Genomic DNA, 55157 nt, shown 5'->3' with positions numbered 1-55157 from the left:
CGATGACCGACGGCACCGACACCACGGCCGTGCGCATCTCGTCGAACCACGGCCTCAACACATCACGTGTCACCCTGGGATTCCCGGCCCAATTCGGCGATACTCTCTCAATATCGCTCAAGCTCACCTTTTCGACAGCCAGGTTATCAGGCACGTCAATACGAAGCAGTTGGTAGCTGGTCGGCAAGTCCTCCACATCAATTTCCAGATGCACCATCACTTCGAGCAGCGCCGAAGCCGGATGATCCGCGGCGTAGACCACGTGCCGGCCGCGATCGTGCCAGCGGCCGTCGGCCTTCAGGCCGCCGATACCGGAAAGATCGTCGAAATTGGAGATCCGCCAGATCCGCACGCCGAATCCTCAAGCGAGGATGCCGTGATCGATCCGATGCAACATCTCCTCAACCACGCGCGCTCCAGCCTCCGTCGCGAGGTATGCGAGCGGCGTCTCTCCGCCCAGCGCCTTCTTCGGCTTGCGCAGCCAGCGGTGCGCCTTTGCCGCATCGCCGAAGACATTTGCGGCGAGCCGGTCGACCCGCGCCAGCCGAACGGCCTTGTCGGTCTCCTCGACCGTCAGCGGCTCGCCGTCCGACAGCCGCCGCGCGAGCGTGCGCTTGGGCACGACGAGCGCGTGGATTTCGTCATCGCTGTAATTGGCAAGGCGTTTAAGCGCAGCGGGCTCGATGCGAAACAATCTGTTGCCGTCGATCACGACGTCGAACAGCTCGGCCGAGGAGTGCGCTTCATCCGCGGTTCTGCCGAGCCCGAGCGACGGCGCATCGGTGATCGTCGAGAGCCCCGTGACCGCATCGAAATGCCCTCGCACGACAACAGCGCCGGGTTGCGGTTGATAGGTCTGGTCCGGCTCAGCGGCGGAGAGGCGTTCAAGCCCTGCCGAAGGAGATTTACGAGACCCCCTCTTATGGTCAGGCCGCTGAGTAAGGGCCGACGCTGCAATCGCCTTGATCTGCTTGCTAGTCTGGGAGCCGGGGGCGCGAACGCCCCGCGAAGAATCTCGAGCAACGCCTTTGCCACTACGCTCGTTCTTACCCATAGTTTCTGCCTCGGCAGCCTCTTGCCAAATGCCAAAATAATCTTGCCAATTGGCATCTAAGCACATGCAGTGATGGATTCAAGCGTCGTCGCACTTGGGCTCAAACCGCAATCCGCGGGCGATCACCAAGTAGCGGTGAGCAATGCCCCGCCAACATTTTGGCTGGTCTAACGATGCGTCGAAATTCAGCGGTCGGAGCAATGCTGCATCGCGCGCCAATCACTGCGATCGTTGGTACAGTTGGGTGGGCTCGAACCACCGACCTCCTGTTCCACAGACAGGCGCTCTAACCAACTGAGCTACAACTGCATCCTTGCGAGCCGCGCCTTGGGCTGCCTGAAAAGGCTTGATGCCTGAGGGGGCTGGACGGGGCGGAAACTAGGTGCAACGGCCGGGTTTGGCAAGGCCGCAATGGGGTGAAAAACCGGGTGAAAGCACCCTCGGTGCGGGCAAATCGGGCGGTGGCGGGCATCGAGGTGTTGCGCTCCCCCCTCGAGGCAGGGCACCGCATATGACGCTGGCGCTTCGGACGCACAAGCCTCCACATCGTCATGGCCGGGCTTGTCCCGGCCATCCACGGCTTCTGCCCGCGGCACCTAGAACGTGGATGCCCGGGCCTTCGCCGCGCCGAAGCGGCTTCGGCCGCGCAGGCGGGACACGCCCGGGCATTACGACCATTCTTGGGTTTCCGCATGGGGAAACGGGAGAGGCGAAGAAAAAACCCGGGCCTTTCGGGCCCGGGTTTCGCATCTCACACCAATCCTCTCCGCTCAGGCGGCGGGCGGATAGTACTTGGAGGCGGTGGCCTTGATCGGCTCGGCGGTCTCGGTGGCGACGCGCTGGGTGAGCTCGACCAGCTCCTTGGCCTGGGACTGGAAGGTCTCGAGCTGCTTGCGGGCGTGGCCGGTCCACAGCTCCATCGCTTCGGTCGGCGACTTGGCGCCGAACAGCTGCTGGGCGAAGTCGAGCTGGGCGCTCGAATTGGCCTTCATGAACTCGACCAGCTTGGCGGTGTACTCGCTCGCGCCCTTCGAGGCCGACGTGAACACGGCCTCGACGGTGCCGTTGTGGGTCTCGGCGGCGTCCTTGAACTTGGCGTAGTTCTCGCGGGCCTGCGCCGCGCCCTTCTCGGCGAACGCACGCACCTGCTCGGGAACCTCGAACGGGATGATCGAGGCAGAAAACGGATCAGTCGCACCTGTCATGTTGGTCCCTCACGCTAATTGAAAAAATGGAGTGAGCCTTTCTGGCGCGCCCGCCGGCCCCGACCATGGGCCCTGCGCATTGAGCGGGTACGAAGACTGGAAACGCGAAACAATGAGATGGCTCGCCCAGCGCCAGAATTATGGCTGCCTATCATGTCAACATTGTGCATCGCAACGCGGCAGAGGGGTGCGATGCGAAATTTAATCTCGGGGAGGATGAGGTTCCGGTATGGGGGAACCGGGGGTTGAGGTAGTGGGATGCGCCCGGCAACACACGCGCTCTTACCCTCCCCTGGATGGGGAGGGTCGGCTCGCAACGCGTCAGCGATGCGAGCCGGGGTGGGGTGATCTCTCCGCTACCGCCTGTGGGGAGAGACTGTCACCCCACCTCGGTTCGCTCTCCGCTTCGCTGCGTGCGAACCGATCCACGGGCGAGCTACGCTCGTCCCGGACCCTCCAGGGGAGGATGGGGACCTGAGATGCCGCGCGGGTGCGTCTCTTCGCAAGCGCCCCACCCCTTGAATCCCTTGGATGCAACGTCGGCTCGGCTTGCGGGGTTGACGGGATTAAGGTTATCGCCGCTTGGGGATCCATCGCGGGCTTTGGGCCGTGGACCTGGTCGCGCCTTCCGGGCGATACTAACCCTTTCTTAAGGCTGTCATTCCCGGCAGCCGCCACTCGTGAAGCGTGAGATGCAGCCGGCCTGATGACGCGTTCGGATTTCCAGTTGCGAGGGGTGGGCGATCCGCGGCTGGCCGTGCATGCGACCTCTGCCCTGCCGGCCTGGCTATGGTCGACCGACGGCGCGCGCGTGCTGTGGGCCAATCCGGTCGGCGCAAAACTGTTCGGCGCGGCCAACAGCGCCGGCCTTGCGGACAAGGTGTTCGGCCCCGCCGACAGCCATCGCCGCCAAATCGTCAGGCTCGCCCCCCAGCTGCCGGCGAACGGCGCAATGCGGCTGCAGCGGCTGCGCGGCTTCGGCGCCCGGTTAGGGGCGCTGATGACCTGTGCTTGCGCGCGGCTCGACTTTGCCGACGGCGGCCATGCGGTTCTGGTCATCGCGATGGACCCGACGCTGCGCACCATGCCGCTGGTCGAGCGGCTGCATCGGCTGGTCGCCGGCGCCAAGGTGCCGATGGCGGCGTTCGCGCCGGACGGGCTGTTCGTCGGCGCGAGCGAGGCCGCGCGCCCCCTGCTCGGCTTCCGCGATCTGCTCGAGGCCGGCCTCGATCGCGCCCGCAGCGATGCGCTGGCAACCGGCCGCGCCGCAGCGCCGATCGGCATCGGCCAGATGGTGCTGCAACGGGTTGGCAGCGGCGCCGATATCGGCCTGGTCGCGCTGATCGAGCCGGCCGCCTCCACGGCGGCGCACGAGGCCGCGCCCGACGTCACGCCCGCGCAGCCTCCGGCCGCGGTGCCGGAGGACGCACAGCCTGCGCCAGACGAGGCACCGTCTGCGATTGCGCTGTTCGACGCATTCACTGAGCCGGCCGAACCGCCCGCCGAGACGATTGCGCCGACGCCGGAGCCGGTCGTCCCCGCGGCGGCCAAAACTCCGGTTGAAAACCAGCCGCAAGCCATTGTGTCGCCGCAGCCCGCGCCGATCAATGCGGGCATGGTCGAGCCGACTTCGGGCCAGGACTCCCAAGAGCCGCCCGCACCGCGTCAGCATCCGCTGCGCTTCCTCTGGCAGATGGATGAAGAGGGCCGCTTTGTGCTCGGCTCCGATGAATTCATCCGCCTGATGGGCACGCATACGGCCGCCGGCTTCGGCCGCCCCTGGCGCGAGATCGCCGAGGAATTCTCGCTCGATCCCGAGGGGCGCGTGGCGAAGGCGCTCGAAAGCAAGGATACCTGGGCCGGCATCACAGTGAACTGGCCGGCCGACGGCGGCGAGCACATTCCGGTCGAGCTCGCGGGCCTGCCGGTCTACGACCGCAACCGTGAATTCGCCGGCTTCCGCGGCTTCGGCGTCTGCCGCGATCTCGACGCGCTCAACCGGCTCGAGGCGCTCAGGCGCTTCGAGCTGCTGGTCGAGCCGCCGGCACAGGATCGCTCCACTGAGGCCGTCGCGTCCGATGCGGAGCCCGAGCCTGAAGCGGCGGCGGAAGCTGAGGCGGAGGGCGAAGCAGAGGCACCGCCGATCGCGCCATCCGAGCCTGAGCCGCAAGCCGAGCCTGAACCGCAAGCCGAACCCGACCTGCCAGAGCCCACAAGCGAGACTTCACACCCAACCGAACTGGACACGCCCGTGGAAACGCCTCCCAATGTCGTGCCGTTCCGCGTCGCCGGCGATACGCGGCCGCCGACGCTGACGCCGGTCGAGAACAGCGCGTTCAACGAGCTCGCGCGGCAATTGTCCGAGCGGCTCGAACGCGAGCGCGAGACCATCACGACCGACGCGGCCGGACCAGTGGCGGAGATCAGCGCCGAAGCACCGGAGCCGGAGCCGCCGCAGGCCGCCGCCGAATGGCTGACCGAGCCGGCACCGCCGCCGCGCGGGATGAGCGCGCGCGACCGCACGCTGCTCGACCTGTTGCCGACGGGCATCCTGATCTACCGGCTCGACCGCCTGCTCTACGCCAATCCCGCCTTCCTCGCGCGCATCGGCTATGACAGCCTGAACGCGCTGGAGCATGCCGGCGGGCTGGATGCGCTCTATGTCGAGCCGGGCGTGTCGGCGGCCAGCAGCACCACGCAAGGCGGCACGCCCGTCACGATCAGCGCGACGGCGCCAAATGGCGAAGCGCCGCCGGCCGCGACGGAAGCGCATCTGCACACGATCGAGTGGGACGGCGACAGCGCGCATGCACTGATCTGCGCGCTGCCGCAGGCGGCGCCGATCGCGGCGGCTGCTGTCGCAGAGACCGTGGTGGCCGCAGAGCCTGACGCCGCGGACGCGGAGCCCGCGGCCGGCGATGCCGATGCCGAGGATCTCGCCGCCATCCTCGACACCACGGCGGAGGGCATCGTGATGTTCGACGCCGAAGGCAACATCCACGCCTGTAACCGCAGCGCGGAGGCGCTGTTCGGCTATGACGGCGAGGCGCTGCTGCAGCAGAATTTGCTGACGCTGTTCGCCCCCGAGAGCCAGCAGATCGTCGCGGATTATCTGGAAAGCCTGAAGAGCCAGGACATCTCCAGCCTGCTCGATCACGGCCGCGAGGTGCTGGGCCGCGAGAAGAAGGGCGGCGTCATTCCGCTTGCGATGATCATGGGGCGCACCCGCCCCGACGGGCCGAACTTCTTCGCCGTGTTCCGCGATCTCTCGCACGCGAAGAAGGGCGAGAGCGAATTGACGAAGGCCCGCCGCCTCGTCGACGGCGCAGCGAACGCCAAGGCCGACATGCTGGCGCGGATCAGCCACGAGATCCGCACGCCGCTCAACGCCATCATCGGCTTTGCCGAGGTGATGATCTCCGAGCGCTTCGGCGCGCTCGGCAACGAGCGCTACGGCGAATACATGAAGGACATCCGCGCTTCCGGCGAGCGCGTCATCGCCATCATCGACGACCTCCTGGAGCTGTCGCGGATCGAGACCGGCAAGCTCGATCTGAATTTCGCGAATTTGAACCTGAACGATTTGGTCGAGGCCTGCGTGACGGTGATGCAGCCGCAGGCCAACCGCGAGCGCATCATCATCCGCACCTCGCTCGCCCATGCGCTGCCGCAGGTGAGCGTCGATGCGCGCGCGATGCGGCAGATCACCATGAACCTGATCTCGAACTCGATCCGGCTCGCCAGCGCCGGCGGCCAGGTCATCGTCTCGACCGCGCTGACCGATCGCGGCGAGATCGCGCTGCGCATCCGCGACACCGGCCATGGCCTTTCCGAGCGCGAAGTCGCCGCCGCGATGGAGCCGTTCCGCACGCCGCCGCCGGGCGATGCCGCCGACAGCTCGGCGCTGAGCCTGTCGCTGACCAAAGCGCTGGTCGAAGCCAACCGCGCCCGGTTCAACATCAAGAGCGCCGGCCACGGCACGCTGATCGAGGTGGTGCTCGCGCCCGCGCTGGCGGGGGCGTAGGGCGCGGCACGCTCAAGCGTCATTCCGGGGCGCGCCTCTTGGCGCGAGCCCGGAATCCATCGATCCGCATCAATGGTGGTGCAATGGATTCCGGGCTCGTCGCTTCGCGACGCCCCGGAATGACGGCGGGGCTCACGCCGCCCGCACCGTCTCCAAAAACCTGCTCACCTCGATCTTCAGCCGGCTGCTGTCGTTCGACAGCGATTGCGCCGCGGACAGCACCTGCGAGGAGGCGGATCCCGTCTCGGTCGCGCCCTGGCGCACGCTGGAGATGTTGGCGCTGACCTGCGTGGTGCCGGCGGCGGCGCTTTGGACGTTGCGCGAGATCTCGCTGGTCGCGGCGCCCTGCTCTTCCACCGCGGCCGCGATGGTGGAGGAGATTTCGGACAGGCGCTCGATGGTGCCGCCGATGGTCTTGATCGCACCGACGGAATCCTGCGTCGCGACCTGGATGCTCGAGATCTGCTGACCGATGTCGCCGGTCGCCTTCGCGGTCTGCTCGGCCAGCGCCTTCACTTCCGAAGCCACCACGGCAAAGCCGCGTCCGGCCTCGCCCGCACGCGCGGCCTCGATGGTGGCGTTCAGCGCGAGCAGATTGGTCTGGCCGGCGATGGCGTTGATGAGCTCGACCACGTCGCCGATGCGCGCGGCCGCCTTGGACAATTCGCTGACGCGGTCATTGGTCTGCCCGGCCTGGGTGACGGCCTCGCCCGCCATGCGCGCGGAGGCCTGCACCTGGCGGCTGATCTCGTTGACGGAGGCGGTCAGCTCCTCGGCGGCGGACGCCACCGACTGCACGTTGGTCGCCGCTTCCTCGGACGCCGCCTCGACCAGCGTGGCAAGCTCGGTCGAGCGGCTGGCGGTCGTGGTCAGCGACGTCGCCGACGCCTCGAGCTCATTGGCCGCCGACGACACGGTCTCGACGATCTCGCCGATCGCCCCTTCGAAATCGTCCGCCATCCTGATCATGTCGGCGCGGCGGCGCTCGGCGGCGAGCTTGTCCTGCCTGATCTTCTCTTCGGCCTCCTCCTGCGCCTTCCGCTCGGCGTTGATCTTGAAAGTCTCGACGGCTTGCGCGATCTCGCCGATCTCGTCGGGCCGGCCGAGGCCGGGAAGAACGATGGCGAAATTGCCGTTGGCAAGCTCGATCATCGCCGCGCGCATCGCGGTCAAAGGCCTCGAGACCGAACGTCCGATGAAGATGCCGAGGCCGAGCACGCTCGTCGCAATCAGCGCGATCGCCACCGCAATCCAGAACTGGATGCTGGTGCGCTCGGCCTCGTTGAGACGGTCGGCATCGGCACGGATGCGGTCGACCGATGTCGAGACCTGCTCGATCACGGGCTCGACCGACGCGAAGGCCTCGGACATCGCCTTCGATTCGGCCGCCAGCTTCAGCGCGGTCTCCATCCAGGCGGAGAAGTCGCGCTGATAGTCGGCGAGCTTCTGGCGCAGCTCGGCCTTGGCGCCGTCGGCAATGGCTGCCGCATCGAGCCCGGCGGCAAACTCCGACGCGCGCTTCTTCATCTCCTCGCCATATCTGGCGTTCCGGCGCAGCATGAAATCCTTCTCATGCCGGCGCATCATCAGCATGATCACCTTGAGCTCGGAATTCTGGAACTGGTCGACCTGGCTCTCGATACCGTGGACGGAAGCGCGCAGGCGGCCTTCGAGCCCGGACTTCTCGTCGAGGCCGAGCCGCTGTCGTTCCTCCACCACCGCGGCGAAGCGGGCCTGATAGGTCTTCAGCGACGCATTCATCGCGTCGATCTTCTGCGCCAGCTCGGGCTGGCCGAGCGCTGCGATCTTGCCGCGGAGCGTCTCGATGTCGAGGGCCACCTGCCGGCCGATCTCGACCTGTCGCTGCGCCCTGGCCGGATCGCTGCGCAACAGAAAATCCTTCTCGGCGCGGCGCGCCTCGAGCAGCTCGACCGCGATCCTGTTGTTCAGCTCGAACACGGTGCGCGCATCCTCGGCCGCGTCGCGATAGACGCCCATCCTCCGCTCGCCGTAGAGGTGAATGCCGCCGATCAGGACGACGCCGATGACGCCAATGACGCCGATCGCGGTGATCTTGTGAGTGAGTCGCAGGGAGAGGAGCCGCATCTAACGAGAACCCGCTGGTGATCGATACGCTTGATGAGGCGATAAAGCGTAAAAACTTCCGTTAATTTGCGGGCACGTACGAATACGTGTATTTGTCACAATGCTCGCTTCTGTGCACGGTTGCGTGCACAAGTAGGTTCCAGAAAATGAAACACGGCGCCCAGCGGCGCCGTGTTTGCAACGTTCAAGCCGTGGTTGGATCGGCTCAGCTATAGATCTCGAACAGGCCGGCGCCGCCTTGGCCGCCGCCGATGCACATCGTCACCACGCCCCACTTGGCCTTGCGGCGGGCGCCTTCCTGCAGCAGATGGCCGGTGAGACGGGCGCCGGTCATGCCGAAGGGGTGGCCGATCGCGATCGAGCCGCCGTTGACGTTGTACTTGGCGGGATCGATGCCGAGCTGGTCGCGGCAATACAGGCACTGGCTGGCGAAGGCCTCGTTGAGCTCCCACAGATCGATGTCGTCGATCTTGAGGCCGGTGCGCTTGAGGAGCTTCGGAATCGCGAACACCGGGCCGATGCCCATCTCGTCCGGCTCGCAGCCGGCGGTGGCCCAGGCGACGAAGCGGCCGAGCGGCTTGAGGCCGCGCTTCTCGGCGTCCTTGGCTTCCATCAGCACCACGGCGGCGGCGCCGTCGGAGAGCTGGCTGGCATTGCCGGCGGTGACGAACTTGCCGGGGCCCTTCACCGGCTCGAGTTTTGCCAATCCTTCCATCGTCGTTTCGGGGCGATTGCATTCGTCGCGATCGACGGTGTAGTCCACGATCGACTCGGCCTTGGTCTGCTTGTCGACGACCTTCATCTTGGTCTTCATCGGGACGATCTCGTCCTTGAACTTGTTCGCCTGCTGGGCCGCGGCCATACGGCGCTGCGATTCCAGCGAGAACTCGTCCTGATATTCACGGCTGAGCTTGTAGCGCTCGGCGACGATGTCGGCGGTGTCGATCATCGCCATGAAGATGTCGGGGGCGACCTTGAGCAGCTCCGGATCCACCGATTCCTTCGGCGTGCCGCCGCCGGGAATCGAGATGCTCTCGACGCCGCCGGCGACGATGCAATCGGCGCCGTCGGAGCGGATCGAGTTCGCGGCCATCGCGATGGTCTGCAGGCCCGACGAGCAGAAGCGGTTCACCGACACGCCGGCGGTGGTCTTCGGCAGCCCCGCGAGCAGCGCGGCCTGGCGGCCGATGTTCGGTGCGCCATGGGCGCAATTGCCGAGATAGCAGTCCTCGACATAGTCCTTCTCGACGCCGGCGCGGTCCACCGCGTGATGAATGGCGTGGGCCGCGAGCGACATCGGCGGCGTGATGTTGAACCCGCCGCGGCCGGATTTCGCCAGGCCCGTGCGCGCATAGGAAACGATGACGGCTTCACGCATTGTTTTCTCCCTTGTCGAGCGATTTGGAACGGAGCGTCCTGACGCCATTGGTACACAAAGATTGGGGGTGGGGAAAATGAAAACGCCGCCTCCGGCGATGGAGACGGCGTTGTTCCGCGTGTCGGAATATATGATATGATGATCGTCATTCCGGGGCGTGCGCGCCCGCTCTATCCACACGTCATGCCCGGGCTTGTCCCGCCTGCGCGGCCGAAGCCGCTTCGGCGCGGCGAAGGCCCGGGCATCCACGTTCTTCGCGCGAGCGGCAAGACGTGGATGGCCGGGTCATAGGCGAGCGGAAGCGACGCCGTCCTTCGGACAGCTATGCCCGGCCATGACGCCGGTGGGAGCCGCTCAGAACGTCAGCGCCTTGGCCTGCTTGACCTGCGGCAGGGCCTGCACCTTGGCGAGCACGTCGGCCGGCACCACACCGTCGACCTCGACCAGCGCAATGGCATCGCTGCCCGGAGCGACCCGGCCGAGATGGAAGGTCGCGATGTTAATCTTGGCGTCGCCCAGAAGCCCCGCGAACTTGCCGATGAAGCCCGGCTTGTCCTCGTTGGTGACGTAGATCATCGACTTGCCGAACTCGGCGTCGACGCGGATGCCCTTGATGTCGACGAGGCGCGGCTTGCCGTCTGCATAAACGGTGCCCGAGACCGACCGCTCCTGCCGCTCGGTGGTGACCGTGACGGTGATCAGGCTCTCATAATCGCTCTGCGCGGCGCGGACGATCTCGTCCACCACCATGCCGCGCTCCTTGGCGACGACCGGCGCGGACACGACGTTGACCTCGCCCAGCATGGGCCGCAGCAGGCCCGACAGCACCGCGGAGGTGATCGCCTTGATCTTCATCTCGGCGACGTGGCCCTCATAGGTGATCTCGACCTTGAGGATGCCGCTCTCGGTGAGCTGGCCGGCGAACGAGCCGAGCTTCTCGGCGAGCGCGATGAACGGTTTCAGCTTCGGCGCTTCTTCCGCCGTGATCGAGGGGAAGTTGACCGCGTTCGAGATCGCGCCGGTGAGCAGGTAATCCGACATCTGCTCGGCAACCTGCAGCGCGACGTTCTCCTGAGCCTCGGTGGTGGAGGCGCCGAGATGCGGCGTGCAGATCACGTTGGGATGGCCGAACAGCACGCTCTTGGTCGCGGGCTCCTCGACGAAGACGTCGAAGGCGGCGCCGGCAATGTGCTTGGCGTTGAGCGCATCGACCACCGCCTGCTCGTCGACGAGACCGCCGCGGGCGCAATTGATCAGGCGCACGCCCTTCTTCATCTTGGCGATCGCGGCCGCGTCGATGATGTTCTTGGTCTTCTCGGTCAGCGGCGTGTGCAGCGTGATGAAGTCGGCGCGCCTGAGCAGATCGTCGAGATCGACCTTCTCGACGCCGATGTCCTTGGCGCGCTCCGGCGACAGGAACGGGTCGAACGCGATCACCTTCATGCGCAGGCCGAGCGCGCGGTCGGCGACGATCGAGCCGATATTGCCGCAGCCGACGACGCCCAGCACCTTGCCGGTGATCTCCACGCCCATGAAGCGGTTCTTCTCCCACTTGCCGGCCTGCGTCGAGGCATCGGCCTGCGGGATCTCGCGGGCGAGCGCGAGCATCAGGGTGATGGCGTGCTCGGCGGTCGTGATCGAATTGCCGAACGGTGTGTTCATCACGATGATGCCCTTGGCCGTCGCGGCCGGGATCTCGACATTGTCGACGCCGATGCCGGCGCGGCCGATCACCTTCAGCCTGGCCGCCTTCTCGAGGATCTTGGCGGTCGCCTTGGTCGCGGAGCGGATCGCAAGGCCGTCGTAATTGCCGATGATCTCGGCCAGCTTGTCCTTGTCCTTGCCGAGATTGGGCTGGAAGTCGACCTCGACGCCGCGATCCCTGAAGATCTGCACGGCAGCGGGCGAGAGCGCGTCGGAAATGAGAACTTTGGGTTTGGTCATGGGGATGATCCGTTGTGCGTGCTGCATTTACGGCACGTCATCCGCGGTCTTGACCCGCGGATCCATCTCTCTTGATTGATGGATGGCCGGGTCAAGCCCGGCCATGACGAGGATTAGGTTTGCTTACGCCGCCTTCGCGAGCGTGGCCTTGCTCTCGGCGAAGGCCCAGTCGATCCACTGCGTCAGCAGCTCGACGTCCTTTGCTTCCACTGTGGCGCCGCACCAGATGCGCAGGCCGGCCGGCGCGTCGCGGTAATAGGCGAAGTCGTAGCCCGCGCCTTCCTTCTCGACGAGGGCCACCAGCTTCTTGCTGAACTCCGCCTGCGCGTCCTCGGAGAGCGAGGTGATCGCGGGATCGGTGAACTTCAGGCACACCGAGGTGTTGGAGCGGATCGATGCGTCCTTGGCGAGGAAGTCGATCCAGGGCGTCTTCGCCTTCCAGTCCGCCAGCACCTTGGTGTTGGCGTCGGCGCGCGCGATCAGCGCCTTGAGACCGCCGATCGACTTGGCCCAGTTCAGCGCATCGAGATAATCCTCGACGCAGAGCATCGACGGCGTGTTGATGGTCTCGCCGACGAAGATGCCTTCGTTGAGCTTGCCGCCCTTGGTCATACGGAAGATCTTCGGCAGCGGCCAGGCCGGCTTGTAGGTCTCGAGCCGCTCCACCGCGCGGGGCGACAGGATCAGCATGCCATGCGCGGCCTCGCCGCCGAGCGCCTTCTGCCAGGAGAAGGTGACGACGTCGAGCTTGGCCCAGTCGAGCGGCTGCGCAAATGCGGCGGAGGTCGCATCGCAGATGGTCAGGCCTTCGCGGCTCGCGCTGATCCAGTCCGCGTTCGGAACGCGCACGCCCGACGTGGTGCCGTTCCAGGTGAAGACGACGTCGCTCTTGGGATCGACCTTCGACAGATCGGGGATCTCACCGTAGGCCGCATTGAGCTTGGTGACGTCCTTGAGCTTCAATTCCTTGACGATGTCGCTGACCCAACCCTCGCCGAAGGATTCCCAGGCGAGCGTGGTGACCGGCCGTGCGCCAAGCAGCGACCACAGCGCCATCTCGACCGCGCCGGTATCGGAGGCCGGCACGATGCCAATGCGGTAATCGGCGGGGACCTCAAGCACTTCGCGCGTCAGGTCGATCGCGAGCTTGAGCTTGGCCTTGCCGATCTTCGCGCGATGCGAGCGGCCGAGAGCTGCGTCCTTGAGATTTTGGGCGTTCCAGCCGGGGCGCTTGGCGCAGGGGCCGGAGGAGAAATGCGGCACGGTCGGCCGCGAAGCGGGCTTCGCTACAGTCATGATCTACCCTTCCAGATAGTAAGCCTCCCGTTGGGGGGAGGTGTCCCGCCGCGGCTGATACGGGAATCGGGAAGGTCCGTCAAGGAAGTTCCGGGGCCTCACGCGCCAGTGATGGCGCTTCCGGTGCAATATCAGGGGATTCGACAACAGTGAGCGCGTTCAGCAAGTCCGTGGCATCGCTGATCAATTGCGCCGCCTTGCGGCGGCTTCCGACCTTCAAAATGCATTTGTCATTGGCCTGCACGACGTAGTCGTTGCCGACCTTGATCATCGAATAGCTTGTCATTGAAATGTCCCGAACCGAGCGAGCCCGGTGTCAGATGCCCCCGTAGCACCCTTCGTTCCTTCATCAATGTGAACGACGGAGCGGTAGTTTACCGGCTCTTAACACGACCGAATGAAAAGCCCGCTTTTCGCCGGCTGCGCAGCGCTCGCGTCGCGCTGCCTCAAAAGCGGACAGTCATGCCGACGTGACTCGCCGTGAAGCCGAGCCGCTTGTAGAAGCGCTGCGCATCGACGCGCGTCTGATGCGTGAGCAACTCGACCAGATTGCAGCCGCGCGCCTTTGCTTCCGTCACGGCCCATTGCACCAATTGCTCGCCGATGCCGCGGCTGCGACACTCGGTGGCAACGCGAACGTCCTCGAGCAGTCCGCGGGATCCGCCCTGCGAGCTCAGGCCCGGCAGAATCGCGAGTTGCAGGCAGCCGACCACCCTGCCCTCACTCTCGGCAACCACCAGCGTCAGATTCGGATCGCGCGCGATCCGCGCGAATGCGTCGTAATAGGAGGACGGCAACGGATCCTCCACGCGCTCGCGCGCGCGGCCGAGATGATCGTCGGCGAGCATCGCCACGATCGCGGCGACGTCCTCGCGGCGCGCGGGACGGATAGAGACGGCTTCGGCATTCATGTCAGGCGACTCCGCACCTCAGCGCGCCGGCGGAAGGCCGAGAAACGCTTCGACGTCGCCGATCCAGCGGCGGACGGAGGCATAGCGGCCGAGGTCGAAGCCGCCTTCATGGGCAACACGCGTATAGGCGAGCAGCGACACGTCGGCGAGCGACACCTCGTCGCCGGCGAACAAGCGGCTGGCTGAGAGGTGTTGCTCCATGCGGTCGAGCGCCGCATAGCCGCGCTTGACCTTTTCAGGATCGAGCTCGGAGGCATCCTTGCCGAGATAGACGATGAGGAAGCGGCACACGGCGATATAAGGCTCGTGGCTGTACTGCTCCCAGAACAGCCATTCGTCCATCTTGGCCGCCGTGAAGGCGTCGCGCGGAACCAGCGCGCTGTCGCGGGCGACATAGCGGATGATGGCGTTGGACTGCGCCAGCGTACGGCCGTCGTCGAATGCAACGGTGGGCACCTGGCCGGCGCCGTTCATCTTCAGGAATTGCGGCGTGCGCGTCTCGCCCTTGCGGGTGTCGATCTCGATCCACAGGTAGGGCACAGCGAGCTTGTCGCAGACCCACTTCACCTTGAGACAATTGCCGGAATTGCTGTCGCCGTAGATCTTCATCGCTGCCGCCCCACTTTCGGACGACAGAGCATCAGGACGAAGCGAAGCTGTCAACAGGAAGCGGACGGCTCAGAACTTGTAGCCGACGCCGAGGCGCGCGTTGTTCAGCGTCACCTGCGTGTTCATGACGGGAGAGAATCTCACATATTCATATTCGATGCGGGCGAACAAGCCGTCCCAAACGCAGTATTCGAGCCCGAGGCCGGCGGTCCAACCCACCGCGTACGTGTTGGTCCTGTGCTGACCTTGCGTGCCCGACTGCGCAGGAACCGGGCCCCACGTTCCAAGTATCGTCGTGGTGTTGCCGAAGAAATCCGTCGTCGTCGTGTCCTGTCGCATCGAGACGCTGCTGGTCACGGTGCGCGACACGTCCATTCGCCCGACGGCAGCGCCCATGAAGGCATAAGGCATGAAGCTGCCGCCGTCCCAACCCACGCGGCCGCGGAGCGTCACCATGTCTTTGACCTGTGCCGCCGCGGCACCCGTCAGCGTAACGGCATAGTTGTTGGTGACGCCGGGCGCCCGCACCTCACCAGGCGGGTTGACGATGACGAGCGAGTTGGTTCCCGACGTCAATGTCGCCATATCGTTGAAGTAGCTGTAAGTGCCCTCGAGACTGAGAACGGCATCATACCATTGCCAGTTGCGGCCGACGAAGCCACCGAAATTGGTGCTTTGAGTGTTGGTCTTGTTCAGCAGCGACCACGTTGAGGTCGGCCCCTGGAGTACGCTGTCGCGAAAGATGTAGTTGGTCAGTCCGACCACGCTCTGGCTGAAATCCGTGGCATCTGCGGTATAACCGCCATGACCGCCGACATAGAAGCCATTCCAATTGACGGAGGTCTTCGACAGACCGTCCGCGAAGCCGCCGCGCAGCACGGGCAGGTCCGGCATGTCGGCCGCTTGCGCGGCAGACACCGTCCCCAACATCGCCGCTGCCAACACCAGCCTACGCATCACCACGCTCCATCGGACTCGAACTGTTGCGATGATCATCGCCTGTTAACCTTAACTAATGGTTGCGCCGGGCGCCTTCGCCGCACCTCGACATGAAAAATACGCAAAGCAAAACGGCGCGGGATGATCCCGCGCCGTTAAGGAGTCCTAACCGATCAGGTTGCGATCAGCCCTTGGTGACCAGCGGCGGCGGCACGTAGGCCGGCGGGCTGTTGAGATCCCAGCGCACGCCGAGCTTGACGTCGTGCGAGGTGATGTCCCTGACCTTGATCGAGGTCGGGCCGGAAGCGCTGTTGTCGAACAAACGGTAGTTGCCGGGCGCGGCATCGCCGAGGTTCATGTAGCTGTAGGCCAGTTCGACGGTGAAGCCGGGATTGACCTTGTAGGCAAGACCGGCGTGAGCGGCCCAGGCGAGGTTCCACTTTCCGTTGTCGGCAAAGTAGGCGACGCTGTTGTTGAGCAGCGGGCTGTAGGACACGCCGTCGTCGCGGAAGCCGCTGAGCTTGTTGTAGGAGCCGCCGACGCCCGCGCCGATGAACGGAGTGACGCACCACCAGGTGCCGAGGTCGACATAGGCGTTGGCCATCACGAGCCACTCGGACTTGCTGCCGCTGTAGTTGTTGACGCCGACGAAGCCGGGTCCCACGACATTGTCGCTACCGTGCAAATTGGCCTTGCCCCGGTACTGGCCGATGACGTCGGCGCGGAACCAGTTGTTGAAGCGATAGCCGACGCCGAGGCCGAACAGCGGCGAGGAGTCGAAGCCGAGGCCTTCCGTCGTCTTCGAGTACCCGGCCGGCAGGGCGCTCTCGATGCGCTTCGCGCTCTGGTTGGTCATGCCGATGTCGCCGCGCAGATACCAGCCGCCGAAGTCGGCGGGCGGAGCCGGCGGCGCGTACATCGGAGGGGGGGCGGCGATCGGCATATCGGCGGCGAACGCCATCGACGAGATCAGGGTTGCCGCACCCGCGGCAAGGAGAGACTTAACGCTACGCATTGGCTTCGTCCTTATGGCCGGTGAGGCTGAATACGAGCGCCTCACGTTCTGGAAACTCACGGGGGGACGATGCCAGCAAATGTTTAAGCGCCACTTAACCCTAATTTTTAAGGTTGATTTTTTCTCACCCTACACGCGCGCGCCGTGCGAGCGTTGCAAAAATGCCGCGCCAAATGCGACATCGGCGCCGCATTCCCTAACGATGTGTGAAGCCGCAACGCGGCAAGAGAGGATGCGTTAACGCGCGTTTCGCGGCAGCTTGGGTAGGAACACCGCGAGCAGCCCGATCGCCGGCAGCCAGGCGCAGACCTGGTAGACGAACTCGATCGAGGTGTGATCGGCGAGCTTGCCGAGCACGGCCGCGCCCAGGCCCCCGATGCCGAAGGCGACGCCGAAGAACACGCCGGAGATCATGCCGAAGCGGTGCGGCACCAGCTCCTGCGCGAACACGATGATCGACGACGTCGTCGAGGAGATGATCAGGCCGATGGCGACGCTGAGCACCGCGCTCGCAACGAGCCCGGCATAGGGCAGCGCCAGCGTGAACGGCAGCGCGCCGAGGATCGAGATCCAGATCACGATCTTGCGGCCGAAGCGGTCGCCCAGCGGACCGCCGAGAAACGCACCCACGGCGTTCGCCGCGAGAAAGACGAAGAGATAGATCTGGGCTGCCTGCGTCGAGACGCCGAAACGGTCGATCAGGTAGAAGATGTAATAGCTCGACAGGCTCGAAACGTAGAGCTGCTTGGAAAACAACAGCACGACGAGCACTGCGAGCGCTACCGCGACACGGCGCGAGCTCGGCGCGCCGGGCTGGCTGTGGACGGGCGCCGCTTTCTTCATCGCGATCTGCGGCGCGTACCAACGCCCGATGCGCCAGAGAATCAGGATGGCGAGAAACGCGATCGAGGAGAACCAGGCGATGCTGCCCTGCCCAAACGGCACCACGATCAACGCGGCGAGCACCGGCCCCATCGAGGTGCCGAAGCTGCCGCCGAGCTGGAACACCGATTGCGCAAAGCCGTAGCGTCCGCCCGAGGCGAGCCGCGCGATGCGCGCCGATTCCGGGTGAAACACCGCCGAGCCGAGGCCGACCAGCGCGGCGGCGACGAGGATGACGAGATATTGGTGCGCGACGCTGAGCAGCAGCAGGCCGAAGAAGGTCGAGGCCATGCCGACCGCGAGCGAATAGGGCTGCGCCTTCTTGTCGGTGTAGTGCCCGACCACCGGCTGCAGCAGCGAGGCCGTGAACTGGAATGCCAGCGTGATCATGCCGATCTGGGCGAAGTCGAGCGCGTAGGCGTCCTTCAGGATCGGGTACACCGAGGCGATCAGCGACTGCATGGTGTCGTTGAGGAAGTGCGAGACGCTGGTGCCGGCGAGCACGATATAGGCCGGCCCCTTGGCGGCGGCCGGGGCCAATTCGGCGACGACGACGGGCTCGGTCAGCGTTTCCTCTGAGACGACGACAGGCTTGTTCAAGGCGGCAATCCGGCGCGGCAGATTGCCGCGAGGTGCTGATTACGACGCAAGCGACGGTGGGACCAGCGTCAATCGCAAATGGCTGGGATGCGCCTCTTACCTCTCCCTTGTGGGAGAGGGTGGCTCGCCGCGTTAGCGGCGAGACGGGTGAGGGGGTTTCTATCCTCACGAGCTGTGTTGCGAGCGGATAGAACCCCTCATCCGGCGCTTCGCGCCACCTTCTCCCGCAAGGGGAGAAGGAAGGACTCAAGCCGCGGCCTGCCCCAATGCCGAAACGATGGTGTCGACGACGTCCTCGACGAGGTGACGGTCCTCGCCTTCGCCCATGACGCGGATCACGGGCTCGGTGCCGGAGGAGCGGATCAAGAGGCGGCCGTGGCCGTTGAGGCGCTTCTCGCCGTCGGAGATCGCCGACTTGACGTCGGAATCATCGAGCGGCTTGCCGCCCTTGTGGCGGACGTTCTTGAGGATCTGGGGCAGCGGATCGAAACGGTGGCAGACCTCGGACACGGGGCGGCGCAGCTTCTGCACCACGGCGAGCACCTGCAATGCGGCGACAAAACCGTCGCCGGTCGTGGCGTAGTCGGACAGGATGATGTGGCCGGACTGCTCGCCGCCGAGATTGTAGCCGCCGTTCAGCATCTGCTCGAGCACGTAGCGGTCGCCGACCGGCGTGCGCACGAGCTCGAGGCCCTGCCCTTGCAGGAAGCGCTCCAGCCCGAGATTGGACATCACGGTGGCGACGATGCCGGGACGCGAGAGGCGTCCGTCCTCCTTCCAGCTCTGCGCGATCACCGCGAGCAGCTGGTCGCCGTCGACGACATGGCCGCGCTCGTCGACCAGGATGACGCGATCCGCGTCGCCGTCCAGCGCAATGCCGATGTCGGCGCGCATCTCGCGCACCTTCTTCGACAACGCCTCCGGCGAGGTCGAGCCGCAATCCTTGTTGATGTTGAAGCCGTCGGGCTCGACGCCGATCGGCACGACGTCGGCGCCCAGCTCCCACAGCGCTTCGGGCACGACCTTGTACGCGGCGCCGTTGGCGCAGTCGATCACGACGCGAAGGCCCTCGAGCGAGAGGTCGCGCGGCAGCGTGCGCTTGGCGAATTCGATGTAGCGGTCATGCACGCCGTCGATGCGGCGGGCACGGCCGAGGCTCGCGCTCTGGGCGAGCCGCTTGTCTAGGGATTCGTCGAGCAACTGCTCGATCTGCCGCTCGACGTCGTCGGACAGCTTGAAGCCCTGCGGGCCGAACAGCTTGATGCCGTTGTCCTCGAACAGATTGTGCGAGGCCGAGATCATCACGCCGAGATCGGCGCGCATCGACTTAGTCAGCATCGCGACCGCCGGCGTCGGCATCGGGCCGACCAGCAGCACGTCCATACCGACCGAAGTGAAGCCTGCCACCATGGCGTATTCGATCATGTAGCCGGACAGACGGGTGTCCTTGCCGATCACGACGCGGTGGCGGTGGTCGCCGCGCTGAAACGCAAGGCCCGCGGCCTGGCCGACCTTGAGCGCGAGCTCCGGCGTGATCAGTCCGTTGGCGCGGCCCCTAATCCCGTCTGTCCCGAAATATTTGCGGCTCATATCGTCCCCCAAGCAACAACCAGGGACTCCCCTCTACAACCACGGGCTGCCCCAACGGGACCCGCATCCCTGATTTGCCGAGGACTTATAAAGCTATCGCGGCTAACTTGGCTTCAAAAAATATGATGAATCATTACGGAACCGGCGCCGCGACCGCCCCCGATAACACATTGTTAACATTGCAATTCCGGCGTGGCCAGCGAAAAGCGGTGGAACTCGCCTTAATCCGAGCGCTTCACATGGCCGTCCGCGCGGCTCGGCGCCGGCTGGGTGACATTGACGGGATCGGAGCCCGGGAAGGTCTCCTCAAGTCCCTCTTCCAGCGCCTCTTCGAGATCTTGCTTCTCCTTGATCTCTTCCGGCGAAGGTCCTGCGTGCGGCTTCGTCATGGCGCTCTCCTTGGCACTCTCCTTCCAAAACGTTCTGCAAACGATTTGGCTGTGCATCCAACCATGCTAGATGACCCCGAAATCTTCCGATGCAAGACTGTTTGATACGTGACGGGCCGGGGAAACGACATGAAGCATATTACCTGTATCGACGATCTTCGCACGCTGCATCGGCGCCGCGTGCCGAAGGCATTCTTCGACTATTGCGACCGCGGCTCCTACGCCGAGGAGACGCTGCGCGCCAACCGCGAGGACATGCAGGCGATCAAGTTCCGCCAGCGCATCCTGGTCGACGTCTCCAAGCGCGACACCTCGACCACGATCCTCGGCGAGCCGTCGACGATGCCGCTGATCCTCGCGCCGGTCGGCCTGCTCGGCATGCAGCACGGCGACGGCGAGATCCACGCCTGCCGCGCCGCGCAGGCCGCCGGCATCCCGTTCACGCAATCGACGATGTCGATCTGTTCGATCGAGGACATCGCCGCCAGTGTCGAGAAGCCGTTCTGGTTCCAGCTCTACGTCATGAAGGACCGCGGCTTCATCAAGGAATTGATCCAGCGCGCGATGGCCGCCAAGTGCAGCGCGCTGGTGCTCACGGTCGACCTGCAGGTGATCGGCCAGCGCCACGCCGACATCAAGAACGGCATGACGGTGCCACCGGAATGGTCGCTGTCGAAGCTGCTGGACTTCGCCAGCAAGCCCGCCTGGGTCTCCGGCGTGCTGCAGGGCAAGCGCCGCACCTTCGGCAATATCGCCGGCCACGTGAAGAACACTGAAGATCTCAACCGCCTCGCCGAATGGACGGCCTCGCAGTTCGACACCTCCTTGAACTGGAAGGACGTCGAGTGGGTCCGCAGCATCTGGCCGGGCAAGCTGATCATCAAGGGCATCCTCGACGTCGAGGACGCCGAGGAAGCCGCCAAGACCGGCGCGCAGGCGCTGGTGGTCTCCAACCACGGCGGCCGCCAGCTCGACGGCGCGCCGTCCTCGATCGAGGTCCTGCCCGAGATCGCGGACGCGGTGGGCGACAGGATGGAGATCATGTTCGACGGCGGCATCCGCTCCGGCCAGGACGTGATGCGCGCGCTGGCGCTCGGCGCAAAGTCGTGCATGATCGGCCGCGCCTATGCCTATGGCCTCGGTGCCGGCGGCCAGGCCGGCGTCGCCAAGGCGATCGACATCATCCAGAAGGAGCTGCTCACCACGATGGGCCTGTGCGGCGTCAACCGGGTGGACGAGATCGACGATCACGTGATTGCGGTGTGAGTGCGTCTGCCGGGATGCCGCAGCAATAATCACTGTCGTCCCGGACAAGCGCGCCCAAAGCGCGCGCCGATCCGGGATCCATAGCCACAGAAGGGTGTGGCTATGGGGGCTCGGAGTGGCCTGCTTCGCGCAACAACTTTTCCCTGTGGTTATGGGTCCCGGACCTGCGCTGACGCTTGTCCGGGACGACGGCGGGCGGCATTTCAGGCGGCAGGTGCGCGTCTCACAGCCCCTCACATCGGCGGCGTCAGGCCGTCGCGGCCGACGCTGACGCGGTTGGTCTCGAACGAGCCGTCGGGCAATTGCTTCATGAAGGCGATCACCTTGGCGCCGGGCTTCAGCTCGGATTTGTCGCCGGGCACGAAGGTCACGACCGGCGTGTCGTCGGCGACGAACACCTTCTTCTCGCCGTCCTTGTACTTGACCAGCAGCGTGTGACCGTCATTGCCGACGACGCTCTCCGCGACGGTCGCATTGGTCATGCTGGAGTTGGGCTTGAGGTCCCAGGGTCGCGAGCCTTCGCCGGTGCCGCGCATGCTTTCCGGAAACACGTGCACCTCGACGGCGTTCTGGCTGCCGTCCGGTCCCGGCACGGTGGTGGCGCCGATGAACGAGCCCGGCTTGATGTCGGCGAGCGAGATCTTGGTAACGCCCGACACGTTCACGTCGGAGGCGAGGCGAAGCTTGAGCTCTTCACCGCTGCGCGACTTGACCTGCATGGTGTCGCCATTGACACTTTCGATGGTGCCGCGCACGCGCGTCGGCACCGGCGCTCTCTGGGCGAAGGCGCAGTAGGTCGAGACGACCACCATCGCGACGGCGATCAGGGGGCGTGTGAAAGTTGCACGTTGAACAGGCATGACGGTCTCCGATTGTCCCACGACGTAGAACTCCAGAGATGGTGTGCTATTCGCCGCGCCCCTCTCAAGTCTTCGTGAGATCGGCTTCGACCAATGAGCGCAGCTCGGCGGTGACCTCGGGCCGCCGCCCGAACCACAGCTCGAAGCCGCGCACCGCCTGATGCAGCAGCATGCCGAGCCCATCGGCGGTCTTCAGGCCGCGCGCCGTCGCCGCGGCGAGCAGCGGCGTCACCAGGGGAACGTAGACGAGGTCGGCGACGACGGCATCTTGCGGCAGGCGCGCGAGGTCGACGTCGAGTGAAGGCTGGCCATGCATGCCGAGCGAGGTCGTGTTCACGAGAAGCTTTGCGCGCGGCAGCACGTCGCCGATCGCGTCCCACGGCAGCGGATGCACGTTCGATCCGAACTGTTGTGCCAGGGTCTCGGCCCGCGCGATGGAGCGATTGGCGACATGCACGCAGCTGATGCCGCGTTCCAGCAGGCCGAACACGACCGCGCGCGAGGAGCCGCCGGCGCCCAGCACCAGCGCCGCCTCGGCCATGTTCCAGCCGGGCGCGCTGGCATCGAGATTGTTGATGAAGCCTTCGACATCGGTGTTGGTTGAGCGCAGCTCGCCGTCGGCGAACCACAGGGTGTTCGCGGCGCCGACGGCCCCGGCGCGCGCGTCGGGCGTCGACAGCGCCAGCACGGCTTCCTTGTGCGGGATGGTGACGTTGGCGCCGACGAAGCCGCGCAGCGACAGCCGCAGCACGAAATCGCGCAGATCCTCGGGCGGCACCGCCTCGATGACATAGCCGCCCTCGATGCCGAGCGTGCGCAGCCAGTGATGGTGGATCAGCGGCGAGCGCGAATGCGCGGCCGGCCATCCGATCAGACAGGCTGCAGGGGGCTTGGGCGCGGTCATCTTTCCCTCGGGTCGTTTCCGAGGCGATCCATTTCGCGTCGCGCCCGCTCTGTCAAGCGCGCGCGGTCAGCTCGCAGCGGTCTCGTCGGCGGCCCGGCCCTTGATGTCGGCGATGGCGCGCTCGAGGCTCGTGCGGTAACGCGCGCGCGGCGGCGTGACGCCATGGGTGAGCAGCGCGCGGCGGACCGCGGGCGAGGCCCCGGTGATGAACAGCCTGATGCCCTGGCGGTGCGCCTTGGCGGCGACGCGGCCGATCACGTTGGCCGCGGTCGAATCCAGGAACGGCACCGCGGCGAAATCGACCACGAAGGCCTTGCGCCGGTCGGCAATGCCGTCGAGCACGCCGCCGATCGCCGAGGCCGCGCCGAAGAAGAACGCGCCGGTGATGCGATAGACCAGCACGTCGCGGTCGACCGCAAGCGCGGGATCGTAACGCACACGGTCGCCGTTGCCGTCGTCGGGGCGATCATCCGCAACCAGCGGCGAGCGCTCCTCGATGCCGGTCATCTCCGCCATGCGATGGATGAACAGCACCGCGCCGAGCGCGAAGCCGACCAGGATGCCCTCGGTGAGATCGCGAAAGATCGTGAGCAGGAAGGTCGCGAGCAGCACCACGGCATCGCCCCATGACGAGCGCAGCAGAGTTGCGAATTCATGCTTCTCCGCCATGGTCCAGGCCACCACCACCAGCACCGCGGCGAGCGCGGCCAGAGGGATGTAGCTCGCGAGCGGGGCCGCGACCAGCATGAACAGCAGCAGGAACACCGAATGCAGCATGCCCGCGAGCGGCCCGCGCGCGCCGGCGCGGATGTTGGTCGCGGTGCGCGCGATCAGCCCGGTGACGCAGATGCCGCCGAACAGCGCCGAGCCGATATTGGCCGCACCTTGCGCCACCAGCTCGCAATTGGAGCGATGACGGCGGCCGGTCATGCCGTCGGCCACCACCGCCGACAGCAGCGATTCGATCGCCGCCAGCAACGCAAAGGCGATCGCATCCGGCAGCACCGCCCTTGCCTTCTCCAGCGAGAATGCGGGCAGCGCCGGCGAGGGCAATTCGCGCGGGATGCCGCCGAAGCGCGAGCCGATGGTCTCGACCGGCAACGACAGCACCGCGCTGGCGACGGCTGCAAACACGACCGCGATCAGGATCCCGGGCCAGGACGGCCGCCAGCGGCGCAAGGCGGCGATAATGCCGATGCTGACGAGGGCGACCGCGACGGCGGACGGATTGATCGTGTTGAGGCCGCCGGCGAGCGCGACGAGCTTGGGCACGAACTCGCTGGGCTCCTTGCCCGCGAGCGTGATGCCGGAGAGATCGCGGAGCTGGCTGGCAAAGATGATGACGGCGATGCCGGCGGTGAAGCCGACGGTGACGGGATAGGGAATGAACTTGATGTAGGTGCCGACCCTGAGCAGCCCTGCGCCGATCAGGAACAGGCCCGCCATCATGGTGGCGAGGATGACTCCGTCGACGCCATGCCGCTCCGCAGTCGCCGCGACCAGAACGATGAAGGCACCGGCAGGGCCGCCGATCTGGAACCGGCTGCCGCCGAGCAAGGAGGCGATGAAGCCGCCGGCGACGGCGGTGTAGAGGCCGCGGTCCGGCGTCACGCCCGAGGCGATCGCGATCGCCATCGACAGCGGCAGCGCGACGATCGCGACCGTGAGGCCGGCGAAGACGTCGGCGCGGAAATCCGCAAGGCCGTAGCCTTCGCGAAAGACGGTGACGAGCTTCGGCAGATACAGTTCGGCAAAGGTCGGCTGACGCAGCTGGTGCAGCCGGCCTGCCTGATCGCTCGTGATGCTCATGTCAGCAAAGTGCTCCGCTGGCCCCACAATGCTCCGAAGCATCGTGCGTCCTAAGGTGCGACGATGCGCTAGCCCATCTTGATCCCGGGCACGATCAACGCGCGATCATGCTCCGACACGGCGCGGCGGCCCCGGCTCCTTCAAGCGAACGCCACGTCCGCCGCTGTCGCTGCGGGCCTGCTCGCCGATCAACTCGACGCCGGCCCGGTCGAACGCCTCGACCACCTTGATCAAGGTCTCGACCACGCCACGAACATTGCCGGTGGAGGCCTCCATCCGCTGGATGGTCGGCAGCGACACGCCGGCGAGCTCGGCCAGGGTTTTCTGGTCGATGCCGAGCAACGCGCGGGCTGCCCGCATCTGGAACGAGGTGATCACCTTGGCCTCACTTACGAGCAGTTATAAGTGATATCTGGAACATATACAACGATGTAGAATACATCATACGGTGGCGAAAGCAAGGGAGGCGTCGTCCATAGCCTCCGTCATTGCGAGCGTAGCGAAGCAAATCCAGAATCTTTCCGCGGAGGGATTTCTGGATTGCTTCGCTGCGCTCGCAATGACGGAGTGTGGTGCGGTGGCATACGAGAATCTCGTGTCCCGGACGCGCTGCAACGCTCTTGGCGTTGCTGCGCAGAGCCGGGACCCAGAAATTCCGAGCACGCTGATACGTGGGCCCCGGCTCTGCAGCGCACCGCTGAAGGAGCGCTGCGCTGCGTCCGGGGCACGAGATCGCCTACCCGATCACGCCGCGTGCTGATGTGCGGCGATGATCTGGTCGGCGGCGCGGCCGGTGACTTCGGCCATGTGGTCGAACTGGCGCGTGAAGCTGCCGGCGCCGGCGGTGGCCGAGCGCAGCTCCACGATCAGCTCGCCGATCTCCGCTTCCGGCATCATGGCGCGGACACAGTCCCAGCCGGTCCAGCCCTCACGGGTGTCAAAGCCGAGAATCTGGCCGCGCCGCGCCGACAGGATCGCGTTGATCTTGGCGGTGGCGTCGGTCGGGCAGACGATCTCGACCATGTGGATCGGCTCCAGCAGCACCGGCTGGCATTGCGGCAGGCCTTCATTGAGCCCGACCCGCGCGGCCGTGCGGAAGGCGAGATCGGAGCTATCGACGCTGTGATAGGAGCCGTCGGTCAGCGTCACCTGCACGTCGGTGACGGGGAAGCCGAGCGGACCGCGCGCCAATCCATCGACGACGCCCTCCTCCACCGCCGGGATGTAGTTGCGCGGCACCGCGCCGCCCACCACCTTCTCGGCGAACTTGAAGCCGTCGCCGCGCGGCAGCGGCGTGATGTCGAGCACGACATCGCCGAACTGGCCGTGGCCGCCGGACTGCTTCTTGTGACGGCCGCGCTGGGTGATCGGCTTGCGGATGGTCTCCTGATAGCCGATCGCAGGCGGATGCGAGGTGATCTTGACGCCGAAGCGGTCGCGCAAGCGCTCGCTGGCGACGCGCAGATGCATCTCGCCCTGGCCCCACAGCACAGTGTCGTGAGTCTTGGCGTTCTGCACGATCATGAGCGAGGGATCCTCCTCATGCAGGCGCGTCAGCGCCTGGCCGAGCTTGACGTCGTCCTTGCGGTCGGTCGCCGCGACCGAGATCGCGAGCACCGGCGGCGTCGGCTCGATCGTGATCAATGCCGCGGGCGCCGTCTTGCCGCTCGAAACCGTGTCACTGGTCTTGACCGGATCGAGCTTGGCGAGGGCCACGGTCTCGCCGGCTTCGGCCGAGGCGCGCTTGGTGTCGTAGGCGCCGTTGACGGCGAGGATGCCAGAGATGCGCCCGGCACCGCCGGATGAGGATTGCAGCGTGGCGCCGTCGTCGAGATGGCCGGCGAGCAACCGCGTCAGCGACAACTTTCCGCCGTGCTGCGAATGCAGCGTCTTGAAGACATAGCCGAGCGCGTCCTTGGTCTCGGGTACGCCAAGACGTTTTGCGGTCTCCGCAACGCCGGGCGCCTCGTGACGCAACGCCTTCATCAGGCGCAACACGCCGTTTTCGCGCACGGCGGCGCCCAGCAGCACCGGGCAAATCAGCCCTTCCCGCAATTCGCGGGCGAGATCGTCGAAGACGGCATCGCGCGGCGGCTGGATGTCCTCGAGCAGCTGCTCCATCAGCGCATCGTCGTGATCGGCGAGCTTCTCCAGCATCGAGAAGCGGGCTTCCTTCTCGCGATCGAGATCGCCGCCTTCGAGCGCGATCACCTCGGAGGCCTTGTGCTCGCGATAGATGAAGGCGCGCTCCAGCGCGAGATCGACGAAGCCCTCGATCAGCTCGCCCTTCCAGATCGGGATCTGGCGGAGCACCAGCGGCACGCGCGAGGCGGGCTGCAGCATCGCCAGCGTCTCGCGGATGCGCTGACTGGCGCGGTCGATCTTGTTGAGGAACAGGAAACGCGGGATCTTCAGCTCCTCCAGCTCGCGCAGGATGATCTGAAGCTGCGGCAGCTTCTTCTCGTCGGCCTCGCAGACCACGATTGCGGCGTCGACCGCCGGCAACGCGGCGCGCATGTCGTGGGCAAACTCGACGGAACCGGGACAATCGAGGAAGGTGTAGCTGTCGCCCATGAAACTCGTGGTGGCGGCAGTGAGGCCGACGGTCATCTTGTGATGACGGGCCTCGGGCGTGGCGTCGCCGACGCACGTTCCGGCATCGACGCTGCCGGCGCGCGGGATTACACCCGTTCGCGCCAATATTGCTTCCAAAAGTGTGGTTTTACCGCTTTGGAAAGGGCCCACCAGCGCGATGCACCGTGGACCTCGGGGACTTCTGACGTCTTGTCCCATTCGCCGCCTCCTTCTTGTGGAGCTCGGCCCGTGATTGGGTCGGCAAACGCCGATGCTCTGCCCCTCCCCGAGATTTGGCAAGCATCAAACGTCGCTGCGGTGCGTCGTCAGTTGGATCAAGTCTTATAATTCTACGGACTGCAGGCTCGGTGTTCCACCTCTCCCGAAGGGAGAGGTAAGGAGAGAGCTTCGCCCGTATATCTCAACGGCCCGGACGGAGTTCCAGGCTCTCCAGGCCGGCGGCGATGTTGAGGCCGACCTGGCCCTGCACGCTCAGCGGCTGCAGCGCGATCGAATTGTTGGAGCCGCCGACCAGCACGTTGCCGCCCAAGCCGACACCGACCGAGGCGCTGCCCTGAGCGCCGACGTAGTTGCCGGAGAGGTCACCGGGGCCGAGCCGGTCGACCGGTGCGAACACGCCCCAGGCCAGGGCCGTCTCTTGGGTGATGCCGATATCGAGGCCCACCTTGCGGATGGTCGCGACGTAGCGATCCTCGGGCAGGCCGTCGGCCCGCAGCACGCAGCCGAGATGGGTCACCGACCCCACGATGAAGCCGACGCTGGCGCCGCCGCGGCATTCGAGCACGCCGACCCGCGCCATCCGCTGCTGCGCGCCGGTGTTCACGACGGAGGCGATGAGGCCGGCAGCGGTGAGTGCGGCGAAGAGGAACGAACGGCGCATGAATGTCTCCGGCGATGATGTGATGCGAGCAGAGAGAGCGCCCCACCCGTGTTGCGGGTCTATGCCACAAGAGCCGCGGTCGTGCCAGCTCGCGCGCGTTTAGAATCGAACTTGCGGAGAGACCCCTCACCCCACCCTCTCCCCGTAAGAACGGGGCGAGGGAGTGAGAGAGCCGTGCGTCCCTCACAATGCAACGTCGCCGGCCTTGCTTAACCTCTCCCCGCTCTTCCGCGGGGAGAGGTCGGATCACATCGCAGATGTGATCCGGGTGAGGGGCCGGGCACAACGCCGACCAGAAACAAAAAGTCCATCCGACTCTTCTTATCGAAAAACAACAAAAAAGGCCCGCCGAAGCGGGCCTTTCCGATTCTTGTCGCGACCGTCTTACCGCAGATTGCCGCAGAAGCGCTGGATGCGCTTGCAGGCGTCTTCGAGGTCCGAGGTCTTGGTCGCGTAGGATATGCGGAACGCCGGTCCAAGGCCGAAGGCCGACCCCTGCACCACGGCGACCCCTTCGGTCTCCAGGAGCTCGGTGACGAAGTCCTCGTCATTGGCGATCACCTTGCCCGACGGCGCGGTCTTGCCGATCGTGCCGGCGCACGACGGATAGACGTAGAACGCGCCTTCGGGACGCGGGCACTCGATTCCCTTGGCCTGATTAAGCATGGACACCACGAGGTCGCGCCGCTCCTTGAACACCTTGTTGTTGGCGGGGATGAAGTCCTGCGGACCGTTCAGCGCCTCGACCGCGGCCCATTGTGCGATCGACGACGGGTTCGAGGTCGACTGCGACTGGATCGTCGACATCGCCTTGATGAGCTGCGCGGGACCGCCGGCGTAGCCGATGCGCCAGCCGGTCATGCAATAGGCCTTCGAGACGCCGTTCACGGTGAGCGTGCGGTCGTAGAGTTTCGGCTCGACCTGCGCGACCGTGGTGAACTGGAAGTCGTCATAGACGAGATGCTCGTACATGTCGTCGGTCATCACCCAGACGTGGGGATGCTTCACCAGCACGTCGGTGAGCGCTTTCAGTTCCGAACGCGTGTAGGCAGCTCCGGTCGGGTTCGACGGCGAGCACAGGATGACCCATTTGGTCTTCGGCGTGATCGCGCGCTCGAGCGCCTCGGCCTGGAGCTTGAAGCCGGTCGCGGCGGTGCAGACCACCGGCACCGGCTCGCCGCCCGCGAGCGCGACCATCTCGGGATAGCTGACCCAATAGGGCGCGGGAATGATCACCTCGTCGCCCGGATTGATGGTCGCCATCAACGCGTTGTAGAGCACCTGCTTGCCGCCGGTGCCGACGATGATCTGGTTCGGCTTGTAGGCGACGCCGTTCTCGCGCTGAAATTTCGCGATGATGGCTTCCTTCAGCTCGGGAATGCCGTCGACCGCGGTGTACTTGGTCTTGCCGGCCTCGATGGCGCGGATCGCCGCCAGCTTGATGTTGGCGGGCGTGTCGAAGTCGGGCTCGCCGGCACCGAGGCCGATGACGTTGCGGCCCGCCGCTTTCAGCGCGCGTGCTTTATCCGTGACCGCGATGGTCGCGGACGGCTTCACACGGTCGAGCGCAGCGGCAAGGAAGGACATCATCATCTCCTGGCGAGCGTCGTGAAGCCCTTCGCCTCACGACTCTGATTGTGGGAATGAGCCACCCTAAAACGTGTGCCGCTGGGCCGCAAGAAACTTCGGCCCGATCCCGGAAAAGTTTACGAGTTGGAGCGCTGCGAGGCGCGGTTTCCCGCAATATTCCGTAACTTTTGCCTCCGGAATTGCTCATATCCGACAAGGCCTGTCCTCGGAGCAATTCTGGATGGTGCACGTCTCCAGGAAACCGCTCGTCGTCATGCCTGGGCTTGTCCCGGGCATCCACGTTCTTCGTGCGGCAAGTGAGACGTGGATGGCCGGGTCAAGCCCGGCCATGACGATGCGGAAACACTGGCGTCCTAATCTCGATCGTCTATGCGGTAGCCTACGTAGAGCGATGTGTCCGCAGATTGACGTACATGTGAACTGAACTGCATCGACGCGAAATGATCTTCCCCTCCATTGCAGTGCGGTAGGGTTTTCGAGTTTTTCTATCGGCCAGCACTTGCGGCGGATTCGCATCGGCATCATTGTTTAGCCGCCTCGCGGGGCAACGGGCGCCGCGTCTTCTCGTCCTCGGATTTCGAACGCCAGAATGTACAAGCTCTATTCGATGCAACGCTCGGGCAACAGCTACAAGGTCCGCCTTGCGCTGGCGCTGCTCAATCTGCCTTACGAAGCGGTGGAGGTGGACATTCTGCGCGGCGAGAGCCGCACGCCGGATTTCCTGTCCAAGAACCCGTCGGGGCAGGTGCCGCTGCTCGAGGTCGGCGAGGACCGCTATCTCGCCGAGTCCAACGCCATCCTCTGGTACGTTGCCGTCGGCACGCCGCTCGCGCCGGAAAACCGCATCGACCGCGCCGAGGCGCTGCAATGGATGTTCTTCGAGCAGCACGCGCTCGAGCCGAACATCGGCGCGGCCTATTTCTGGCTGTCGCTGGTCAAGGGCGGCCGCGACCTGCAGACCCATTCGCTGGAGGACTGGATGGAGCGCGGCTATGGCGCGCTCCAGGTGATGGAGAATCACCTCAAGACCAATTCCTATTTCGCCGCGCGCCAGCTCACGGTCGCCGACATCGCGCTGTACGGCTACACCCACCTCGCCGACCGCTGCGACTTCGATCTCCAGGCCTTCCCGGCGATCCGGGACTGGCTGAAACGCGTCGAAGCCGCGCCCGGCTTCGTGACCATGGACTGGCGCCCGGCCGACATCGACGACCCCGCCAGCATCGCCGCGAGCGCCTGACGGCGCGTCCGCTCCGGCGAATAGCGGGCATAAGGGCCGCCTCTGCCGCAATCTCGCCACTTTCGGCGCGGTAGCCGCCGCAATATTGCCGGTTGAAACTGGGAAATTCTGGAAAGTCGCGGGTGATTCGCTCGCGTGTTGAAGGATTTAGACCATGATGCGGGCGTCCGGCACAGCGGGGTTTCAGAGCCCATCCGCTGCCGTCGCGTCTTCCCGGCTCACCCATGCGGTCGCGGCTTCGCTCGCCGTCGCCGCGCTTTCGCTGTGCCTGATCGTCACCCTGACGGTGTTGTCGACCAAGGCGACCATGGCGATGGGCCTGCCGGTCTGATTCCCGTTTCATCCTGGACCAGCCTTCAGGGCGCCGTGCGGCCCGCGCCGACCGGCATCGCGACAGGACGTCGATGAAATCACCTGTGGTAGTCGTTGCAATCACCCTGACTGCGGCCATCCTGGTCGCGGCCTCGCTGCTGATCATCGTCGGCACGCGCAAGGGCACAGGCACGTCGACGCTGCATGCGCCGACGCTGCAGCAGCGCGCGCAGATGGTCTAAAGCGCGATGCGATTAGGATGAATCGTCATCGCGCTTTAGGTTATTGTTTGAGCATGATCTTTTCGGAAAACCGCTTCACACTTTTCCGGATCATGCTTTAAAATCATCCGAAAGCCTTACGCTTGCACGCAACCGCGCCTTAAGCACGCCGCACGAAATCGCATCGCAGTCACGCAACAATCAGCCAGTGTTGCGGCCTTACCTCTTTCGGGAGGAGCGAGACAGGTCCATGCGGTTCGGATGGCGTGCGATCTCCGGTCCGGCGCTGACGGCAGCGACCCTGCTGCTGGCGATGCTGCTCGATCGCTTCGTCCCCGCGCCCTCGCCCGCCCCGCTGTTCGTCGCCATCGTGGCTCTCGCCGGCGCGCTCGCAGGTCTCGCCTCCGCCGTGACGACCGCGATTGTCGCGGTGATCGGCGCGGCGCTGTTCTTCCTCAATCGCCACGGCGTCTCCGGCCATGGCGTCGCCGATCTGGCGCCGCTCGGCCTCCTGGCCGTCACCGTTTTCGGAACCGCCGGCATCACCGGGCTGATGCACGAGCGGCTGCTCGGCAGTTTCGCGGCCGAGCGCCGCAGCCACGCCATTGCCGCGCGGCTGTCGGCCGCGCTCGACAAGGTCGATATCGGCATCGTGCTGCTCGATGCCGAAACCCGGGCCGAATTCATCAACCGCGCGTTCCGCGACTATTTTGCGGTGCCGGACGAGGTCGCCGAGGCGAAGCCACCCTTCATCGCGCTGATGTATCACGGCCGCGACACCGGCGCGTTCGCGCTGCCCGAGGACGAGCTCGGCACTTTCATCGCGCAGCGCATGGAGATGGTGCGGGTCGGCGATGCCACGCCGATCAACGTCGCGCTACGCAACGGCGAGGTGCTGCGCTTCGTCTGCACCGCACTGCCGGACGGCGGGCGGATGCTGAGCTACACGCCGGTGACCGACCTCGTGCGCCACACCGATGCGCCGGCGCGCGCCGACTACTACCGCTCGCTGCGCGATCCCGCGAGCCGCAAGCTGATCCGGTACTTGCGCGTTGCGGAGTAAGGCGAGTGTGCGATTGATCGGCAATACGATCATCACGTATGAAGGGCATCCCTTCGTCGCGCACCTCCGAGATCGCGGAAACTCACATGCCCCTCATCATTCGCGCCGTCACCAGGCAGGATTACGATCAATGGCTGCCGCTGTGGGACGGCTACAACGCCTTTTACGGCCGCTCCGGTCCGACCGCGCTCGCGCCCGAGATCACTGGGATGACGTGGCAGCGCTTCTTCGATGCCTATGAGCCGATGCATGCGCTGGTCGCCGAAAGCGACGGCTGCCTGCTCGGGCTCACGCATTATCTGTTCCATCGCAGCACCACCGCGATCGAGCCGTCCTGCTATCTGCAGGACCTGTTCACATCAGAGGCTGCGCGCGGCAAGGGCGTCGGATCGGCGCTGATCCACGGCGTCTACGAGCGGGCGAAGCTGGCGGGATCGCCGCGCGTCTACTGGCAGACGCACGAAACCAATCTCACGGCGCAACGCCTCTACGACAAGGTCGCGGAGCGCTCCGGCTTCATCGTCTATCGCAAGGTCTTCTGAGTCGTGCCGGGAGCCTGTGGATAACTCCACCTGTCACCCGCGCGTAACACAGCAAGGCTAGGCTGCCCCTGCGTCTGGTCAGGCCCCCCGTCACCGATCATGCGCCCCAGCGGTCCCCGTCAGTCGCCGCGTCTGACAGGGGCCGCATTTTTTTGCTGGCAGCGCTACTTGGCAGCGTTACTTGGCGCCGCGCCCCACGGTCTGCATCACCTCGAAACCTTCGAACTGGGGATGGCCGAGATAAAGCGGCTTGTTGTCGCCCGCTTTATGATGCGCCGCGCGAAATGCTTCCGACTTGGTCCACGCCTCAAACGCCGCATAATTCGCCCACACGGTGTGCGAGGCGTACAGCGTGTGGTCCTCGGCTTCCGGCCCGCGCAGCAGGTGAAACTCGACGAAGCCCGGCACCTTGTCGAGATGGGTGTCGCGCGTGAGCCAGACCTGCTCGAAGGCAGCCTCGGAGCCCTTGGCGACGCGGAAGCGGTTCATGGCGATGTACATGGGGTGGTGTCTCCTGATGCTGCGCCATTATCTCGTCATTCCGGGACGCGCCGCAAGGCGCGGGCCCGGAATCCATAACCCCGATCGGGAGTATGGATTCTCAGATGCGCAATTGCGCATCATAGCTCGCGCCAAGAGGCGCGCCCTGGAATGACAGCATCTGTGGGTTAGGTAACCAGTCCCTTCATCGGCCTTGCGCTTGCGCTGTCGGGGAACACCGTCTCGGCCAGCGTGCGATCGGACAGGCCGAACTGATCCTGCAGCACGCCCTTGATCACCGAGCGCAGATCCGTGGTCGGCTTGAGGTCACGGCCCTCATACAGGTTCGCGAGCTTGAGGCCGGGCCAGTCCGCGATCACCCGGCCGCCTTGCACCGCGCCGCCGGCAAGCAAGGCGATCGTGCCGGTGCCGTGATCGGTGCCCTCGGTGCCGTTGATGCGCGCGGTGCGGCCGAACTCGGTGGCGACCACCACGACGGTGTCGCGCCAGCGATCCCTTAATCCGCTTTCGAATTCGGCGAGCGCGCCGTCGAGGCCGCCGAGCAGGAAGGCGAGACGCCCCACAGGGCCCCCTTCATTGGCCCTCAGCATGTCGGCGAAGCGCCCGAGCACGTGCGGCCTGATCGCCTCGCGCTCGAACGCCCCGGCCCAGATCCGCGCCAGCTCGCCCTTGCTGGCGGAGATGCAGAAATGATTGGACCAGAACGCGACCAAGCGCTCGGTGAAGCCGCATTCGGCGAGCGTGGCGCGCTGCAGCCGCGCCAACGCCTCGGCGCGAAAGGTTTTCTGGATGACGTTGAGCGGCTGCGGCGCTGGCTTGGCAGCGGGCGGCGCGGCGTTCGGCTGCATGGTCTCCGGCTTCGGTGCGCTGCCTGTGGGCTTCGCATCGGCCATTTGGCCGGTGATCTCTGCCGCGGCATTCAGCGAGAGATTGCGACGCAAGGGCGCGTTCTGATCGGCAGGCGGCGTCTCGGCGGGCGCGGCGGCCTTCGCCGCCTCACGCGCCTGCTTGACCTGGTCCTGATAGGCAAACACGGCCTGGCCGAGTTGCGGCGTCGATTGCAGGCCCGGCGCTTCCAGCAGCACGCCATTGGCACGCGAAAGCTCCGCCTTCACGAAGCCGCGCGGGTCGGAGCTCGCATTGACGAGATCGCCCGATGCACCGCCGCGGGCGCCGAAGCCGAAGCGGTTGAGCGCGACGAGGGCGGCTTGCGAATCGCGGGCCATCGATGATCTGTCCTTCGCGTTGCGAGGTGCTTTCCTTTCGACGCGGTCGGCGCGTAATATACTGCAGCGGCAGATGAACCCGCCATGAAAATGACGGCGAAGCTTCGACGTAAAACATGACAAATCCGAAAGAAATCCCGTCAGCGCCGGCACTTGCGCGCCGTCTCACCTGTTCCCGTTGCGGCAGCGAATTCGGCTGCGATCTCTCAGGGACTTGCTGGTGCGCGGAGGAGACGGCACGGCTGCCGATGCCGATCGAGGGGGAGGATTGCCTGTGCCGGGAGTGCTTGCGGAAAGCGGCGGCGCGTAGCCCGGATGGAGCGCAAGCGTAATCCGGGAATCGTTCCGCTAGCACCGGCCCCGGATTTCGCTGCGCTCCATCCGGGCTACGAAGTTTACACCTCATGTCCTGGCGATTTGCGCGCCAAGCCGTCGAATGCATCCAGCAGCTTTTCCCGCCACATATAGACCGGATCATCCGCTTCGAGCAGCTTGAACGGGCTGACCACGCGCGCCCATTGGAATCCGCCGAACACGATGTAGTCGGCGTAGTTCGGTGCCTGCCCGCCGAGAAAAGGCTGCGTCTTGAACGTCTGCCGCATGATCTCGAGCGATTTGCGGAACGCGACGACGCCGGCATCGCGGCCCGCCATGATCTCCTCGAGCGTCTTGCCGCCGAAGCGCGCCTCGCGCGACTTGCGGAAATAGGCGGCATCGACCTCATTCAGATTGTTCGGGATGTCGGCGATGATGAGCGGAAAGATGCCGCCGACGATGGCGATGTCGCCCCACGCATTGATCATGCGCGCCATCGCGCGGCCGCCCTCGCCGCCGAACAGCGACGGGCGATCCGGAAAAGTGTCCTCGAGATAGTTCGCGATGGTCCAGGAATCGACGATCGGCTTGTCATGATGCAACAGCACCGGGACCTTCTCCGAGCCGTGCGGCGCGATCGCGCTCTTCTCGGTGAAGCGCCAGGGCAGAGATTCCGCCGCAAGGCCCTTGTGCGCGAGCGCCATCCGGGTGCGCCAGCAATACGGGCTGAAGGGGCGCGCGGGATCGGTGCCGACGAGTTCGTAGAGTTTGAGCGACATTGAGCAGTGCTCCGTCATTGCGAGCGCAGCGAAGCAATCCAGGCTGCTTCCGCGAAAGACATTCTGGATTGCTTCGCTGGCGCTCGCAATGACGATGTGGAGCGAGGTGTGCGCGTCACCGCCCGTTCGCGCGCAACAGCCTCTCGCCGCCTTCCGTCACCGCGATCACCAGCCCGAGACCGGCAATCGTCTCACGCGCGACGTAGCCGCGCTCGGCGGCGTCTTCCCAGATGGTGAGGCGCGGGCACGAGGTCTTCCAGGTCGCGAGCACCTCGGCGTAGACGCGCGGCTCGCGCGCGACCCATTCGACGAAGTCCAGCACCAGCGGATCGGCGTTACAGCTCATTGCAAACCTCCCTTGTCGAAGGCGGCCAGAACCGGCGCACGCAGCAACAGCCAGCCGCCGTGGACGATGTAGTAGCAGGCGATGGTGGTGATCAGCTTGTTGGACCAGGCGATGAACTGCTGGTCGGTCATGGCTTCGAGGATGCGCCGCGCCAGCGTGGTGCCGAGCATCGAGGCTGCGATGGCGACGGCAGCGAGCACGGGATCGAGGCCCGCGGCCTGGTCGATGATGCCGCCGAAATAGATCAGCTTGGTGAAATGGCTGACGACCTGGCACATCGCCTTGGTCGCCACCTTCTCGCGCCGGCCGAAATCGCCGCCGAGGAAGAAGGTGTCGAGCAGCGGGCCGGAGACGCCGGTCATCAGCATCAGGCCCATGCAGATCGTGCCGTAGACCGTGCCCTGCCAGAGGCTATCAGGGTCCGGCTTGACGTTCGCCGGCAAAAGCCGCGCCATGAACGGGGTGATGCCGAGCAGCAGCAGCGCGACCGGCTTGTCCGGCACGTAGCGGGTCAGCGACCACGCCGCGAGCGCGAGGGCCGCGCCGACCATGTAGTTCGCAACCGGCCGCCAGCGGATATGCGCCCGCCACAGGAACGCGCGCCAGCCGTTCGAAGCCATCTGCGTGACCGCATGCAGCACCATCGCGGTCGGCAGCGGCATCAGTGCCAGCAGCACGCCGATCAGGATCAGCCCGCCCGCCATGCCGAACAGCCCCGACAGGAACGCGGTGGCCACCATCAGCAATCCGAGGGCAGCGATCATGATGGGCGTCACGAAAGGAATCTCCCGAGGGCGAGTGAGGGACGCAAACTGTTTCACTCCCTCGCCCCGCGAGGAGAGGCGAAGGCACCGCGCCTGCTTCAACAAATCAGCACGAATTACGCTGATGTTTGTGCCTCGCTTGCGCCTGTTCCGCAAACTGAGATATCTTGCCCTGGCATCAGCTTTCCTGAGGGTGGGTCATTTGCGGCGGCTGCTGTTTCTCAACGGCATCAAGGCGTTCGAGGCGGCGGCACGGACCGGCAGCTTTGCTGCGGCCGGGCTGGAGCTGAGCGTATCGGCGGCCGCCGTCAGCCGCATGGTGCACCTGCTCGAAGAGCGGCTCGGCGTCGCCTTGTTCGAGCGGAAGGCCAACAGGCTCGTGCTGACGCAGGCCGGCCGCGCCTATCAGAGCGGGCTGACTCCGATCTTCGATGCGCTGGCGAGCCTCACGGCGCAGGTGACGGCGCCTGCGAGCGTGCGCGTGCTCACCATCGGCGTCGGCCACACCTTTGCGATGCGCTGGCTGATCCCGCGCCTGTCGGAGTTTCGCAGCGAGGAGCCCGACATCGAGGTGCGCTTCACCACCGGCGGCGCCGCGGTGCCGTTCGGCGAGGACTGGAATTGCGGCATCAAGCTCGGCACCGGCGACTGGCCCGGCCTCGTCGCCGAGCCGCTGTTCGCGGGCGACCTCACCCCCGTCTGCGTGCCGCGCCTTGCCGGCGGATTGAAGCGCCCGGGCGACCTGAAAGGACCGAGCCTGATCCGCGTCGCGCACTCACCCGAGGACTGGCCGATCTGGCTGAAGGCGGCGGGCACGGCGAGGATCAACGCGCGCGGGCCCGAGTTCCAGTTCTACGGCCAGGCGCTGCAGGCCGCGGCCGACGGGCTCGGCATCGCCATGGGCATCCGCCCCTATATCGACGACGATCTTGCGGCCGGCCGACTGGTGGCGCCGTTCGACTTGTCAGTGCCCAAGGGCATGCGCTGGTACCTGCTCTATCGCAGCTTCCAGACCGAGCAGCGCGACTTTGCCGCCTTCCGCCGCTGGATCATGCGGGCGGCATCGGAACCCGCCGCCCGCCCGCGCCGGATCGGCCGCGCCGCAGCGCGGAACTGAAGCCTGGCGGGCAAAAAAGCCGTCTGCTTGTGAACGGCTTCACATCCCAAATTCCGCAGACGTGGTCTCGTGACCCTCCGAAAAGAAACGTGGGACCTACACTCATGACGACCCTCTACGACGGCTTTGACATCGAATCCTTCGAAGCTGGCAAGGGGCTGTGGCACGCGCGGATCCGCCGGGCCGATCTCAGCCCGGTGGCCATCGACGGCGTGCTGTTTCCGGCCATGGAAGTCGGGTTCGCCTGGCCCGATCGCGATGCCGCGATTGCCGATGCCAAGCACCACATCGATCGTTTTCGGCTGCGGACCGGCGGCGACGACGAATAGGCGGTCCGCCAGGCCGACCAGAGACAGGGCGGCGAAAAAAGGGGGAACCGGTCATGTCCATCATCGAAACCGATGCAGCGCGGCCGCGGATCTACGCCCGCGCAGTGCTGTCCAACTGCCCGGAATGCGACAGCGATCTCACGGTGCTCCGTGTGATCGGCGGCCGTGCCGGATGCGAGTACTGGGCCATGCGCTGCACCGACTGCGGCGGCATTCATCTCGACATCCTCGAGCCGAATGTCACCGCCGGAGACGACGAGGGGCCGCTGCCGGCGGCGTGAACCGCAGGGCTGCTGCCAACCTGCTGTCAGCAGCCTGCATCGCCAGGGGCATTCACCCTTTATTGCGGGGCGGACTCGTCCCATATTCGCCTGATGGCGAAGAAACCTGCATCCTCCGAAAAATCCAGCAAATCCCCCAAGACCAAGGCTCCGAACTCGAAGGCGCATCGCCCCGACGTGCAGCCGATCGGGCCGGCGCTGGCTGAACTGCTGAATCCCGCGATCAATCGCGGCGATGCCGGACTTGGCTCGGGCACCGGCCTGCAGCCGCCGCCGGATAATTCGCGCGACCGCCGCGCCGGGGGCGAGGCCGCCGCGCATCGCGCGCGGGCTTCGACGCCGAAGGAGTTTCCGCAAGATGCGGCGCGGCCGATGCCGCTGCGGCCCAATCCGCAGCCGCCGGGCGCCCGTCAGTCCGGCGAGCTTGCCGGGCTGGAGGAGGCGCCGCAGGCCAATTACGGAACTGCGGCCACCATCCCGACGCTCGATCCGGAACTGGCGCGGCAGCTCGGCCTGCCCACCGAGGAGGACGATGCCGAAGCGCTGGCGCGTCCGCCGCGTTCCAAGATGGAGGCACTGGGCGTCAAGGCCACCGCGGATGCGCTGGAATCGCTGATCCGCGAGGGCCGGCCGGAATTCCGCAAGGGCGACGGCTCCATGAAGGTGTGGACGCCGCACCGGCCGCCGCGCCCGGAGAAGTCCGAAGGCGGTGTCCGCTTCGAGATCAAGTCGTCCTACGAGCCGAAGGGCGACCAGCCGACCGCGATCGCCGAGCTGGTCGAGGGCATCAACCGCAACGACCGTTCGCAGGTGCTGCTGGGCGTCACCGGCTCGGGCAAGACCTACACCATGGCCAAGGTGATCGAGGCGACGCAGCGCCCGGCCCTGATCCTGGCGCCGAACAAGACGCTGGCCGCCCAGCTCTATGGCGAGTTCAAGAACTTCTTCCCCGACAACGCAGTCGAGTATTTCGTCAGCTATTACGACTACTACCAGCCGGAAGCGTATGTGCCCCGCACGGACACGTACATCGAAAAGGATTCCTCGATCAACGAGCAGATCGACCGCATGCGCCACTCGGCGACGCGCGCGCTGCTCGAACGCGACGACGTCATCATCGTCGCCTCGGTGTCCTGCATCTACGGTATCGGCTCGGTCGAGACCTACACCGCGATGACCTTCGCGCTGAAGAAGGGCGAGCGCATCGACCAGCGCCAGCTGATCGCCGATCTCGTCGCGCTGCAGTACAAGCGCACCCAGGCCGATTTCACCCGCGGCACGTTTCGCGTGCGCGGCGACGTCATCGACATCTTCCCGGCGCACTATGAAGACCGCGCTTGGCGCGTGAACCTGTTCGGCGACACCATCGAGACCATCGAGGAGTTCGATCCGCTCACCGGCCACAAGCAGGACGAGCTCGAATTCATCAAGATGTACGCCAACTCGCACTATGTGACGCCGCGCCCGACGCTGGTGCAGGCGATCAAGTCGATCAAGTTCGAGCTCAAGCAGCGGCTCGACCAGCTCAATAACCAGGGCCGCCTGCTGGAAGCGCAGCGGCTGGAGCAGCGCACCACCTTCGACCTCGAGATGATGGAGGCGACGGGCAGCTGCGCCGGCATCGAGAACTATTCGCGCTACCTCACCGGGCGTCGCCCCGGCGAGCCGCCGCCGACGCTGTTCGAATACGTGCCCGACAACGCGCTGATCTTCGCCGACGAGAGCCACGTCACCATCCCGCAGATCGGTGCCATGTTCCGCGGCGACTTCCGCCGCAAGGCGACGCTGGCTGAATACGGCTTCCGCCTGCCCTCCTGCATGGACAACCGCCCGCTCCGCTTCGAGGAATGGGACATGATGCGGCCGCAGACCGTCGCGGTGTCGGCAACCCCGGGCAGCTGGGAGCTGAACGAGAGCGGCGGCGTGTTCGTCGAGCAGGTCATTCGTCCCACCGGACTTATTGATCCGCCGGTCGACATCCGCCCCGCCCGCACGCAGGTCGATGACCTCGTCGGCGAGGTGCGCGCCACCGCGCAAGCAGGTTATCGCTCGCTGATCACGGTCCTCACAAAACGGATGGCGGAGGACCTCACCGAATATCTGCACGAGCAGGGCATCCGCGTCCGCTACATGCACTCGGACATCGACACCATCGAGCGCATCGAGATCATCCGCGATTTGCGCCTCGGTGCCTTCGACGCACTGGTCGGCATCAATCTCTTGCGCGAAGGCCTCGACATCCCCGAATGCGCCCTGGTCGCGATCCTCGACGCCGACAAGGAAGGTTTTCTGCGCAGCGAGACCTCGCTGATCCAGACCATCGGCCGCGCCGCGCGCAACGTCGACGGCAAGGTGATCCTCTATGCCGACCAGATGACCGGATCGATGGAGCGCGCCATCGCCGAGACCAACCGCCGCCGCGAGAAGCAGGTCGAGTATAACAACGCCAACGGCATCACGCCGGAGAGCGTGAAGAAGCAGATCGGCGACATCCTCAACTCGGTCTACGAGCGCGACCACGTGCTGGTCGAGGTCGGCGGCCACGACATGACCGACGACGTCATCTCGATCGGCCACAATTTCGAAGCCGTGCTCGCCGATCTCGAAACGAGGATGCGCGAGGCCGCCGCCGATCTGAACTTCGAGGAAGCCGCCCGCCTGCGCGACGAAGTCAAGCGCCTGCGCGCTACCGAGCTCGCCGTGGTCGACGACCCCACCGTCAAGCAGCGCACCGTCGCGACCAAGGCGGGCGCCTATGCCGGCACGAAGAAATACGGCGACGCCGCCAACCTCCCCGTCAGCGCCATGAAGAACAAGAGCGCCGCCACCGCGCTCAAGGCCGGCGGGGCTAAGGGCTCCCGCGTGCATAAGCCGCATCTCGACGAGATGCACGGCCCGGAGTCGTTGCCCTATCGCGAGAGCCGCGCGCTGCCGTCAAAGCCGTTCGGCAGCACCAGCAGGATCATCCAGCCGACGGATTCGCGGCAGTCGGGACCGGAGTTCGGGCCCGCGCCGAAGTCGACGGGCGGGGCACCGGGGCGAAGGGGTGGGTGGAAGAAGAGGTAGACGCGTAGGTTTATCGGCGACGTTCGTGGTTACCCCCTCACCCCACGCTCGCCGTCACCACGCCATCACCGACAGCAGCAGCACGATCGTCACCAGTTGCAGTGAGGCGACGGGCTGGGTGCGCCATGCCGTGATTTTGTCGGAGAGCGACAGATGGGCCTCGAAGAATTTCGGCTCGTAGACGGTCTTGAACAGGTGCGGGAAGCTCGGGCCGAGGGTCACGGCGATCAGGGCGTGGGTGAACGAGGCGAAGGCGACGAAGATGGCGACGCCGGGATCGCCGACGAGGTCGTGGTTGCCAACGAGCTTGAGCAGGAAGGCCGCGGTGGCGAAGGTCGGGAAGCTCTGCAGGGCCGCGGTCAGCGCGAGGCCTTCGAGCGCGTTATGCAGGCGGGACTTTCTGGCATTGGCGATGGTGGCCATGGCACGTCTCCCTGATGACATGCCGATGACGGTAGTCGCGGCTCCGGTGCGGTGATGTGAGATGGATCACGCGGTGAGCGGCGGTGCGGGCGGCGCCTCCCCCTTCCTTCACTGAAGCTCTGGACCGGATCGGCGGGCAGACCCGTGGTTCCCCGCATGCGACTTTGCGCGTTCGTCCATGCGGCTTGCGCGGAGGGCAGCCGACGACGCCCTGAATTCGTGCAGTTGCGGCGCCAACTCAATCTTAACGTGACCCCATGAACCGGGCATTGCGGTGGAACGTCAAAACGTCTGCACCATCCCTGTGATCTAGCGGATTGCGGATGCGTGAGACCACGCGTTAAGCTTGCGCAACGCCAAAAGACCAACAAAGGACAGGCGGGAATGACGGTGGAGCAGCTGAATCGCCAACGCGTCGTGCACCTGCTCGATGCCTTCGCGCGCGGCGATATCGAGACGGCGCTGGCCTGCTGCACCGATGACGTCTATTTCCTCACCCACGCCCCGATCGACGTGCTGCCACATCTGGTGCCGCGCCACGGCAAGCAGGAGCTGCGCGAGCTGTGGCAGACGGTCTGGTCGCGCTATTCGGAGGTTCGTTACAAGACGCCGCATATCGTCGCCGAAGGCGAGGCCGTCGCGACCTACATGCACGCCTTTTTCAAGAAGCGCAGCAACGACCGCATCGTGCAGTTCGACATGGCGGTGTTCTACACGTTTCGCAGCGGACTGGTGGCGGAGATGCGCGAGATCATCGATTCCTACGACCTGGTGCAGCAGGTGCTGGAACGGGAGATCGGGCCGCTGATTGCCGGGGCGGACTGAGCGCCGGGACCCGGACAATTACGGGGTTGTATTGTAAATCTCACAAAACCCGTTCAAGTGTGCATTGCGAAAACGTGAATTGCGTTTTGGCCGAAATCTGCTAATTTGTTCGTATACAAATGAGTTGAGCCCTGGCGCCTTGGTGCGCATGGGGTTGTTTGCCGTTTTTTTCCGTAAAGCCAGCTTCAGGACTGCCCCAAATGACAGAGCACAGCCTCTGGCGTTTCTCGCGTGCGTTGCACCGCGCGATCAACGACCGGGATTTTAGGGATATCGAGGCCCTGATCGACGAGGACGTCGAGTGGGCGCTCTACGGCCCGATCGACATGTTTCCGTTCCTCGGCGCGCGCCAGGGCAAGGATGCCGTGCTCGACGTCATCCGCCAGCTCGCCGACAATTTCCAGGTCCGCCGCTTCGACCGCGAGAGCATCATGCTGGGCGTCGATTCCGCCGCCTCGATGGTGCGCTATTCGCTGACGGCGCTGGATTCCAACAAGCCGATCAGCCTGCGCGTGGCGCAGTTCGCCCAGTTCAAGGCCGGCAAGCTGATCAGCATGCGGGTGCTGATCGACACCTTCGACCTGGTCGAGCAGGCACTCGGCCGCGCCATTCATCTGCCGAAGATGACCAGCGTCGGCTAACGCATGATCCGGCTCCGAAGGGCCGCGTTAGCGCAAAGTGCGAAGCGGTTTTCCGAGAAGATCATGCGCAAACAACAACCTGAAGCGCGATGATGATCATCGCGCTTCAGGGGGGACGCCAACGGGCCCCGCTGTTCGGGACCGATGACGAGGCGATCGCGACGTCCTGGCCTCCAGCCCCGCCGGATGCCGTCGCATCACGAACCTGTCATCGGGCGCGCGCCTTTCGCGCGGCCCGTTGGTTCGCCTCCCCTTGCGAACCGCCACAATTCCGCAACGATAAACCGGCACTTTCAGCGCCGGAATGGCGCATGGTCATTGCGACCGCTATAGTGGGGCCGAACAGCATGCGCTGGGGTTCGTGGGCAGGACGATGGAATTCTCGACAGGGTTTGGCTGGACCAGGCTGCCGTTGCTGGCGGCCGCATTCATCTTGGGCTCGGTGCTGACGTTACAGGCACAGTTCATTCCGCCCTTCTCCTCACCCGCATCAGACGACGAGGCCGAGGCGGCCGAAGCCCCCGACGTCAATGGTCCCGACATCATGAAGGGCATCGACGTCGACAAGCTCGACTGGAGCCAGATCGGGGTCGATGCGGGGACCGGCATCGACCCGATGGCCGCCAAGAAGCGCGCGCAGGCCGCCGCAAGGGAAGGCCTCGACTGGTCGTCGAATCCCAATGCCAACGGCTCCTCGGCGGTGACCGTGAAGCAATCGGTGTCCTCGTTCTGGGATACCCGAGTCGGCGCCGACATGACGCTGGCGAGCGAGCCCAGGACGATGTCCGAGCTGCTGGCGCAGAAGGCCACCAACGGCGGCAACCTGCCGCAATCCTCGGGCAGCGCCTGGGCGACGGCAACCGCGCCGGGCGCGGGCGCGATCTGGGACAAGACCGCGGTGGAAGCCAGGGTCGATCCCGGCGCCGAGCACAGCAAGATCGGGGCGTCGCTGACCAAATCGATGCCGCTGTCGGGCGACACCTCGCTGACGCTGCAGAACGGCTACAGCGTCAACCAGCAGGGCACCAGTGCGGTCCCCGGCATCGGCGGCCACGTCACGCGCAATTACGAGACCGACCAGAGCGCCAAGGTCACCGTGACCGACACCGGCACCAGCATCGTTGCCGGCCAGACGCTGTCGACCACCGACGACAAATGGCTGCGCAAGCTCGGCGCCGAGCAGAAGCTGTTCGACAACGTCACCGTATCAGGCTCGGTCGGTGAAACCTCGCAAGGCACGCTGAACAAGAGCGTGACGGCGGGCTTCAAGAAGAGCTGGTGAGGCCGGCGCCTCTCCCCGCCTGCGGGGAGAAGGCCATCACCGCGGCAGCATTCACCCTTCCCTAACCATACGCCACGGCAAAACCCCCGAATGGTCCGGCCTTGCCGCATCTTGGCCCATTTGCGGTCAAAATCGGACGCCCTGATGCAGCCTGCCTCACAGACGTCGTCGTGCGGGGGACACTCGCGCTGCGCTCAACGCGAACAGGGGAATAACGATGAACGCCATGCGTCCGGAAAAGATCGAAGCCACCGAGACCGAGACGGTCGACACCAACCTCGCCGCCGTGACCGAGGTCGAAGCCGGCATCCGCGACTTCGTCCGCAACGACATCGCCTATCTGCGCCGTCCGGCCGCGACCACCGCCGACGCGCCGCCGCTCGACCCGAGCGCGGAAGCCACCGTCAACAACGTCAACTCGCTGATCCAGCGCGTCGCCGGCACCTCGCTCGCCGAGATCGAGAATTTGATCTCCGAGCTCGAGAGCCTGCGCGACCTGCTCCACGCCGAAGGCCAGCGCGTCCAGCGCGAGATCTCCGGCTACGCCCAGCTCAGCCAGGCCGCGATGAAATCGACCCGCATGATCGCCGACAACGTCGCGCAGTGGAAGCGCGCCGCCGACGGCCTGCGCAACAGCTGATCGCCGGCACGAACGCATCATTGGCCGCCGCGTTCCGGAAGGGAGCGCGGCGGTTTTGATTTGTTGGTGGGTCACGCAGCCGTTTCTCCAACACAGGTGTCATCACCCGCCTAGTGCGCAATTGCGCACAGGGGCGGGTGATCCAGTATTCCACCAGCGCCGGTGATTGAATCGATAGGCCGCGGCGTACTGGATGCCCCGGACAAGCCGGGGCATGACAGCGGAGAATGTGGCGCGGCCAACGGCCACCATTGAACCCTCCGGCCCACCCCGGCGACCAACGCCAAGCGCCCGTGCAGCTACGGCCGGGCTCAGGGGACATTTCAGATGGAAAGCATTCGGCCCGACACCACGGACCCGATCCCGTTGCGGCCCGCGCCGAATCAATTCGGCACGATCATGCTGCGCTTTGTCGGGCTGCTGGCGGTTGCGATCGCCATCCTGGCGTTCGTCTATAGCCGCTGAGCTGCGGCCGGATGCCGGCCGCGATCGTTAACGAATTCTTACCGGGCCGCTTCCGCGGTCGAGGCTTCCAGCGTGTAGGCGCCATCGGCGTAGCCCTTCGCCACCATGCCCGCGACCAGCATCACGGCCAGCGTCGCGGTCGCGAAGATGAATCCAACAAATTTGAGTGCGCCGCGATCAGCCATGGTCCTCGTCCCCTGTCGTCTGCCTATTCGTTTCAAATAGACAGCGACAGGTTCATAATTAGTTAGCAACTGACTGGTTCCGCGAAACTGCTTCGCCGTAACCATGTTGCGCAGGCTTATGGCAGCCACCCGGAATCGCGTCCATAGCGCGCGGGCAACACTCGCGCACTCATTTGCCCGTTCATCTTGGAACAGATCTAACCGCCCTTGCGCAGCGGCACGAAGGCGGAGGCGGTGATGGAATAGACCTCCTCGCCGCGCTGGTTGGTGCCGGTGGTGCGGGCCGTCAAAATGCCCCAGCCGGGACGGGAGGCCGAGGTGCGCTTGTCGATGACGACGTTGACGTAAGAGACGGTGTCGCCGGCGAGCACCGGCCTGATCCAGCGCAGGTCGCGAAAACCCGGCGACGGGCCCCACACGGCGACCTCCTCGCCGCGCGAGGCGGCCTCGCGCGCCAGACGCTGGCCGTCGGCGACAAGCAGGCTCATGCAGGCCGAGCCGACATGCCAGCCCGAGGCCGCGAGCCCGCCGAACAGCGAGTTCTTGCCCTCCTCCTCGTCGAGGTGAAAGCGTTGCGGATCGAACTTGGCGGCGAAGGTCTTGATCTTTTCCGCGGTGAACGTATAGGCGCCGATCTCGCGGCGCTGACCGATCGCGATGTCTTCGAAGAACCGCATCAGGCCGCTCCCTCGCGCCGCTTGATCAGGATCGGCGAGATCATCTCGGCGAGCGCCTGCCCCGCCGCATTGCGCGCGGTGCATTTGAACTTGACGATGCCGAGCTCAGGTCGGCTCTTCGAGGCCCGCGCTTCCAGGACATCGACGTCGAGCGTGAGATCGTCGCCGGGCCGCAGTGGCGACAGCCAGCGCACCTCGTCGACGCCGGGAGATCCCAGCGACGCGGCGCGGGTGATGAAGCCGTCGGCCATCATCCGCATCATCAGCGAGCACAGGTGCCAGCCCGAACCGGACAGGCCGCGCAGCATGCTCTCAGCTGCTGCCGCCTCGTCGAGGTGCATCGGCTGCGGATCGAACTCGGCGGCAAAGGCCAATATCTCGTCGCGGGTGACGTGGCGCGGGCCGAACGTTCCGAACCGGCCAGGCGGGAAATCTTCGAAGGTCAGGGTCATCTCGGGAAAGCTTTGCGGGAATGACAGATTGTGGCCGCACTTTGCGGCAATCTCAACCCGCCGGCCCGCATGGCTCGTGCTACATACTTGAGATCGGCGTTGATTTGAGTCGGATCGATCGACGGCCGAAGCCCGATTTGAAGTCCCGATTTGCCTTGCGATTTGCCTTGGGGAGAGCAATGTTCTCATTCAGCGACCTGTTCCAGTGGGACCGCTTCATCACGCCGACGATCATCAAGACCTTTTACTGGCTGGTGATCGCGCTGATCTGCCTGTTCGGGCTCTCCGGCATCTTCTCAGGGCTCGCTGCGATGGCGATCAGCCCGTTCGGCGGCTTCCTGGTGCTGCTGTCGTCGATCGCCAGCGTCGTGGTCGGCATCGTGTTCTCGCGCATCGTCGCGGAGCTGATCCTGATCGTCTTCCGCATCAACGAGCATCTCGGCGCGATCCGGGACCAGGGATCAGGGATGCGGTGATTCCCGTCATTCCGGGGCGCCTCGAAGAGGCGAGCCCGGAATCCATTGAGCCACAGAACAAGCGTATAGATGGATTCCGGGCTCGCGCTTCGCGCGCCCCGGAATGACCAGCTCCTACGTATTAAACCTGAAATGCATCACGTCGCCGTCGGCGACGACGTAGTCCTTGCCTTCAAGGCGGAGCTTGCCGGCATCGCGGGCACCGGCTTCGCCGCCGAGCGCGACGTAATCGTCATACGCGATGGTCTCGGCGCGGATAAAACCCTTCTCGAAATCGGTGTGGATCACACCGGCCGCCGCCGGCGCCTTGGTGCCGCGATGGATGGTCCAGGCGCGCGCTTCCTTCGGGCCCACCGTGAAATATGTGATGAGGTCGAGCAGGGTGTAGCCGGCGCGGATCAGGCGGTCGAGGCCGGCTTCTTCGAGGCCCAAGGTCTCCAGGAAGTCCGCGCGCTCGTCACGCGAGATGGTCGCGATCTCGGATTCGATCTTGGCGGAGATGACGACGGCAACCGCGCCCTCCTTCGCCGCCTGCTCCTCGACCGCCTTGGAGAAGGCATTGCCGGTCGCGGCCGAGCCTTCCTCGACGTTGCAGACATAGAGCACGGGCTTGGACGACAGCAGGCCGAGCATCGAGAAGGCCCGCTCCTCCTCCGCCTTGCGCTCGACGAGGCGCGCGGGCTTGCCTTCGCGCAAGAGCACCAGGGTGCGGTTGACGAGATCGAGCTGCTCCTTGGCGTCCTTGTCGTTGCCCTTGGCCTTCTTGGTGAGATTGTCGACGCGCTTCTCGAGGCTGTCTAGGTCGGCGAGCATCAGCTCGGTCTCGATGGTCTCGATGTCCGCGAGCGGGGCGATCTTGCCTTCGACATGGGTGATGTCGGAATCTTCAAAGCAGCGAACCACATGCGCGATGGCGTCGACCTCGCGGATATTGGCGAGGAACTGGTTGCCGAGGCCTTCGCCCTTGGAGGCGCCGCGCACGAGGCCGGCGATGTCGACGAAGGTCAGCCGGGTCGGGATGATCTGGCCCGACTTGGCGATGGCCGCGAGCTTGTCGAGCCTGGGATCGGGCACGGCGACCTCGCCGACATTCGGCTCGATGGTGCAGAACGGATAGTTCGCGGCCTGCGCCGCGGCCGTCTCGGTCAGCGCATTGAACAAGGTCGACTTGCCGACATTGGGCAATCCGACGATCCCGCATTTGAATCCCATGGTGGTCCTGGCCTCCGCGCTTCGCGCGCAAATGTCTTTCGAACTCGTCATGCGCGGGCTTGATCCGCGCATCCATCGTCTTCGAAGGATGGATCGCCGGATCAAGTCCGGCGATGACAGGTGCTATTCCTTGCCGTTCTCGTCCTTGGTCAAAAACCCCTTCGCCTGCATGGCCAGATGCACCCTGTTGGCGAAGGTTGCGTCCGTGCCCTTGGCAAGCAGTGCGGCGTGCTCGGCCACCGCGTCGCAGAGCGTCGTCACCCATTCGTTGTCGGCCTTGGCGAAGTCCGACAGCACATGGCCGTGCACCAGCTCCTTGACGCCGGGATGACCGATGCCGAGGCGCACGCGGCGATAATCGTTGCCGATATGCGCCGAGATCGAGCGCAGGCCGTTGTGGCCGGCAATGCCGCCGCCGATCTTCACCCGCACCTTGCCTGGCGGCAGCTCGAGCTCGTCGTGGAACACGGTGGTGTCGCCCGCGGCGATCTTGAAGAAGCTCGCCGCTTCCTGAACGCTGCGTCCGGACTCGTTCATGTAGGTCATGGGCTTGAGCAGGATCACGCGCTCGGGTCCGAGCGCACCTTCCGAGGTCTCGCCCTGAAAGCGGCGGCGCCACGGCGCAAAACCATGACGCCGCGCGATCTCCTCGACGGCCATGAAGCCGATATTGTGCCGGTTACGTGCGTATTTCGCGCCGGGATTGCCGAGCCCAACAAAGAGTCGCATGACGCGGCGCGCCCCCCGCTCGGCGCGCGGTCAAGGACCGCGCGCCAGCTTCGAGAGATTACTTCTTCTTGTCGCCGCCGGCGGGAGCCTTGGCAGCAGCGGCAGGAGCAGCAGCCGGAGCCGCAGCACCAGCGGCCGGAGCAGCCGCAGCGCCCGGGGCCGCACCAGCAGCGGCAGCCGCAGCAGCGGCCTTCTGCTCTTCGGCGTAACCGGACGGCGGCACGATGGTGACGAGGGTCGCGTCCTCGCGGGTCAGCGCCTTGACGCCGGCCGGCAGCTTGACGTCGGCCAGATGCAGGGAGTGACCGATCTCGAGCGAGCCGACATCGGCCTCGATGTACTGCGGGATGCTCTCGACGCCGCATTCGAGCTCGATCGCGTGGGCGACGATGTTGACGGTACCGCCGCGCTTCACGCCCGGAGAGGTTTCCGCCTTCACCACGTGCAGGGGAACGCTGATGCGGATGGTGGCGCCTTCGCCCAGCCGCATGAAGTCGACATGGATCGGGAAGTCCTTGACCGGGTCGAGATGGTAGTCGCGCGGAATGACGCGGTGCTTCTTGCCCTCGAGGTCGATGTCGACCAGTGTGGTCAGGAACCGGCCGGCAAGGATGCGCTGGCGCAGTTCACGATCCTCGATCGAGATCGTCAGCGGGGGCTGGTTGTTGCCGTAGATCACTCCGGGCACTCGCCCGGCGCGACGCTCAGCCCGGGCGGCCCCCTTGCCGCTCTTCGGACGCGCGGTCGCCTTCAATTCCTTGACGGTCGTCGCCATGTCGTTAAGTCCTTGTTTTTGCAAAAGTTAATGGGCCGCAAGGCGGCCCATGGCATAGTCCACAGCAAGCCTCCAGGGGTGCGGGGGCCGCGGACGTGGCGGGCTTTTACCCGGAAGCTGCGGAAATGACAAGGAGAATGGGCTGGTACCCTCCCCTGGGAGGCCCGGGTCCTTACCCTCCCTTGGAGGGGGAGGATCGGCTCATATGGAGCGTAGCAAAACGTGAGCCGGGGTGGGGTGACAGTCTCTCGATCGAGGCGGTGCCCGAGTGGAGAGATCACCCCACCCCGGCGCTACGCGCCGACCCTCCCCCTCCAGGGGAGGGTAAGAGACCGCGCTTTACGACGTCGGGGTCCCCCCGAGCTTCGCCTCCAGCGCTGCGAGCCGCGCCTTCAGGGCTTCGTTCTCCTCACGCGCAAGGCGCGCCATGTCCTTGACCGCCTCGAACTCCTCGCGCTTGACGAGGTCCATGTCGCGCAGGAATTTTTCGGCCTGGCTGCGCATCACGGAATCGAACTCGCGCTTGACGCCCTGGGCAGCACCGGCGGCGTCGTTCATCAGGCGGCCGATCTCGTCGAAAAACCGGTTGTTGGTCTGGGTCATTGTGGGCCTCCGATAAACTTTGCGCGAACACGCAGAATGACAATGGCAATCCGACGGGGCCGGTTCAAGAGCGAAGCGGCGGTATCCTTGTCATGCGCCGGTTTCCTTGCAATCGTATTCAACGTCCCTGCATAAGAGGAATCACGGGGCGTCTGCCGGCGCCGACCGCCGCGATCCCGCTTGGACACAGAAGGCGCGATGCCGTTTCTGCTCATCGACTTCCCCGCCTTCAACCCGATCGCGCTCGAGATCGGTCCGTTCGCGATCAAATGGTATGCCTTGGCCTATATCTGCGGCATCGTGTTCGGCTGGCTTTATGCCCGCGCCCTGCTGAAGAGCGAACGCCTGTGGGGCGGACCCGCGCCGATCTCGCTGCTTCAGATCGACGACTTCATCCTGTGGGTCACGCTCGGCATCATCGTGGGGGGCCGCGCCGGCTACGTGCTGTTCTACAACCTGCCCTTCTTCATCGATCATCCCGCCGCGATCTTTAAGTTGTGGGAGGGCGGGATGTCGTTCCACGGCGGCTTCCTCGGCTGCGTCGTCGCGGTGATGTGGTTCGCCTGGCGCAATGGCATCTCGATCCTGTCGCTCGGCGACATCACCACCGCGGTCGCCCCGGTCGGGCTGTTGCTCGGACGCATCGCCAATTTCATCAACGGCGAATTGTGGGGCCGCGCCACCGACCCGACCCTGCCCTGGGCGATCATCTTCCCCAACGATCCGACGCAACTGCCGCGGCATCCGAGCCAGCTCTACCAAGCCGGCATGGAGGGCATCCTGCTGTTCACCGTGCTCGCGATCATGATCCGGTTCGGTGCCTTGAAGCGCCCCGGCATGATCCTCGGCGCCTTCATCCTGGTCTATGGTCTGGCCCGCATCGCCGGCGAGCATTTCCGCGAGCCGGACGCGCAGCTCGGTTTCCTCTGGGGCGGATTAACCATGGGCATGCTGCTGTCGATCCCGATGCTTATCGTCGGCCTCATTCTTATTGTATTGGCAGTGAGGCGCGGTGCGCCGACGCCCGTCCAGGCCATTCGTTAATTCATTTCGAGAAGATCGCCGTGACCGACCAGCCGCTGCTCAACGAGATCAAGGCGCTGATCAAATCTTCCGGGCCCATGCCGGTCTGGCGGTACATGGAACTGTGCCTGATGCATCCGCGCTACGGCTATTACGTCTCGCGCGATCCGCTCGGGCGCGAGGGCGACTTCACCACGGCGCCCGAAGTCAGCCAGATGTTCGGCGAGCTCTTGGGGTTGTGGACCGCCTCGGTCTGGAAGCAGATGGGCTCGCCGCAATTTGTGCGGCTGATCGAGCTCGGCCCCGGCCGCGGCACCATGATGGCGGATGCGCTGCGCGCGCTCCGCGTGCTGCCCCCGCTCTACCAGGCGCTCCACATCCACATGGTCGAGGTCAATCCCGTGTTGCGGGACCGGCAGAGCGCGACGCTCGCCAACGTGCGCAACATCGCCTGGCACGACAGCATCGACGAGGTGCCGGAGGGCCCCAGCATCATCCTCGCCAACGAATATTTCGACGTGCTGCCGATCCACCAGATGGTCCGGCTCGAGAACGGCTGGCACGAGCGCGTGATCGAGATCGATCCCAACGGCAAGCTTCAGTTCGGCGCGGCGCCGGAGCCGACGCCTCGCTTCGACGTGCTGCTGCCGCCCCTGGTGCGCGCCGCCCCCATCGGCGCCGTGTTCGAGTGGCGCCCCGACGGCGAGATCATGAAGCTTGCCACGCGCGTGCGCGACCAGGACGGCGCGGCGCTCATCATCGATTACGGCCACCTCCGCAGCGACGCCGGCGACACGTTCCAGGCGATTGCGCGCCACACCTTCGCCGATCCCTTGAAGGCGCCGGGCCAGGCCGACGTCACCGCCCATGTCGATTTCCAGGCGCTGGCGCGCGCGGCCGAGGACGTCGGCGCGCGCGTGCATGGGCCGGTGACACAAGGCGACTTCCTCAAGCGGATCGGCATCGACACCCGCGCCGCCGCCCTGATGCAGAAAGCAGCGCCCGACGTTGCCACCGACATTTCGGTGGCACTCAGGCGCCTGACCGATACCGGGCGTGGCGGCATGGGCTCGATGTTCAAGGTGCTCGGCATCTCCGAGCCGCGGCTGGCAAGCCTTGCCGGCCTCAGCGATCTCGAACAGGCAGGAGAGGCCTCATGACGATAGCTTCGTCGCTGCTGTCGGCCGTGCCCGGCCTGCGCCATGCCTTCTTCACCCGCGAAGGCGGCGTCTCCGGCGGCATTTATTCCGCGCTGAACGGCGGGCTCGGCTCCAACGACGATCAGACCCTGGTCGCCGAGAACCGGCGCCGCATGGCCGAGCATGTCGGCGTTGCGCCCGAGCGCTTCCTCAGCCTGCACCAGATCCATTCGCCCGACGTGCTGGTTGCCGAGGCACCGTGGCCGAGCGGGCCACGGCCGAAGGGCGATGCGCTGGTGACGAAGACGCCAGGCATCGCGCTCGGCGTCTCCACCGCCGATTGCGGGCCGGTGCTGTTCGTCGATCCGAAGGCGCGCGTGATCGGCGGCGCGCATGCGGGGTGGAAGGGCGCACTGACGGGCGTGCTGGATTCCACCATCGCGGCGATGGAGCAGCTCGGCGCCACGCGCGGCGGCATCATCGCCGCGATCGGCCCCTTGATCCGCCAGGACAGCTACGAGGTCGGCAACGAGTTCGTGGCGCGCTTCATCGAACAGGATGCCGAGAACACTGTGTTCTTCATCCCCTCGGTGCGCGAGGGCCACGCGATGTTCGATCTCGCCGGCTTCATCCGCAAGCGGCTCGAGGCCGCAGGCATCCTGATGATCGACGATCTCGGCCTCGATACTTACGCCGACGAGCGCTTCTTCAGCTATCGGCGTTCGGTGCATCGCAAGGAGCCGGATTACGGCCGTCACGTTCACGCGATTGCGCTGGATGGGTGAACACAGGGGCAACCCCGTGTCATTCCGGGGCTCGCGAAGCGAGAACCCGGAATCCATCGTGCGGCAATTCACGCGGCGAAATGGATTCCGGGTTCGATGCTTGCGCATCGCCCCCGGAATGACAGTGGGGATGTGTCGCGCCTGCCCTAGACCTTAATCGATTTTAACGATATCGCTGCCCTCCATAATGAGGGACGCGTCATTCATCTTCCGCCGCGCGGGTTCGCGCGTGCTGGCGGTCATGCTGCTGGTGGCGGCGGCCGCGCTGGGCGGCTGCGCCGGCGGCGGCGGCAGTGCCGCCAATTCCTATGCGATGGCGCCGAGCGCCGGCAGCGGGGCCACCATCGCCTTCGAATCGATCGACGGGCCACCTCCGCAAGTGTTCGACCGCATGGTCGGCGTGCTCGACAGCGAATCCAAGCTGCGCAGCCTGTCCGTGGTCTCCCGCGAAGGTACGGCTGCCTATCGCGTGCGCAGCTACCTCTCCGCCCAGGTGGTGCGCGGCAAGACCGTGATCGCCTGGGTCTGGGACGTCTACGACGCCAATCAGCAGCGCGCGCTGCGTCTCTCCGGCGAGGAACCGACCTCGGCCAAGGGCGGGCGCGACGCGTGGTTGGCTGCCGACGACCTCGTGCTGCGGAAGATCGCCCAGGCCGGATTCAGCGGACTTTCCAACATGATCAACGGAACGCCGGATGCACCCGGCGCGGCTCCGGCATTGCGCGGACCGGCGGTGGCCAGCGTCGTCAAGGACGCTCCCGCGCCGGACATGCCGGCATCAGCGCTCGGCTATGCCGAGGAATAACCCCCGCTAAACCACGGCCTCAACTTGCGGCCAAGCCGTTGGCCCGACTCAGGATTTTCGAAGGGAAAACGT

57 protein-coding genes and 1 tRNA gene (1 of these 58 only partly in view) are annotated in these 55157 nt (G+C 65.5%); 22 read left to right on the top strand and 36 right to left on the bottom strand.

All coding sequences use genetic code 11. From position 1 onward, the window contains the following. The 4 genes from N2605_RS02985 to N2605_RS02970 form a co-directional block, all read right to left on the bottom strand. Window positions 1–352 carry the 5' portion of an RES family NAD+ phosphorylase gene (locus N2605_RS02985; protein WP_036009526.1) on the bottom strand. It extends 125 nt beyond the left edge of the window, so only the first 352 of its 477 coding nucleotides appear in the window; its start codon is at window positions 350–352; its stop codon lies off the left edge, out of view. A 9-nt stretch (window positions 353–361) separates the two neighbouring features. Continuing rightward, entirely contained in the window at window positions 362–1054 is a 693-nt protein-coding gene (parS, locus tag N2605_RS02980; protein WP_081493056.1) for a type II RES/Xre toxin-antitoxin system antitoxin, read from the bottom strand. Between the two features lie 232 nt (window positions 1055–1286). Continuing rightward, window positions 1287–1363 (bottom strand) — tRNA-His (locus N2605_RS02975). Window positions 1364–1824: 461 nt separating this feature from the next. Then, on the bottom strand, window positions 1825–2259 hold the full coding sequence (locus tag N2605_RS02970; protein ID WP_260345768.1) for a phasin: 435 nt from the start codon (window positions 2257–2259) through the stop codon (window positions 1825–1827). Between the two features lie 706 nt (window positions 2260–2965). Here N2605_RS02970 and N2605_RS02965 point away from each other — a divergent pair. Further along, window positions 2966–6283 (top strand): PAS domain-containing sensor histidine kinase, encoded by a 3318-nt coding sequence (locus tag N2605_RS02965; RefSeq protein WP_260345767.1) that lies wholly within the window; start codon window positions 2966–2968, stop codon window positions 6281–6283. Window positions 6284–6415: 132 nt separating this feature from the next. On the opposite strand, the gene N2605_RS02960 is transcribed toward N2605_RS02965, so the two are convergent. From N2605_RS02960 to N2605_RS02905, 12 genes are all read right to left on the bottom strand, one after another. Continuing rightward, window positions 6416–8389 (bottom strand): methyl-accepting chemotaxis protein, encoded by a 1974-nt coding sequence (locus N2605_RS02960; protein ID WP_225148074.1) that lies wholly within the window; start codon window positions 8387–8389, stop codon window positions 6416–6418. Between the two features lie 205 nt (window positions 8390–8594). Beyond that, a complete protein-coding gene (locus N2605_RS02955; protein ID WP_057027707.1) occupies window positions 8595–9767 on the bottom strand; it encodes a thiolase family protein in 1173 nt (390 codons plus the stop codon). Between the two features lie 354 nt (window positions 9768–10121). Continuing rightward, the gene (serA, locus tag N2605_RS02950; RefSeq protein ID WP_036030940.1) at window positions 10122–11711 is read right to left on the bottom strand and encodes a phosphoglycerate dehydrogenase; all 1590 of its coding nucleotides are present in this window, start codon (window positions 11709–11711) and stop codon (window positions 10122–10124) included. A 123-nt stretch (window positions 11712–11834) separates the two neighbouring features. Continuing rightward, window positions 11835–13007: a phosphoserine transaminase gene (locus N2605_RS02945; RefSeq protein WP_225172211.1), complete on the bottom strand. Its 1173-nt coding sequence runs from the start codon at window positions 13005–13007 to the stop codon at window positions 11835–11837. Window positions 13008–13086: 79 nt separating this feature from the next. Continuing rightward, a complete protein-coding gene (locus N2605_RS02940; protein ID WP_036009515.1) occupies window positions 13087–13293 on the bottom strand; it encodes a hypothetical protein in 207 nt (68 codons plus the stop codon). Between the two features lie 160 nt (window positions 13294–13453). Continuing rightward, window positions 13454–13918 carry a GNAT family N-acetyltransferase gene (locus tag N2605_RS02935; RefSeq protein WP_260345764.1) on the bottom strand — a complete coding sequence of 155 codons (465 nt, stop codon included), beginning with the start codon at window positions 13916–13918 and terminating at the stop codon, window positions 13454–13456. Between the two features lie 18 nt (window positions 13919–13936). After that, window positions 13937–14527: a glutathione S-transferase family protein gene (locus N2605_RS02930; RefSeq protein WP_260345763.1), complete on the bottom strand. Its 591-nt coding sequence runs from the start codon at window positions 14525–14527 to the stop codon at window positions 13937–13939. Between the two features lie 69 nt (window positions 14528–14596). Next, complete coding sequence (locus N2605_RS02925; RefSeq protein ID WP_036009512.1) at window positions 14597–15484, bottom strand: outer membrane protein; 888 nt, start codon at window positions 15482–15484, stop codon at window positions 14597–14599. Between the two features lie 166 nt (window positions 15485–15650). Beyond that, entirely contained in the window at window positions 15651–16481 is an 831-nt protein-coding gene (locus N2605_RS02920; RefSeq protein WP_036009511.1) for an outer membrane protein, read from the bottom strand. A 237-nt stretch (window positions 16482–16718) separates the two neighbouring features. After that, window positions 16719–17963: an MFS transporter gene (locus tag N2605_RS02915; RefSeq protein ID WP_311735353.1), complete on the bottom strand. Its 1245-nt coding sequence runs from the start codon at window positions 17961–17963 to the stop codon at window positions 16719–16721. A gap of 246 nt (window positions 17964–18209) precedes the next feature. After that, complete coding sequence (gene glmM, locus N2605_RS02910; protein ID WP_036009507.1) at window positions 18210–19553, bottom strand: phosphoglucosamine mutase; 1344 nt, start codon at window positions 19551–19553, stop codon at window positions 18210–18212. A 221-nt stretch (window positions 19554–19774) separates the two neighbouring features. Next, entirely contained in the window at window positions 19775–19942 is a 168-nt protein-coding gene (locus N2605_RS02905; protein ID WP_260345762.1) for a hypothetical protein, read from the bottom strand. Window positions 19943–20071: 129 nt separating this feature from the next. On the opposite strand from N2605_RS02905, the gene N2605_RS02900 reads away from it, so the two are divergent. Further along, window positions 20072–21208, top strand: a complete 1137-nt coding sequence (locus N2605_RS02900) for an alpha-hydroxy acid oxidase (RefSeq protein WP_036009502.1) — start codon at window positions 20072–20074, stop codon at window positions 21206–21208. Window positions 21209–21441: 233 nt separating this feature from the next. On the opposite strand, the gene N2605_RS02895 is transcribed toward N2605_RS02900, so the two are convergent. From N2605_RS02895 to N2605_RS02865, 7 genes are all read right to left on the bottom strand, one after another. Beyond that, complete coding sequence (locus N2605_RS02895) at window positions 21442–22068, bottom strand: hypothetical protein (RefSeq protein ID WP_036030974.1); 627 nt, start codon at window positions 22066–22068, stop codon at window positions 21442–21444. Between the two features lie 64 nt (window positions 22069–22132). Beyond that, entirely contained in the window at window positions 22133–22972 is an 840-nt protein-coding gene (locus N2605_RS02890; RefSeq protein ID WP_225144289.1) for a shikimate dehydrogenase, read from the bottom strand. Between the two features lie 66 nt (window positions 22973–23038). Beyond that, on the bottom strand, window positions 23039–24781 hold the full coding sequence (locus N2605_RS02885; RefSeq protein WP_260345761.1) for a SulP family inorganic anion transporter: 1743 nt from the start codon (window positions 24779–24781) through the stop codon (window positions 23039–23041). A 105-nt stretch (window positions 24782–24886) separates the two neighbouring features. Continuing rightward, entirely contained in the window at window positions 24887–25159 is a 273-nt protein-coding gene (locus N2605_RS02880; RefSeq protein WP_008566993.1) for a helix-turn-helix domain-containing protein, read from the bottom strand. 366 nt (window positions 25160–25525) lie between these two features. Next, window positions 25526–27574 (bottom strand): elongation factor G, encoded by a 2049-nt coding sequence (locus N2605_RS02875; protein WP_260345760.1) that lies wholly within the window; start codon window positions 27572–27574, stop codon window positions 25526–25528. Between the two features lie 202 nt (window positions 27575–27776). Continuing rightward, window positions 27777–28256: a DUF992 domain-containing protein gene (locus N2605_RS02870; RefSeq protein WP_260345759.1), complete on the bottom strand. Its 480-nt coding sequence runs from the start codon at window positions 28254–28256 to the stop codon at window positions 27777–27779. Window positions 28257–28640: 384 nt separating this feature from the next. Beyond that, a complete protein-coding gene (locus N2605_RS02865; protein ID WP_036009490.1) occupies window positions 28641–29843 on the bottom strand; it encodes a pyridoxal phosphate-dependent aminotransferase in 1203 nt (400 codons plus the stop codon). A gap of 592 nt (window positions 29844–30435) precedes the next feature. Between N2605_RS02865 and N2605_RS02860 the strand changes: the two genes are divergently transcribed. The 5 genes from N2605_RS02860 to N2605_RS02840 all read left to right on the top strand — a co-directional run bounded on the left by N2605_RS02860 (window position 30436) and on the right by N2605_RS02840 (window position 33224). Beyond that, window positions 30436–31086, top strand: a complete 651-nt coding sequence (locus N2605_RS02860) for a glutathione S-transferase family protein (RefSeq protein ID WP_025032208.1) — start codon at window positions 30436–30438, stop codon at window positions 31084–31086. A gap of 154 nt (window positions 31087–31240) precedes the next feature. Then, window positions 31241–31417, top strand: a complete 177-nt coding sequence (locus tag N2605_RS02855; RefSeq protein WP_260345758.1) for a hypothetical protein — start codon at window positions 31241–31243, stop codon at window positions 31415–31417. Window positions 31418–31490: 73 nt separating this feature from the next. Next, window positions 31491–31640 (top strand): hypothetical protein, encoded by a 150-nt coding sequence (locus N2605_RS02850; protein WP_260345756.1) that lies wholly within the window; start codon window positions 31491–31493, stop codon window positions 31638–31640. 229 nt (window positions 31641–31869) lie between these two features. Continuing rightward, on the top strand, window positions 31870–32682 hold the full coding sequence (locus tag N2605_RS02845) for a PAS-domain containing protein (RefSeq protein WP_260345754.1): 813 nt from the start codon (window positions 31870–31872) through the stop codon (window positions 32680–32682). A gap of 86 nt (window positions 32683–32768) precedes the next feature. Beyond that, window positions 32769–33224, top strand: coding sequence for a GNAT family N-acetyltransferase (locus N2605_RS02840; RefSeq protein ID WP_260345752.1), 456 nt, complete (start codon window positions 32769–32771; stop codon window positions 33222–33224). A 177-nt stretch (window positions 33225–33401) separates the two neighbouring features. Here the strand turns inward: N2605_RS02840 and hmuQ are convergent, their stop codons facing one another. Together hmuQ and N2605_RS02830 are read right to left on the bottom strand one after the other, a co-directional pair. Then, complete coding sequence (gene hmuQ, locus N2605_RS02835; RefSeq protein WP_036009456.1) at window positions 33402–33725, bottom strand: heme-degrading protein HmuQ; 324 nt, start codon at window positions 33723–33725, stop codon at window positions 33402–33404. Window positions 33726–33892: 167 nt separating this feature from the next. Further along, on the bottom strand, window positions 33893–34951 hold the full coding sequence (locus N2605_RS02830; RefSeq protein ID WP_260345751.1) for a DUF1800 family protein: 1059 nt from the start codon (window positions 34949–34951) through the stop codon (window positions 33893–33895). Between the two features lie 116 nt (window positions 34952–35067). Here N2605_RS02830 and N2605_RS02825 point away from each other — a divergent pair, with 116 nt between their 5' ends. Next, on the top strand, window positions 35068–35283 hold the full coding sequence (locus N2605_RS02825; protein WP_260345750.1) for a cysteine-rich CWC family protein: 216 nt from the start codon (window positions 35068–35070) through the stop codon (window positions 35281–35283). A gap of 63 nt (window positions 35284–35346) precedes the next feature. Here N2605_RS02825 and N2605_RS02820 read toward each other — a convergent pair whose 3' ends face one another. The 3 genes from N2605_RS02820 to N2605_RS02810 all read right to left on the bottom strand — a co-directional run bounded on the left by N2605_RS02820 (window position 35347) and on the right by N2605_RS02810 (window position 37167). Next, window positions 35347–36045 carry a glutathione S-transferase family protein gene (locus N2605_RS02820; RefSeq protein ID WP_260345749.1) on the bottom strand — a complete coding sequence of 233 codons (699 nt, stop codon included), beginning with the start codon at window positions 36043–36045 and terminating at the stop codon, window positions 35347–35349. A gap of 115 nt (window positions 36046–36160) precedes the next feature. Next, window positions 36161–36391 carry a hypothetical protein gene (locus N2605_RS02815; RefSeq protein WP_036009448.1) on the bottom strand — a complete coding sequence of 77 codons (231 nt, stop codon included), beginning with the start codon at window positions 36389–36391 and terminating at the stop codon, window positions 36161–36163. After that, complete coding sequence (locus N2605_RS02810; protein ID WP_225144296.1) at window positions 36388–37167, bottom strand: sulfite exporter TauE/SafE family protein; 780 nt, start codon at window positions 37165–37167, stop codon at window positions 36388–36390. Before N2605_RS02810 ends, N2605_RS02815 begins: the two co-directional genes overlap by 4 nt. Window positions 37168–37357: 190 nt before the next feature. On the opposite strand from N2605_RS02810, the gene N2605_RS02805 reads away from it, so the two are divergent. The 4 genes from N2605_RS02805 (at window position 37358) to uvrB (ending at window position 41948) form a co-directional block, all read left to right on the top strand. Next, on the top strand, window positions 37358–38272 hold the full coding sequence (locus N2605_RS02805; RefSeq protein WP_225148094.1) for a LysR substrate-binding domain-containing protein: 915 nt from the start codon (window positions 37358–37360) through the stop codon (window positions 38270–38272). A gap of 104 nt (window positions 38273–38376) precedes the next feature. Further along, entirely contained in the window at window positions 38377–38601 is a 225-nt protein-coding gene (locus N2605_RS02800; protein ID WP_036009439.1) for a hypothetical protein, read from the top strand. A gap of 53 nt (window positions 38602–38654) precedes the next feature. Then, complete coding sequence (locus N2605_RS02795; RefSeq protein ID WP_225144297.1) at window positions 38655–38882, top strand: hypothetical protein; 228 nt, start codon at window positions 38655–38657, stop codon at window positions 38880–38882. Window positions 38883–38975: 93 nt separating this feature from the next. Continuing rightward, window positions 38976–41948, top strand: coding sequence for an excinuclease ABC subunit UvrB (uvrB, locus tag N2605_RS02790; protein ID WP_260345748.1), 2973 nt, complete (start codon window positions 38976–38978; stop codon window positions 41946–41948). Window positions 41949–42002: 54 nt separating this feature from the next. Here uvrB and N2605_RS02785 read toward each other — a convergent pair whose 3' ends face one another. Further along, complete coding sequence (locus N2605_RS02785) at window positions 42003–42371, bottom strand: hypothetical protein (RefSeq protein ID WP_260345747.1); 369 nt, start codon at window positions 42369–42371, stop codon at window positions 42003–42005. A 384-nt stretch (window positions 42372–42755) separates the two neighbouring features. Here N2605_RS02785 and N2605_RS02780 point away from each other — a divergent pair, with 384 nt between their 5' ends. The 5 genes from N2605_RS02780 to N2605_RS02760 all read left to right on the top strand — a co-directional run bounded on the left by N2605_RS02780 (window position 42756) and on the right by N2605_RS02760 (window position 46224). Beyond that, on the top strand, window positions 42756–43196 hold the full coding sequence (locus N2605_RS02780) for a nuclear transport factor 2 family protein (RefSeq protein ID WP_260345746.1): 441 nt from the start codon (window positions 42756–42758) through the stop codon (window positions 43194–43196). 200 nt (window positions 43197–43396) lie between these two features. Beyond that, the gene (locus tag N2605_RS02775) at window positions 43397–43837 is read left to right on the top strand and encodes a nuclear transport factor 2 family protein (protein WP_109145308.1); all 441 of its coding nucleotides are present in this window, start codon (window positions 43397–43399) and stop codon (window positions 43835–43837) included. A 373-nt stretch (window positions 43838–44210) separates the two neighbouring features. Further along, complete coding sequence (locus N2605_RS02770; protein ID WP_260345745.1) at window positions 44211–45119, top strand: hypothetical protein; 909 nt, start codon at window positions 44211–44213, stop codon at window positions 45117–45119. Window positions 45120–45336: 217 nt separating this feature from the next. Further along, on the top strand, window positions 45337–45759 hold the full coding sequence (locus tag N2605_RS02765) for a hypothetical protein (protein ID WP_036040066.1): 423 nt from the start codon (window positions 45337–45339) through the stop codon (window positions 45757–45759). Between the two features lie 327 nt (window positions 45760–46086). After that, on the top strand, window positions 46087–46224 hold the full coding sequence (locus tag N2605_RS02760; RefSeq protein ID WP_007614812.1) for a hypothetical protein: 138 nt from the start codon (window positions 46087–46089) through the stop codon (window positions 46222–46224). Between the two features lie 38 nt (window positions 46225–46262). Here N2605_RS02760 and N2605_RS02755 read toward each other — a convergent pair whose 3' ends face one another. From N2605_RS02755 to N2605_RS02745, 3 genes are all read right to left on the bottom strand, one after another. After that, window positions 46263–46409 carry a hypothetical protein gene (locus N2605_RS02755; protein WP_036009412.1) on the bottom strand — a complete coding sequence of 49 codons (147 nt, stop codon included), beginning with the start codon at window positions 46407–46409 and terminating at the stop codon, window positions 46263–46265. Window positions 46410–46606: 197 nt separating this feature from the next. Next, complete coding sequence (locus N2605_RS02750) at window positions 46607–47086, bottom strand: MaoC family dehydratase (RefSeq protein WP_057027689.1); 480 nt, start codon at window positions 47084–47086, stop codon at window positions 46607–46609. Next, window positions 47086–47538 (bottom strand): MaoC family dehydratase, encoded by a 453-nt coding sequence (locus N2605_RS02745; protein ID WP_057027688.1) that lies wholly within the window; start codon window positions 47536–47538, stop codon window positions 47086–47088. Before N2605_RS02745 ends, N2605_RS02750 begins: the two co-directional genes overlap by 1 nt. A gap of 179 nt (window positions 47539–47717) precedes the next feature. On the opposite strand from N2605_RS02745, the gene N2605_RS02740 reads away from it, so the two are divergent. Beyond that, on the top strand, window positions 47718–48014 hold the full coding sequence (locus N2605_RS02740; protein WP_028134403.1) for a DUF4282 domain-containing protein: 297 nt from the start codon (window positions 47718–47720) through the stop codon (window positions 48012–48014). A 114-nt stretch (window positions 48015–48128) separates the two neighbouring features. Here N2605_RS02740 and ychF read toward each other — a convergent pair whose 3' ends face one another. The 4 genes from ychF to N2605_RS02720 form a co-directional block, all read right to left on the bottom strand. Further along, window positions 48129–49226 carry a redox-regulated ATPase YchF gene (gene ychF / locus N2605_RS02735; protein WP_057027687.1) on the bottom strand — a complete coding sequence of 366 codons (1098 nt, stop codon included), beginning with the start codon at window positions 49224–49226 and terminating at the stop codon, window positions 48129–48131. Between the two features lie 123 nt (window positions 49227–49349). Next, window positions 49350–49955, bottom strand: coding sequence for an aminoacyl-tRNA hydrolase (gene pth, locus N2605_RS02730; protein ID WP_260345737.1), 606 nt, complete (start codon window positions 49953–49955; stop codon window positions 49350–49352). A gap of 58 nt (window positions 49956–50013) precedes the next feature. Continuing rightward, window positions 50014–50730: a 50S ribosomal protein L25/general stress protein Ctc gene (locus N2605_RS02725; RefSeq protein WP_057027685.1), complete on the bottom strand. Its 717-nt coding sequence runs from the start codon at window positions 50728–50730 to the stop codon at window positions 50014–50016. Window positions 50731–51069: 339 nt separating this feature from the next. Next, complete coding sequence (locus tag N2605_RS02720) at window positions 51070–51333, bottom strand: accessory factor UbiK family protein (protein WP_057027684.1); 264 nt, start codon at window positions 51331–51333, stop codon at window positions 51070–51072. A 198-nt stretch (window positions 51334–51531) separates the two neighbouring features. On the opposite strand from N2605_RS02720, the gene lgt reads away from it, so the two are divergent. From lgt to N2605_RS02700, 4 genes are all read left to right on the top strand, one after another. Beyond that, on the top strand, window positions 51532–52377 hold the full coding sequence (gene lgt, locus N2605_RS02715; RefSeq protein ID WP_036027175.1) for a prolipoprotein diacylglyceryl transferase: 846 nt from the start codon (window positions 51532–51534) through the stop codon (window positions 52375–52377). Between the two features lie 20 nt (window positions 52378–52397). Next, on the top strand, window positions 52398–53516 hold the full coding sequence (locus N2605_RS02710; protein ID WP_260345733.1) for a class I SAM-dependent methyltransferase: 1119 nt from the start codon (window positions 52398–52400) through the stop codon (window positions 53514–53516). Further along, window positions 53513–54280 carry a peptidoglycan editing factor PgeF gene (pgeF, locus tag N2605_RS02705; protein WP_260345730.1) on the top strand — a complete coding sequence of 256 codons (768 nt, stop codon included), beginning with the start codon at window positions 53513–53515 and terminating at the stop codon, window positions 54278–54280. Before N2605_RS02710 ends, pgeF begins: the two co-directional genes overlap by 4 nt. 187 nt (window positions 54281–54467) lie before the next feature. Next, the gene (locus N2605_RS02700) at window positions 54468–55085 is read left to right on the top strand and encodes a hypothetical protein (RefSeq protein ID WP_260345728.1); all 618 of its coding nucleotides are present in this window, start codon (window positions 54468–54470) and stop codon (window positions 55083–55085) included. The last annotated feature ends 72 nt before the right edge of the window (window positions 55086–55157 follow it).

It is taken from the genome of Bradyrhizobium yuanmingense (genome assembly GCF_025200905.1).
GTDB lineage: Bacteria > Pseudomonadota > Alphaproteobacteria > Rhizobiales > Xanthobacteraceae > Bradyrhizobium > Bradyrhizobium yuanmingense.
The sequence above is the reverse complement of the archived record's forward strand: the minus strand, read 5'-3'. Positions and strand labels throughout refer to the sequence as shown.

Excerpts from the sequence above, each read along its gene's own strand:
- parS (WP_081493056.1), bottom strand. The coding sequence starts at position 1,054 with ATGGGTAAGAACGAGCGTAGTGGCAAAGGCGTTGCTCGAGATTCTTCG.
- N2605_RS02970 (WP_260345768.1), bottom strand. The coding sequence starts at position 2,259 with ATGACAGGTGCGACTGATCCGTTTTCTGCCTCGATCATCCCGTTCGAG.
- N2605_RS02965 (WP_260345767.1), top strand. The coding sequence starts at position 2,966 with ATGACGCGTTCGGATTTCCAGTTGCGAGGGGTGGGCGATCCGCGGCTG.
- N2605_RS02960 (WP_225148074.1), bottom strand. The coding sequence starts at position 8,389 with ATGCGGCTCCTCTCCCTGCGACTCACTCACAAGATCACCGCGATCGGC.
- N2605_RS02955 (WP_057027707.1), bottom strand. The coding sequence starts at position 9,767 with ATGCGTGAAGCCGTCATCGTTTCCTATGCGCGCACGGGCCTGGCGAAA.
- serA (WP_036030940.1), bottom strand. The coding sequence starts at position 11,711 with ATGACCAAACCCAAAGTTCTCATTTCCGACGCGCTCTCGCCCGCTGCC.
- N2605_RS02945 (WP_225172211.1), bottom strand. The coding sequence starts at position 13,007 with ATGACTGTAGCGAAGCCCGCTTCGCGGCCGACCGTGCCGCATTTCTCC.
- N2605_RS02940 (WP_036009515.1), bottom strand. The coding sequence starts at position 13,293 with ATGACAAGCTATTCGATGATCAAGGTCGGCAACGACTACGTCGTGCAG.
- N2605_RS02935 (WP_260345764.1), bottom strand. The coding sequence starts at position 13,918 with ATGAATGCCGAAGCCGTCTCTATCCGTCCCGCGCGCCGCGAGGACGTC.
- N2605_RS02930 (WP_260345763.1), bottom strand. The coding sequence starts at position 14,527 with ATGAAGATCTACGGCGACAGCAATTCCGGCAATTGTCTCAAGGTGAAG.
- N2605_RS02925 (WP_036009512.1), bottom strand. The coding sequence starts at position 15,484 with ATGCGTAGGCTGGTGTTGGCAGCGGCGATGTTGGGGACGGTGTCTGCC.
- N2605_RS02920 (WP_036009511.1), bottom strand. The coding sequence starts at position 16,481 with ATGCGTAGCGTTAAGTCTCTCCTTGCCGCGGGTGCGGCAACCCTGATC.
- glmM (WP_036009507.1), bottom strand. The coding sequence starts at position 19,553 with ATGAGCCGCAAATATTTCGGGACAGACGGGATTAGGGGCCGCGCCAAC.
- N2605_RS02905 (WP_260345762.1), bottom strand. The coding sequence starts at position 19,942 with ATGACGAAGCCGCACGCAGGACCTTCGCCGGAAGAGATCAAGGAGAAG.
- N2605_RS02900 (WP_036009502.1), top strand. The coding sequence starts at position 20,072 with ATGAAGCATATTACCTGTATCGACGATCTTCGCACGCTGCATCGGCGC.
- N2605_RS02895 (WP_036030974.1), bottom strand. The coding sequence starts at position 22,068 with ATGCCTGTTCAACGTGCAACTTTCACACGCCCCCTGATCGCCGTCGCG.
- N2605_RS02890 (WP_225144289.1), bottom strand. The coding sequence starts at position 22,972 with ATGACCGCGCCCAAGCCCCCTGCAGCCTGTCTGATCGGATGGCCGGCC.
- N2605_RS02885 (WP_260345761.1), bottom strand. The coding sequence starts at position 24,781 with ATGAGCATCACGAGCGATCAGGCAGGCCGGCTGCACCAGCTGCGTCAG.
- N2605_RS02875 (WP_260345760.1), bottom strand. The coding sequence starts at position 27,574 with ATGGGACAAGACGTCAGAAGTCCCCGAGGTCCACGGTGCATCGCGCTG.
- N2605_RS02870 (WP_260345759.1), bottom strand. The coding sequence starts at position 28,256 with ATGCGCCGTTCGTTCCTCTTCGCCGCACTCACCGCTGCCGGCCTCATC.
- N2605_RS02865 (WP_036009490.1), bottom strand. The coding sequence starts at position 29,843 with ATGTCCTTCCTTGCCGCTGCGCTCGACCGTGTGAAGCCGTCCGCGACC.
- N2605_RS02860 (WP_025032208.1), top strand. The coding sequence starts at position 30,436 with ATGTACAAGCTCTATTCGATGCAACGCTCGGGCAACAGCTACAAGGTC.
- N2605_RS02855 (WP_260345758.1), top strand. The coding sequence starts at position 31,241 with ATGATGCGGGCGTCCGGCACAGCGGGGTTTCAGAGCCCATCCGCTGCC.
- N2605_RS02850 (WP_260345756.1), top strand. The coding sequence starts at position 31,491 with ATGAAATCACCTGTGGTAGTCGTTGCAATCACCCTGACTGCGGCCATC.
- N2605_RS02845 (WP_260345754.1), top strand. The coding sequence starts at position 31,870 with ATGCGGTTCGGATGGCGTGCGATCTCCGGTCCGGCGCTGACGGCAGCG.
- N2605_RS02840 (WP_260345752.1), top strand. The coding sequence starts at position 32,769 with ATGCCCCTCATCATTCGCGCCGTCACCAGGCAGGATTACGATCAATGG.
- hmuQ (WP_036009456.1), bottom strand. The coding sequence starts at position 33,725 with ATGTACATCGCCATGAACCGCTTCCGCGTCGCCAAGGGCTCCGAGGCT.
- N2605_RS02830 (WP_260345751.1), bottom strand. The coding sequence starts at position 34,951 with ATGGCCCGCGATTCGCAAGCCGCCCTCGTCGCGCTCAACCGCTTCGGC.
- N2605_RS02825 (WP_260345750.1), top strand. The coding sequence starts at position 35,068 with ATGACAAATCCGAAAGAAATCCCGTCAGCGCCGGCACTTGCGCGCCGT.
- N2605_RS02820 (WP_260345749.1), bottom strand. The coding sequence starts at position 36,045 with ATGTCGCTCAAACTCTACGAACTCGTCGGCACCGATCCCGCGCGCCCC.
- N2605_RS02815 (WP_036009448.1), bottom strand. The coding sequence starts at position 36,391 with ATGAGCTGTAACGCCGATCCGCTGGTGCTGGACTTCGTCGAATGGGTC.
- N2605_RS02800 (WP_036009439.1), top strand. The coding sequence starts at position 38,377 with ATGACGACCCTCTACGACGGCTTTGACATCGAATCCTTCGAAGCTGGC.
- N2605_RS02795 (WP_225144297.1), top strand. The coding sequence starts at position 38,655 with ATGTCCATCATCGAAACCGATGCAGCGCGGCCGCGGATCTACGCCCGC.
- uvrB (WP_260345748.1), top strand. The coding sequence starts at position 38,976 with ATGGCGAAGAAACCTGCATCCTCCGAAAAATCCAGCAAATCCCCCAAG.
- N2605_RS02785 (WP_260345747.1), bottom strand. The coding sequence starts at position 42,371 with ATGGCCACCATCGCCAATGCCAGAAAGTCCCGCCTGCATAACGCGCTC.
- N2605_RS02780 (WP_260345746.1), top strand. The coding sequence starts at position 42,756 with ATGACGGTGGAGCAGCTGAATCGCCAACGCGTCGTGCACCTGCTCGAT.
- N2605_RS02775 (WP_109145308.1), top strand. The coding sequence starts at position 43,397 with ATGACAGAGCACAGCCTCTGGCGTTTCTCGCGTGCGTTGCACCGCGCG.
- N2605_RS02770 (WP_260345745.1), top strand. The coding sequence starts at position 44,211 with ATGGAATTCTCGACAGGGTTTGGCTGGACCAGGCTGCCGTTGCTGGCG.
- N2605_RS02765 (WP_036040066.1), top strand. The coding sequence starts at position 45,337 with ATGAACGCCATGCGTCCGGAAAAGATCGAAGCCACCGAGACCGAGACG.
- N2605_RS02760 (WP_007614812.1), top strand. The coding sequence starts at position 46,087 with ATGGAAAGCATTCGGCCCGACACCACGGACCCGATCCCGTTGCGGCCC.
- N2605_RS02755 (WP_036009412.1), bottom strand. The coding sequence starts at position 46,409 with ATGGCTGATCGCGGCGCACTCAAATTTGTTGGATTCATCTTCGCGACC.
- N2605_RS02750 (WP_057027689.1), bottom strand. The coding sequence starts at position 47,086 with ATGCGGTTCTTCGAAGACATCGCGATCGGTCAGCGCCGCGAGATCGGC.
- N2605_RS02745 (WP_057027688.1), bottom strand. The coding sequence starts at position 47,538 with ATGACCCTGACCTTCGAAGATTTCCCGCCTGGCCGGTTCGGAACGTTC.
- N2605_RS02740 (WP_028134403.1), top strand. The coding sequence starts at position 47,718 with ATGTTCTCATTCAGCGACCTGTTCCAGTGGGACCGCTTCATCACGCCG.
- ychF (WP_057027687.1), bottom strand. The coding sequence starts at position 49,226 with ATGGGATTCAAATGCGGGATCGTCGGATTGCCCAATGTCGGCAAGTCG.
- pth (WP_260345737.1), bottom strand. The coding sequence starts at position 49,955 with ATGCGACTCTTTGTTGGGCTCGGCAATCCCGGCGCGAAATACGCACGT.
- N2605_RS02725 (WP_057027685.1), bottom strand. The coding sequence starts at position 50,730 with ATGGCGACGACCGTCAAGGAATTGAAGGCGACCGCGCGTCCGAAGAGC.
- N2605_RS02720 (WP_057027684.1), bottom strand. The coding sequence starts at position 51,333 with ATGACCCAGACCAACAACCGGTTTTTCGACGAGATCGGCCGCCTGATG.
- lgt (WP_036027175.1), top strand. The coding sequence starts at position 51,532 with ATGCCGTTTCTGCTCATCGACTTCCCCGCCTTCAACCCGATCGCGCTC.
- pgeF (WP_260345730.1), top strand. The coding sequence starts at position 53,513 with ATGACGATAGCTTCGTCGCTGCTGTCGGCCGTGCCCGGCCTGCGCCAT.
- N2605_RS02700 (WP_260345728.1), top strand. The coding sequence starts at position 54,468 with ATGAGGGACGCGTCATTCATCTTCCGCCGCGCGGGTTCGCGCGTGCTG.